The sequence below is a fragment of the Proteus vulgaris genome (assembly GCF_023100685.1).
In the GTDB taxonomy this organism is placed as follows: domain Bacteria; phylum Pseudomonadota; class Gammaproteobacteria; order Enterobacterales; family Enterobacteriaceae; genus Proteus.
In genome coordinates this window covers 4,333,530-4,387,544 of sequence record NZ_CP090064.1, presented here as the reverse complement: position 1 = coordinate 4,387,544, position 54,015 = coordinate 4,333,530, and the positions used below count along the sequence as shown (strand labels likewise).

At 37.1% G+C, this 54,015-nt stretch carries 44 protein-coding genes (1 of these 44 cut by a window edge); 21 read left to right on the top strand and 23 right to left on the bottom strand.

The window, feature by feature from the left end:
- Positions 1 to 203: 203 nt before the first annotated feature.
- Positions 204 to 371: a hypothetical protein gene (locus LW139_RS20560; protein ID WP_162557025.1), complete on the bottom strand. Its 168-nt coding sequence runs from the start codon at positions 369 to 371 to the stop codon at positions 204 to 206.
- Positions 372 to 754: 383 nt separating this feature from the next.
- Here LW139_RS20560 and rpmH point away from each other — a divergent pair, with 383 nt between their 5' ends.
- The 7 genes from rpmH to LW139_RS20525 all read left to right on the top strand — a co-directional run bounded on the left by rpmH (position 755) and on the right by LW139_RS20525 (position 6,265).
- Entirely contained in the window at positions 755 to 898 is a 144-nt protein-coding gene (rpmH, locus tag LW139_RS20555; RefSeq protein WP_036933424.1) for a 50S ribosomal protein L34, read from the top strand.
- A 17-nt stretch (positions 899 to 915) separates the two neighbouring features.
- Complete coding sequence (rnpA, locus tag LW139_RS20550) at positions 916 to 1,275, top strand: ribonuclease P protein component (protein ID WP_071788569.1); 360 nt, start codon at positions 916 to 918, stop codon at positions 1,273 to 1,275.
- Positions 1,239 to 1,499 (top strand): membrane protein insertion efficiency factor YidD, encoded by a 261-nt coding sequence (gene yidD, locus LW139_RS20545; protein ID WP_072070482.1) that lies wholly within the window; start codon positions 1,239 to 1,241, stop codon positions 1,497 to 1,499. The genes rnpA and yidD overlap by 37 nt, the downstream gene beginning before the upstream one ends.
- Before the next feature lie 2 nt (positions 1,500 to 1,501).
- Complete coding sequence (yidC, locus tag LW139_RS20540; protein WP_109409833.1) at positions 1,502 to 3,142, top strand: membrane protein insertase YidC; 1,641 nt, start codon at positions 1,502 to 1,504, stop codon at positions 3,140 to 3,142.
- Positions 3,143 to 3,272: 130 nt separating this feature from the next.
- Positions 3,273 to 4,637, top strand: coding sequence for a tRNA uridine-5-carboxymethylaminomethyl(34) synthesis GTPase MnmE (gene mnmE, locus LW139_RS20535; RefSeq protein ID WP_109409832.1), 1,365 nt, complete (start codon positions 3,273 to 3,275; stop codon positions 4,635 to 4,637).
- A 203-nt stretch (positions 4,638 to 4,840) separates the two neighbouring features.
- Entirely contained in the window at positions 4,841 to 5,020 is a 180-nt protein-coding gene (locus LW139_RS20530; RefSeq protein WP_088494147.1) for a hypothetical protein, read from the top strand.
- 783 nt (positions 5,021 to 5,803) lie between these two features.
- Positions 5,804 to 6,265 carry a DUF1097 domain-containing protein gene (locus LW139_RS20525; protein ID WP_166539278.1) on the top strand — a complete coding sequence of 154 codons (462 nt, stop codon included), beginning with the start codon at positions 5,804 to 5,806 and terminating at the stop codon, positions 6,263 to 6,265.
- 100 nt (positions 6,266 to 6,365) lie between these two features.
- Here LW139_RS20525 and LW139_RS20520 read toward each other — a convergent pair whose 3' ends face one another.
- The 11 genes from LW139_RS20520 to LW139_RS20470 form a co-directional block, all read right to left on the bottom strand.
- Entirely contained in the window at positions 6,366 to 7,145 is a 780-nt protein-coding gene (locus LW139_RS20520; protein WP_166539277.1) for an ABC transporter ATP-binding protein, read from the bottom strand.
- 80 nt (positions 7,146 to 7,225) lie between these two features.
- A complete protein-coding gene (locus tag LW139_RS20515) occupies positions 7,226 to 9,307 on the bottom strand; it encodes a TonB-dependent receptor (RefSeq protein ID WP_166539276.1) in 2,082 nt (693 codons plus the stop codon).
- 147 nt (positions 9,308 to 9,454) lie between these two features.
- Positions 9,455 to 10,495 (bottom strand): FecCD family ABC transporter permease, encoded by a 1,041-nt coding sequence (locus LW139_RS20510; RefSeq protein ID WP_247850456.1) that lies wholly within the window; start codon positions 10,493 to 10,495, stop codon positions 9,455 to 9,457.
- The gene (locus tag LW139_RS20505; RefSeq protein ID WP_247850455.1) at positions 10,492 to 11,394 is read right to left on the bottom strand and encodes a FecCD family ABC transporter permease; all 903 of its coding nucleotides are present in this window, start codon (positions 11,392 to 11,394) and stop codon (positions 10,492 to 10,494) included. The genes LW139_RS20510 and LW139_RS20505 overlap by 4 nt, the downstream gene beginning before the upstream one ends.
- A gap of 111 nt (positions 11,395 to 11,505) precedes the next feature.
- Positions 11,506 to 12,462, bottom strand: coding sequence for a Fe2+-enterobactin ABC transporter substrate-binding protein (gene fepB, locus LW139_RS20500; RefSeq protein ID WP_247850454.1), 957 nt, complete (start codon positions 12,460 to 12,462; stop codon positions 11,506 to 11,508).
- 189 nt (positions 12,463 to 12,651) lie between these two features.
- Positions 12,652 to 13,446, bottom strand: coding sequence for an energy transducer TonB (locus LW139_RS20495; RefSeq protein WP_166539272.1), 795 nt, complete (start codon positions 13,444 to 13,446; stop codon positions 12,652 to 12,654).
- A gap of 27 nt (positions 13,447 to 13,473) precedes the next feature.
- The gene (locus tag LW139_RS20490) at positions 13,474 to 16,518 is read right to left on the bottom strand and encodes a TonB-dependent receptor domain-containing protein (protein WP_247850453.1); all 3,045 of its coding nucleotides are present in this window, start codon (positions 16,516 to 16,518) and stop codon (positions 13,474 to 13,476) included.
- A 41-nt stretch (positions 16,519 to 16,559) separates the two neighbouring features.
- Complete coding sequence (locus tag LW139_RS20485) at positions 16,560 to 17,921, bottom strand: surface lipoprotein assembly modifier (protein ID WP_247850452.1); 1,362 nt, start codon at positions 17,919 to 17,921, stop codon at positions 16,560 to 16,562.
- Positions 17,922 to 18,131: 210 nt separating this feature from the next.
- Positions 18,132 to 18,893: a Slam-dependent surface lipoprotein gene (locus LW139_RS20480; protein WP_247850451.1), complete on the bottom strand. Its 762-nt coding sequence runs from the start codon at positions 18,891 to 18,893 to the stop codon at positions 18,132 to 18,134.
- 446 nt (positions 18,894 to 19,339) lie between these two features.
- Complete coding sequence (locus LW139_RS20475) at positions 19,340 to 20,209, bottom strand: LysR family transcriptional regulator (RefSeq protein WP_247850450.1); 870 nt, start codon at positions 20,207 to 20,209, stop codon at positions 19,340 to 19,342.
- Positions 20,210 to 20,384: 175 nt separating this feature from the next.
- Positions 20,385 to 21,353 (bottom strand): nitrilase family protein, encoded by a 969-nt coding sequence (locus tag LW139_RS20470; protein WP_166539267.1) that lies wholly within the window; start codon positions 21,351 to 21,353, stop codon positions 20,385 to 20,387.
- A gap of 199 nt (positions 21,354 to 21,552) precedes the next feature.
- Here LW139_RS20470 and umoA point away from each other — a divergent pair, with 199 nt between their 5' ends.
- Together umoA and LW139_RS20460 are read left to right on the top strand one after the other, a co-directional pair.
- A complete protein-coding gene (umoA, locus tag LW139_RS20465) occupies positions 21,553 to 22,089 on the top strand; it encodes a UmoA family flagellar biogenesis regulator (protein WP_166539266.1) in 537 nt (178 codons plus the stop codon).
- A 251-nt stretch (positions 22,090 to 22,340) separates the two neighbouring features.
- Complete coding sequence (locus LW139_RS20460) at positions 22,341 to 23,204, top strand: ATP-grasp fold amidoligase family protein (RefSeq protein WP_247850449.1); 864 nt, start codon at positions 22,341 to 22,343, stop codon at positions 23,202 to 23,204.
- An 81-nt stretch (positions 23,205 to 23,285) separates the two neighbouring features.
- Here the strand turns inward: LW139_RS20460 and fdhD are convergent, their stop codons facing one another.
- A complete protein-coding gene (gene fdhD / locus LW139_RS20455) occupies positions 23,286 to 24,116 on the bottom strand; it encodes a formate dehydrogenase accessory sulfurtransferase FdhD (RefSeq protein WP_166539264.1) in 831 nt (276 codons plus the stop codon).
- A gap of 178 nt (positions 24,117 to 24,294) precedes the next feature.
- Between fdhD and fdnG the strand changes: the two genes are divergently transcribed.
- From fdnG to LW139_RS20420, 7 genes are all read left to right on the top strand, one after another.
- Complete coding sequence (gene fdnG, locus LW139_RS20450) at positions 24,295 to 27,342, top strand: formate dehydrogenase-N subunit alpha (RefSeq protein WP_247850448.1); 3,048 nt, start codon at positions 24,295 to 24,297, stop codon at positions 27,340 to 27,342.
- Between the two features lie 11 nt (positions 27,343 to 27,353).
- Positions 27,354 to 28,292 (top strand): formate dehydrogenase subunit beta, encoded by a 939-nt coding sequence (fdxH, locus tag LW139_RS20445; RefSeq protein WP_036933457.1) that lies wholly within the window; start codon positions 27,354 to 27,356, stop codon positions 28,290 to 28,292.
- A complete protein-coding gene (gene fdoI / locus LW139_RS20440; RefSeq protein ID WP_227336220.1) occupies positions 28,289 to 28,945 on the top strand; it encodes a formate dehydrogenase cytochrome b556 subunit in 657 nt (218 codons plus the stop codon). Before fdxH ends, fdoI begins: the two co-directional genes overlap by 4 nt.
- A gap of 207 nt (positions 28,946 to 29,152) precedes the next feature.
- Entirely contained in the window at positions 29,153 to 30,073 is a 921-nt protein-coding gene (fdhE, locus tag LW139_RS20435; RefSeq protein ID WP_247850447.1) for a formate dehydrogenase accessory protein FdhE, read from the top strand.
- 15 nt (positions 30,074 to 30,088) lie between these two features.
- Entirely contained in the window at positions 30,089 to 31,480 is a 1,392-nt protein-coding gene (gene selA, locus LW139_RS20430) for an L-seryl-tRNA(Sec) selenium transferase (protein ID WP_166539262.1), read from the top strand.
- A complete protein-coding gene (selB, locus tag LW139_RS20425; protein ID WP_247850446.1) occupies positions 31,477 to 33,339 on the top strand; it encodes a selenocysteine-specific translation elongation factor in 1,863 nt (620 codons plus the stop codon). Before selA ends, selB begins: the two co-directional genes overlap by 4 nt.
- Positions 33,340 to 33,447: 108 nt before the next feature.
- The gene (locus tag LW139_RS20420) at positions 33,448 to 35,097 is read left to right on the top strand and encodes an LTA synthase family protein (protein WP_166539260.1); all 1,650 of its coding nucleotides are present in this window, start codon (positions 33,448 to 33,450) and stop codon (positions 35,095 to 35,097) included.
- A gap of 123 nt (positions 35,098 to 35,220) precedes the next feature.
- Here the strand turns inward: LW139_RS20420 and LW139_RS20415 are convergent, their stop codons facing one another.
- From LW139_RS20415 to LW139_RS20375, 9 genes are all read right to left on the bottom strand, one after another.
- Positions 35,221 to 35,649: a TOBE domain-containing protein gene (locus tag LW139_RS20415; protein WP_227336217.1), complete on the bottom strand. Its 429-nt coding sequence runs from the start codon at positions 35,647 to 35,649 to the stop codon at positions 35,221 to 35,223.
- Between the two features lie 314 nt (positions 35,650 to 35,963).
- The gene (locus LW139_RS20410; RefSeq protein WP_166539258.1) at positions 35,964 to 36,992 is read right to left on the bottom strand and encodes a glycosyl hydrolase family 8; all 1,029 of its coding nucleotides are present in this window, start codon (positions 36,990 to 36,992) and stop codon (positions 35,964 to 35,966) included.
- A gap of 72 nt (positions 36,993 to 37,064) precedes the next feature.
- Entirely contained in the window at positions 37,065 to 38,024 is a 960-nt protein-coding gene (gene galU / locus LW139_RS20405; RefSeq protein ID WP_227336216.1) for a UTP--glucose-1-phosphate uridylyltransferase GalU, read from the bottom strand.
- A 170-nt stretch (positions 38,025 to 38,194) separates the two neighbouring features.
- Complete coding sequence (locus LW139_RS20400; RefSeq protein ID WP_109409805.1) at positions 38,195 to 39,106, bottom strand: sensor domain-containing diguanylate cyclase; 912 nt, start codon at positions 39,104 to 39,106, stop codon at positions 38,195 to 38,197.
- 39 nt (positions 39,107 to 39,145) lie between these two features.
- Positions 39,146 to 39,616, bottom strand: coding sequence for a cellulose biosynthesis protein BcsD (bcsD, locus tag LW139_RS20395; protein WP_036933477.1), 471 nt, complete (start codon positions 39,614 to 39,616; stop codon positions 39,146 to 39,148).
- Between the two features lie 15 nt (positions 39,617 to 39,631).
- Positions 39,632 to 43,330 (bottom strand): cellulose biosynthesis protein BcsC, encoded by a 3,699-nt coding sequence (locus LW139_RS20390; RefSeq protein ID WP_247850445.1) that lies wholly within the window; start codon positions 43,328 to 43,330, stop codon positions 39,632 to 39,634.
- Positions 43,331 to 43,341: 11 nt separating this feature from the next.
- Complete coding sequence (gene bcsB / locus LW139_RS20385) at positions 43,342 to 45,693, bottom strand: cellulose biosynthesis cyclic di-GMP-binding regulatory protein BcsB (RefSeq protein ID WP_227336214.1); 2,352 nt, start codon at positions 45,691 to 45,693, stop codon at positions 43,342 to 43,344.
- A gap of 2 nt (positions 45,694 to 45,695) precedes the next feature.
- The gene (gene bcsA, locus LW139_RS20380; protein ID WP_166539255.1) at positions 45,696 to 47,816 is read right to left on the bottom strand and encodes a UDP-forming cellulose synthase catalytic subunit; all 2,121 of its coding nucleotides are present in this window, start codon (positions 47,814 to 47,816) and stop codon (positions 45,696 to 45,698) included.
- 171 nt (positions 47,817 to 47,987) lie between these two features.
- Positions 47,988 to 48,386 (bottom strand): hypothetical protein, encoded by a 399-nt coding sequence (locus tag LW139_RS20375; RefSeq protein WP_109410096.1) that lies wholly within the window; start codon positions 48,384 to 48,386, stop codon positions 47,988 to 47,990.
- A 1,363-nt stretch (positions 48,387 to 49,749) separates the two neighbouring features.
- Between LW139_RS20375 and LW139_RS20370 the strand changes: the two genes are divergently transcribed.
- The 3 genes from LW139_RS20370 to LW139_RS20360 all read left to right on the top strand — a co-directional run bounded on the left by LW139_RS20370 (position 49,750) and on the right by LW139_RS20360 (position 52,042).
- Positions 49,750 to 50,301 (top strand): NADAR family protein, encoded by a 552-nt coding sequence (locus LW139_RS20370; protein WP_227336213.1) that lies wholly within the window; start codon positions 49,750 to 49,752, stop codon positions 50,299 to 50,301.
- A 157-nt stretch (positions 50,302 to 50,458) separates the two neighbouring features.
- Complete coding sequence (gene nagK / locus LW139_RS20365; protein ID WP_166539253.1) at positions 50,459 to 51,370, top strand: N-acetylglucosamine kinase; 912 nt, start codon at positions 50,459 to 50,461, stop codon at positions 51,368 to 51,370.
- A gap of 87 nt (positions 51,371 to 51,457) precedes the next feature.
- Complete coding sequence (locus LW139_RS20360; RefSeq protein WP_109410099.1) at positions 51,458 to 52,042, top strand: rhomboid family intramembrane serine protease; 585 nt, start codon at positions 51,458 to 51,460, stop codon at positions 52,040 to 52,042.
- A 19-nt stretch (positions 52,043 to 52,061) separates the two neighbouring features.
- Here the strand turns inward: LW139_RS20360 and satP are convergent, their stop codons facing one another.
- Positions 52,062 to 52,625, bottom strand: coding sequence for an acetate uptake transporter (gene satP / locus LW139_RS20355; RefSeq protein ID WP_109410100.1), 564 nt, complete (start codon positions 52,623 to 52,625; stop codon positions 52,062 to 52,064).
- Positions 52,626 to 52,971: 346 nt separating this feature from the next.
- Here satP and LW139_RS20350 point away from each other — a divergent pair, with 346 nt between their 5' ends.
- Together LW139_RS20350 and LW139_RS20345 are read left to right on the top strand one after the other, a co-directional pair.
- Positions 52,972 to 53,379, top strand: coding sequence for a YgiW/YdeI family stress tolerance OB fold protein (locus LW139_RS20350; RefSeq protein WP_413685695.1), 408 nt, complete (start codon positions 52,972 to 52,974; stop codon positions 53,377 to 53,379).
- A gap of 473 nt (positions 53,380 to 53,852) precedes the next feature.
- Positions 53,853 to 54,015: the start of a DUF411 domain-containing protein gene (locus LW139_RS20345; RefSeq protein ID WP_166539251.1), read on the top strand. 287 nt of this gene lie beyond the right edge of the window; 163 of the gene's 450 nt are visible here — the first part of the coding sequence; it begins with the start codon at positions 53,853 to 53,855; its stop codon lies off the right edge, out of view.

Genomic DNA, 54,015 nt, shown 5'->3' with positions numbered 1-54,015 from the left:
GGCGGACTCCCCTAAAAAAACAAGACTAAAAAATAAACAGGAAAAATGCAGTTGTACAATGTAGCTAAACACAGCGTGCTTAAACACAAAGTGCACAACATCGTTCCTCTTCAATTCTTAATAAGGAACAACTCTTGGTGACAACGATTTATTTACATCGTGATTCACGATCGCAGACTGGCTATTCTGATCGTGACGGGGGATCATATCGCAAAATGAAACGAAGATCCTCTTTCTTTTGCACAGTTTTTATGGTTTTTATCCACAGGCTTGATGATTTGTGATAATTCACCAAATGAAATATGCAAAGGCGTTCTAGTGTACTTGAGTCGCCCTATAAATAGCAATTGGGGATAACTTTCTCTTTGCATAAATCTCTCCTTCTTATAGTAAGTGATCAAATATCTCTCACTTGATCCACCAAAGATCCTTGCGCTTTCACCATGAGTCCGTATAATCTTGCACCCTGCGTGCTTGTACCAACAAAGTCACTTATTAAGGCTCTCTTTTAGGTCGCTAATAAGCGTACTCGTTGCGCATAAGTCAGGATTGATTATCGGGTTTGCTAAAAAAGACGACAAAAATCGGTACTTAAAGCGTCATCTTGATTGACGCATTTGAGTGATTTTATTACAATCCCGCATCTTTCCATCATTGATGCTGCGATTGAAGTACCGGTTTGTTTATTTATTGCACGCCTGTCTGTCAACGCATTTGCTGAATCAGTAATTATATTAAGTAGGTAGAAATCGCCATGAAACGCACTTTTCAACCGTCTGTACTGAAGCGCAACCGTAACCACGGCTTCCGCGCTCGTATGGCCACTAAAAATGGTCGTCAGGTTCTGGCTCGCCGCCGTGCGAAAGGCCGCTCTCGTCTGACCGTTTCTTCGAAATAATAAAAGCTAACCATTCCGTGGTTAAGCTCGCTTTTCCAAGGGAGTTACGTTTGTTAACTCCCAAGCATTTCAATTTTGTTTTCCAGCAGCCACAACGCGCGAGTTCACCAGAAGTTACTATTTTGGGTCGCCAGAATGAGCTGGGGCATCCCCGCATCGGTCTAACAATCGCAAAGAAAAACGTTAAACGTGCTCATGAGCGCAATCGTATTAAACGATTGGCCCGTGAATACTTTCGTTTACATCAGCATGAATTACCGCCGATGGATTTTGTGTTATTAGTAAGAAAAGGGGTTGCTGAACTTGATAACCACCAATTGACGGAAGTGTTGGGTAAATTATGGCGTCGTCATTGTCGCTTGGCTCAAAAGTCCTGATCTTGCTGATTAGGGGCTATCAACTGGGGATTAGTCCTCTGTTGGGGCCTCGTTGTCGTTTTAATCCTACGTGCTCTCATTATGGAATTGAGGCATTGCGCAGGTTTGGAATGATAAAAGGTAGTTGGTTAACAGTGAAACGCATATTAAAATGCCACCCTTTACACGAAGGTGGTGATGATCCTGTCCCACCTAGAAAAAACGACGATAACAGAGAAAATTAACGATGGATTCGCAACGCAATCTTCTATTCATCGCTTTGCTGTTCGTTTCTTTCCTGATCTGGCAGCAGTGGGAGGGTGATAAAGTTTCACAAAACACCACCACTACTACTCAGATCTCGCAACAAGCGGACATGCCAAGTAGTGATAGTCTTGCTGTAACTGGTAACAGCAATGAGCAGGCAAAATTGATTACCGTAAAAACTGATGTACTTGATCTTAGTATCAATACTCAGGGCGGTACAATCGATGAGGCTGATTTGTTAGCCTATCCCGCCGAGCTTAATTCACAGACACCTTTCCGTTTACTGGAAACTACACCTCAATTCCTGTATCAGGCTCAAAGCGGCTTAATTGGCCCAGATGGTCCAGATCAGAAATCTCGCCCAGTTTATACTGCTGATAAAAACGAATTTGTACTTGGTGAAAACCAGGATGAATTACGTGTACCTATGACTTTTGTGAATGAAGAAGGCGTAAAATTCGTCAAAACCTTTATTCTGAAAAAAGGTCAGTACGATATCGGTATTGAATACAAAATTGAGAATACAACAGATAAAACACTGACAATGAACTTCTACGGTCAGTTAAAACAATCTGTTAAATTGCCAGAAAGCCGTGATACTGGTAGCAGCAACTTTGCGCTACACACTTATCGTGGTGCGGCATATTCCTCAGATGAAACCAACTATAAAAAATATAGTTTTGGTGATATCGAAGATAAAAACTTATCTCTAACCACGAATAATGGTTGGGTTGCGATGTTACAACAATACTTCGCAACAGCATGGGTTCCTTCTAAAGATAGTCAGAACAATAACTTCTACTCAATTACTTTAGAAAACAAATCCATTGCTCTGATTGGTTATAAATCAGCACCTGTCACTATTGCACCAAATAGTACAGCTGACATCACCTCTACATTATGGGTTGGCCCTGAAATTCAGTCTGAAATGTCCGCTATCGCGCCACATTTAGACCTGTCTGTAGACTACGGTTGGTTATGGTTTATCTCTCAACCACTGTTTAAACTGTTGAAATTCCTTCACAGCTTTATCGGTAACTGGGGCTTCTCCATCATCATGATCACCTTTATCGTTCGTGGTATCATGTACCCGCTGACCAAAGCGCAGTACACCTCCATGGCGAAAATGCGTTTACTGCAACCAAAACTGGCTGCTCTGCGTGAACGTATTGGTGATGACAAACAACGTATGAGCCAAGAAATGATGGCGTTATACAAACAAGAGAAAGTGAATCCTCTGGGTGGTTGTTTACCACTGATTATCCAGATGCCAATCTTCCTTGCGTTGTATTACATGCTGATGGGCTCAGTTGAATTACGTCATGCTCCATTTATGTTATGGATCCAAGACTTGTCTGCGCAAGACCCATACTACATCCTGCCATTATTAATGGGTGTAACGATGTTCGTCATTCAGAAACTGTCTCCAACAGCAGTAACTGATCCGATGCAACAAAAAATCATGACCTTTATGCCGGTTGTGTTTACCGTATTCTTCCTGTGGTTCCCATCAGGTCTGGTTCTGTACTATATCGTCAGTAACTTAGTGACCATTATCCAGCAGCAGTTAATTTACCGCGGTCTGGAAAAACGTGGCTTACACAGCAGAGACAAAAAATAAGGTCACATGAGGAAAAACCTCTTCCTTGGTTACATTCAAAGGAAAGTGACATAAAATAGCGAAGGCGGTCTACAATGACCGCCTTCTGTTTTTTATATTGATATGATTATTCTGATTAAGCGAGTACACCATGCATAGCACTGATACTATCGTCGCTCAGGCCACACCTCCGGGAAGAGGCGGTGTTGGTATCCTACGCGTTTCTGGCCCAAAAGCGGCTCTTGTGGCACAAACCGTTCTAGGTAAGTTGCCTAAACCTCGTTATGCTGATTATCTGCCATTTCGCAATGATGACAACTCAGTACTTGATCAGGGTATCGCCCTTTTCTTCCCTAATCCGAACTCATTTACAGGTGAAGATGTTCTAGAACTACAAGGCCATGGCGGCCCCGTTATTCTAGATTTATTACTAAAACGTATTTTACAAATTCCTGGTGTGCGTATTGCAAACCCTGGGGAATTTTCTGAACGTGCATTTTTAAATGACAAACTCGATTTAGCACAAGCAGAAGCGATTGCTGATTTAATTGATGCTAGCTCAGAACAAGCAGCACGTTCAGCAATTAATTCATTACAAGGTGCATTTTCCTCTCATATTAACGAGATGGTAGAGTCGTTAACTCATCTACGTATCTATGTTGAAGCGGCTATTGATTTCCCTGATGAAGAGATTGATTTTCTTTCTGACGGTATCATTGAAGGAAAACTTAATACCGTTATTGCTGAATTAGATGATGTTCGTGCTCAAGCTCGCCAAGGTAGCTTGTTACGTGAAGGGATGAAAGTGGTGATCGCAGGTCGTCCAAATGCGGGTAAATCAAGCCTATTAAATGCATTAGCAGGTCGAGAAGCGGCTATTGTCACGGATATCGCTGGTACAACTCGTGATGTATTACGTGAGCATATTCATATTGATGGTATGCCTTTGCATATTATCGACACTGCAGGCTTACGTGAGGCCAGTGATGAGGTTGAACGCATTGGTATTGAACGAGCTTGGAAAGAGATTGAACAAGCAGATAGAGTGCTATTTATGGTTGATAGCACCACAACCGATGCAACAGCGCCTGAAGATATCTGGCCTGAATTTATGGCACGTTTGCCAGACACCTTGCCTGTTACTGTTATTCGTAACAAATCAGATTTAACCGGTGAGAATGCCGAGATCACGGCACAAGGTAACTACCCGATGATCCGCTTATCTGCTCGTGATGGAATGGGTATTGAGTTACTTCGTTCCCACCTAAAAGAAGCAATGGGCTTTAATAGTAATACTGAAGGTGGTTTCTTGGCTCGTCGCCGCCACTTACAGGCATTAAATACCGCTGCAGAACATTTACAGCAAGGCCATGAACAACTGGTTTATGCAAAATCCGGTGAATTGTTGGCAGAAGAGTTAAGACTGGCTCAGCAAGCATTAAGTGAGATCACCGGTGAATTTACCTCAGATGACTTATTGGGTCGTATTTTCTCTAGTTTCTGTATCGGGAAGTAACCACTAAATCTTACCTGCTATACCGTGTAACTTTCAATTTAACGGTTATGGCAGGTAGAGTTCGATTTACACACTATAGTCGTTTTTTAATAATTAAGTGATAGTTTTACTCCTCCTTGTAGTTCATTTTTCAAACAATTAATCTTTGTTTATACTAATCAACATTGCTATATTTTCCGGAAAGAAAATCATAGGAGATATCTATGGCCACGACTTCTTTTAGCAAAAATTTTATTGTTAAGGACAAACAGTCTATTGAACTTATACAGAATGCTTTAAGTTATCCTCGACATATAAAAATAGTAAAACGGAATTACGAAACAGAAAATAGACAAGGAATTGCGTTATTAAAACAACGATTGTCCAACTTGGAAAACTACTAAAAGAGTTTGATAAAGAAACAACAATTAAACTCTTAAGTAGTTTTTCTAATAATTTAAATTGTGATGTTGAGAAATTTTTAACTTCTTCTACTAAAGCAATAAGATTTGAGCAAACTAATAATGCACGAACCTATTTAATATTAAATGATAATGGTGAAATTCTTGCTTACTTCTCTTTATCCTTTAAAGAACTTATTCTTGATAATGCAAAAATAAGTAAAACAAAAATACAACAACTCGATGGAATTTCTAAAAAAGCTGAAAGAATTAAAGCTTTTCTTATTGGTCAAATTGGGAAAAACACATCTATAATAAATAACTCTATTTCTTTAAAGTTAATCTTGAATGAGATTTATGCTGTCTTATCAGAAGCAAAAGCCCTTATTGGTGGTAGGATCATTATATTAGAATGCGAAAATAATAAAAATCTAGTTCAACTTTATGAAAGACATGGTTTTACACTAATTGAAACCGAGAACAATTGTCCTTATTCTCTCCGCACTCTTTATATTCATATTATTGAAGAATAATAATAAATTAAATATCAATAAATAATACTTAGTTAAAATATTTATTTTTACATTTAATAAATAAAACTGATTACGCAATCGTTTACTTTTTACTTTTTCTATCTTGAATAAAGATCAATATATCTAACACGTATTAATACCATTATTAATGGTGCTTTTTAATGATCTAAATATAGAAAACCAGTCAATGACAATGCTAAACTTCGTTTTTAGTTAACTGGGTAAATATCCCCCTTATATTTAAGAGTCTACCGTGAGAACGCTTTATTTTACTGCGCTGACAACAGGCATTCTTTCTGCCATTTGGGCATTTGTTGCTAATCAATTTGATTTATTAAGCTGGGCTGGCTTTTTGGGTTGTACCGCCTATTTTGCTTATCCTAAAGAAGGTATTAAAGGATTAGCTGTCACCATGGCTACCATTATGAGTGGCGTGATTTGGGCATTGGCGATTATTTATGGTAGCCAAGTCTTTAGTGATATTTCTATTTTTGGCTATGCTGTCACTGGTGTTATTGCCTTTGTGATGTGTATTCAAGCTAAAAGTGCACTACTCGCTTATATTCCCGGCACCTTTATTGGAGCATGTACTATATTTGCCGCTCAAGGGGATCTCTATCAAACCATCCCTTCATTAATCGTTGGCGTTCTATTTGGGTATTCGATGAAAATGAGTGGACTTTGGGTTGCCAACAAATGGCCAAAAACAGCGTAATTTGTTTATGCTAACTCAAATCTAAAAGCGGTATTTAGTTATGCTAAAGCCGCTTTTTTATTTCTTAGCTATATAGCCAGCAATATAGTTGGTTATATAGTTAGCAAGGCACAATCATCGGTGTCCCAACAACAGGATCAGGAATAATTTGGCATTCCAAATCAAAAACCTGTTTGATTAACGCTTGATTGATAATAGATTTTGGCTCTCCTTGCGCAATGATTTTTCCTTTCACCATCACCACTAAATTATCGGCATAACGACACGCTTGGTTTAAGTCATGTAAAACAGCAACGACAGTGCGTCCTTGCTGCTGATTAAGTTTTCGAAATATATTGAGTAACTCAATTTGATAAGCAATATCTAAATATGTTGTTGGCTCATCTAGCAGTAAAATCTCAGTTTGTTGCGCCAATATCATCGCCACCCAAACACGTTGCCGTTGACCGCCAGATAACGAATCCACTGTTTTATCTGCAAATTCCACAATTCCAGTCTCTTTCATTGCCGTTTCTACGGCTAACTTATCTTCTCGGCTCCATTGATGCATAAAACTTTGATGAGGAAATCGTCCTCTTGCGACTAAATTAGCCACAGTGATCCCAGAAGGTGCTTGCATCGTTTGTGGTAATAACGCGATTTGACGAGCGAGTTTTTTAGTCGGTAATGACGTTAAAGGCTGAGCATCTAATGAAACATGGCCTGATAATGGTTTTAATAAACAGCACAAGCTACGCAGTAGCGTTGATTTACCACAACCATTGGGACCTATAATGACAGTGACCTTTTTATCAGGAATAGAAAGCGAAATATCTTGGCAAATTGTTGTCTGCTGATATCCCAACTTTAAACTGTGTGTCTGTAATCGGCTATTATGCATAACATTATCTTTTTATTGAATGATCACATTAAGCAAAATAAGGGTGATAAATTAGCATCACCCTTTGCTGTGATTTATATTTAGAAACGAACTTCTACTGAAGCACCAACCATACGAGGACGCTGATAAATGGCAGTATCTTTATTATTATCTGGAATAAGAATTCGTTTATCAGAATCAAATAAATTCTGAGCAAATAACGTCGTTCTACCCCATTTAAAATTATAGCCAAGCTGTAAATTAGCTAACCAAAAACTATCTACTTTGCCGCTATCTGCATTATTTGCATTCGAGAAATAATCTCCCGAGAACTGAACATTACCGCTAATATCCATCGCCTGAGTTAATTGATATTTAGCACCGACATTCGCAGTATAACTTGGTGCTCGAGCTAATTCTTTCCCTTCAATACCACTGTTACCAAAATCTTTGATTTTAGTTTTTAATAAACCAACACCTGTATTTAATTCAAGCGAGTCTATTGGTTGATAAGCAATTGTTAATTCGGCACCGTAAGTTTCAACCTTTTTCGCATTACGAATAGTGGAAGAGTTTGGTCCTAAATAGAATGGCAGTTGCATATCTTTATAGTCGTTGTAGAACAAGTTTGTCATCACACTTAACTTGTTATCCAACAGGCTATTACGTGTATAAAGGCTATAGTTCCACACATATTCTGGAGAATAAACATAAGTGACAATTGGCTTACCAATCGTCACACCTGCGCCACCACCGTTATAGCCTCGACCGACAGCAAAACCGACGGTTTGATTCACACCCGGTTTCCATGCGATATCAGCTTTAGGCAAGAAGGTGTTATAGGTTTCATCAAAATCGATAGCAACAGCCGCACTTCCCCCATTACGAGTGTGGTGCTCTCGTTCAAAACGTCCTGATAACGTGACATCAATTTCAGGAAATAGTGCGTAAGTTAATGAACCATAAGCGGAAGCCGTTTCTGTTTTATCATCAAAATAGCTACCCCCAAAGATATTCACAAATTCATCTTGTTTGGCGTGGAAATAACGTAAACCAAAAATCCCGCTTAATGCTTCACTGTCCGTTTTAAAACGGAGCATAGGTTCAAATTCAAACTCTTTAGCATCAATATCTGCACGAGGGCTTTGTGCTTCCGTTAGGCGACGTGTTGAAAAATCAGTATAAATCAGTGTATTTTCAACACTTAAATTGTCATTCGCTTCCCATGTAGTATTTAAAATACCACTGGTTGTTTTACGTTTAATCACAGGACGAAAACGTGAAGGGGCATTTGGCGCTAAATTACTTGCCATATTGGCTTCATTTTGCGGTGATCGACTATCAAGATGGCTAACTGTTAGCTTGGCCTTAAAATCAGGATTATCTAAAGAGTCATAAAGTAGTTTCCCACGGAATGTATTGGAATGGATATCGCGCGGATCACCCGTTGGTGAATATTTATCCATATGCACAAAGCTTTCACGCTCTTGTCTTTCTGCGGTAAAACGAAACGCTAATTTATCTTCAATCAGTGGCCCAGAAGTCATGACTGCATATTCACGAAGATCTTGCTGACCTGCACCCAGTTTTACTGCATTTTCCCAATAGAATGTTGGGTCTTGAGTTTTAACCAAAATTGCACCAGCAATAGCATTACGGCCTTGCACATAACTTTGTGGATCACGGAAAATTTCAACCGTATTCACATCCCACAAGGATTGAGCACCATAACCAAATTCGTTATAGGTAAATGAGCGCCCATCAACAGAGAAATTAACTCTAGGTCGAGTACCACCGAGGAAAGCAATAGCACCTTGAGCTGGCCCTGAGCCATCAACACCACGAATAGCAGGTAAAGCATTGCTGTTTCCGTTATCAACAATATTCGGTGTCATTTGCAGTAAGGTGTTCACATCTGCATTCGGTGTGGCTTCTATTTTTTTCGCATCATAAACCGTGACACTCGAGCCTGTGTCATAGATAGATTTATTGAGTTTTTCACCAGTTACAATTAACACATCCACTTTTTCGTCGTGTTTTTTGTTATCTTGTGACGTTGATGTTTTTTCTATTTCTTGTGCATTTACATTAGGAACAGCAATACATAAAGTTCCTAATAAAGCCGTTTGCACTAGTGTTGTTATTGTGGCTTTTTTAGCGCGTAGTGTAAGAACAGTAGACATAAGTCTATACCTTTCATGCCATAGAGCATGCCATTAGACGATTTATAAAATACCCACATTACATCCCAAACGTTTAATTAGTCTTTCTGGCGACCATCCCATGACTTATCCTTAAGTTATTAAATATTTATTTCCTTTATTATTATTTTAAGTTCTCTGTTTTTTTGTCAGTAACCACAACAAATAAAGTCCACCAATAACACCCGTCATTAAACCTACTGGCATCGTGACATCAATAGGTAGGCGTTGTGACAATACGTCAGCAGAAAGCAAAAGAAGTGCTCCCATTAATGCAGAGCCGACGATGGGTAGCTTTCCTGAGTGGCTTAATCGGATCACTAATTGAGGTGCCGCGAGTGCAACAAAAGCAATCGGCCCTGCACTGGCAGTCGCTAATGAAGCGAGTAATACAGCACTAAAAATCATCACCCATCTTACTCGGCCAACATTGACGCCCAATTGTTGGGCCATATCATCGCCCATTTCCATTAAAGTGAGTGATTTACCATAAAAAACAATAAGGGGAACAAGCAGCAGTAAACCGATAAAAGTAGGGTAAACATGCTGCCAAGTACGAGCGTTTAGTGAACCAGCAAGCCAAAGATTAGCCATAATGGCATTATCAATATTGCCTTTTACCAACAATAAACTATTAAAGGCATGTAAAATGGCACCGACGCCAATACCGATTAAAATCATGGTGTAACCAGACATAACACCATTTTTTAATGACAGTAGATAAACAATTAGCGCCGTTGCCATTCCGCCTATTAATGTAGAAATAGCGATATCCACAACCGTGCCATTAAAAATAATGATTTGAAGTAATGCCCCTGTTGCTGCACCTGTTGTAAAACCAATAACATCCGGTGAACCTAAAACATTACGAGAGATCGACTGGAAAATAGCGCCTGAAATACCTAATGCAGCTCCAACCCCCATAGCAGTAAGTAGACGAGGCAAACGGATATCCATGACAATTTTCTCTTTGATACCACCTTCTGATTGCCCGACAACAATATCTATTAATGTAGAAAACTCGATGGGAAACTTGCCCGTTGTCAGTGCAAAGAAGGCGAGAGAAATCACCAATAAAAACAAGATAAAAGCGATGACGATATCTTTAAGAGAGAAGTGCCAAGACCATGTACCCAATTGGCAGATAATCTCATTATTTTTAGGTTTCATAATGTAATGATCCGCCAACGTTTAACCAGATAAATAAAGAAAGGCCCACCAATCAGTGAAATCATAATACCGACACTAATTTCGCCTGGTGTACCGATTAATCGCCCTAAACAATCTGCCATCAGCATGACTAACGCACCAATTAACATCGACATGGGTAAGATCCGCCGATATTCAGCACCGACTAAACGACGAGCAAAATGAGGGGCTGTTAAGCCTAAAAAGCTAATAGGGCCAACCGCTGCGGTAGCACTTCCAGCAAGAAGAACTATTGAAAATGCCGACAATAGCCAAACTCGTTTTTGGTTTGCACCTAACGCATGACTAATATCATCACCTAATGTCACGATATCTAACGAGCGTGTTAGCGAGTAAGCAATCACACTTCCAATCACAACCAACACAGTAATTGGGTACAGAACATCGAAACTACGCCCTTGCAATGAACCCACAACCCAATGACGGAATTGATCAAAAACACGTTCATCACTATTGACCGTAACAAGTTGAGTAATAGCGAGTAAAACGACAGAAAGGGCAACACCTGCAAGCACCATTCTCACAGGATTAAGTCCGTGTCTTACACCACCAAGAAGATAAACACCAACACCCGCGCAGAATGCCCCTAATAAACCAAACCACATATAAATAGTGACATCAGTGATCCCCGTTAATGCAATAACAGAGACGATCGCCACCATTGCTCCAGCATTAATGCCAAACAGCCCCGGATCGGCAAGTGGATTACGTGTTAAAGCTTGCATTAACGTTCCTGCTCCACCTAATGCAACGCCAATCACTATTGCTAATAATGTGCGAGGAAAACGTAGATAACGTACTAATAAGTGCTCACTATTTGTCGTATCAAAATTGGCAAAAGCCTGCCATGTTGTATACATAGAAACATGCCTGCTTCCAACAAATAAGCTTAATAGTGCAAAAAAGAACAATAGGAGAATAGCGCCTCTTATTCCCCACTTTATGCTGTGGTGAGAAGTAAACATACGTTATTACTTATGCTGACTAAAACGCGCGACCATATCACTGATAATTTCTTGCGCGCTGTAATAATCAATACGAAACGAGTTTGCACCTAAACCATAAACTTGCTTATTTTTAACAGAAGGCAGATTTGCAAGAATAGGATCAGCCATAAATATATCGGCTTCTTTAGCGGTTCCACTTAATAGAAACGTTGTAGGTGCAGTGAGTTGTGTTAAATGCTCATATTGAGCCCACACAAAATCTGAAACGGGTTTATCTTTCGGTTGCCAAGCAAGATCTGCACTTTCAATGGTGAAACCGAGTTGTTGTAATAGTACTGCATGAGGACTGGTAGGTAATGAAACGGGATTAACAGTACCAGCACCAAAATAAGAGATAATATTGACCTGACCTTCCGGCAGTTGTAGCGCCTCTTTCCCTTCTTTTACTAAGCTTGCAAAATGCTGCAATAGTATATCCGTCTCTTTTTCTTGGCCTGTCGCTTGTGCCAATTGTAAAGCCAAGCTTTCCCAACTCTGTTTGCCGTAATCTAAAACAATAGTCGGCGCGATTTGTTGAAATTGTTCAACTTGTGGATAAACCGTATCACCACCATTTACGGAAACAACGATTAAATCAGGTGAATAAAGATAAGCCATCTCTAATGAAACACTGCCTGCTGACCATAATTTTTCAACCGCTCTTTCTTTTGCCACTTTATCCCATTGAGCAAAATATTGCCCATTTGCTGCGGTTGAACTTGCAACGACGGGGGCTTTCATTGCGAGTAATGTCCCTGTGATAGAAACCGATGCAGATAAAATACGTTGTGGTTTTGCTTTTATTTCAACTTTAGAACCATCCACGCTAGTAAATGTACGAGGCCAAGATTCACTATCTGCACCCACATCAGAAGCGCTAGCGGTATTAACAAAGAGAGAGAAAAGGAAAAAAAAGGTAGTAGAAACAGCGGATTTAAACATAACTAATTTCCAAGTAAGCAAGCTTTACTTTAAATAATAAATATAATTATTAATGTTAATCATAATCAATATCATTAACAACAAACATTTATGTGCTTGTAATTGGAAAAATGCGAATGAGTGCACAAAAAACAACTTTATAAAAAAGCACTTAAGTCTAAATTCAACTTAAGTGCTTTCGCTAGCTCACTAATTTAATTGAAAATCTAATGAGACAATTAAAGGGTTCAATAGGTTTTCAGGTTTAGGGCCTATGGGCTTTACACGTTTAACCGCAGCAATAGCCGCATTATCAAGAGAAGAAATACCTGAGGTACTTTCTATCTCAACCCTTGAAATTGTACCTTCTGATGTTAGTGAAAAACTCACCACCACCTGACCTTCATGTTGCATGCGACGAGCTTGTGATGGGTAGCGTTTATGACGCTCTATTTCTCGGCGCAGTGAACTAATATAGTGATTGTCAGATTCACCTTGCCCTATTCCTTTCTCGCTTAACGCATGACTTCTTCCTGCTAACGAGCTTGCCGTATGTTGCGTTAAGCTTTCTGCCGAGGCTTCTGAAGCTGTTTGCGCTATTTGGCTTTCTAAATCACGCTGTTTTGTCGGCTCTATTTTTTCTTGCACCACCTGTTTTTTTACGGGTGTAATTGGTTTTAGAGGTATGGGCTTTTCTTTTATTTTTTCAGGTGTTTTTTTTGGTGCTTCAACAAACTCCCCTTTTTCTGAACTTGGTAAAACAATGGCGCTGTCTTGAGGTTCAATTTTTTCAATCGGCTCAGGCACCACTGTAGATTGTTGAGGTGATGAAAATACCACTTGGTAAACGGATAATGTATTTTCTTGTTGCTGATGAATATGGTGTGCACTTTCTGTCATAGAAAGTGAACGCAACACCCAACTTAATACGCCGATATAAACTAACGATATGCCAATCAGCCAATAATAAATATTAAACGGATGCCTGACAGAAAGTGCCAACATAAATAAAAGCTCCTTACTCTCTTTTAATTAAAATTGTGCTGTCACACCTAATCGGAATGTTCTTCCGGGTGCAGGCATACCTGATCGCGTTAAAGGATCAATGTAATATTCGTTTAATAAATTACTGCCTGTTATTTCAAAAGATAAATTAGGGCTATATTGATAGTTAATATAAGCATCAACGGTAAAGACTTTTGCCCAACGCATTGGGTTATTATTTCTGCCATACATCTGACTCGGTAATTTTTCTTTTAGCCATTTCTCATCTTTATTTTCCACTTCTGATGAATAAAGCCAACGACTACCAATTTCTAATTTATTGTCGAACCAACGAGTCCCTAAATGTAAATTAACCGAATATTTAGGTTGGATAGAAGTACGTAAAAAACCACCGGGATAACCCCCCGTCATACATTGTTTAACACCTAATAACCCTGAAGGATCGTAGTTACTAAAGGCATTTTTATCACATACTTTATTTTTATGGCTATAAACTAAAGCCGTATCCATAAAAATAAAGCCATTATCAAAGCGAGCTTGAACCTCTAACCCCTCTAATATTTGCTTTTCAAATTGCCTAATTTGCCAATTCGCATCTCTATCAAACACATTTTCAATATTGGTACGAAAATAATTTATTTTAATATCAGCATGGCGCTCAACATTTAGCCAATCTGTCAAATCGAAAACAGCCCCAAATTCTGTACTTTTCGCACGCTCGGGTTTTAATTTAAAACCGTAATAACGCGCTTTTGACCCAGAAAAACCACTGGTATCTTCAAATAAACTGGGTAACCGTAGCTGCTCAGTATAACGTCCATAAAAACGCAATATATCGTTGGCATATACCGTCGCAGACACTAAGGGTGAAAATGCGCCATGATGATAGCTGGCCTCTGGTGCAAAACTATCTTTATCATCATCAAGATAAATAGGTATTGGATTAGAAACGCCCATTTCATATTTATTAACTAATTCACCTGTAATTGGATCAGGTACTTTTTCATTAATATTAATATAACCGTTTAACAAAATATTATTGCTTTTTAATAACTCTCCATATTCATCAAAACCCCAATATAATAACTCTGTTTTCATTGGTCTCATAGTAGTAGAGTTGAAAACAACATTTCCATTCTCATCACGGAGATATGTTCTATTTTCAAAATGCATTTGTTTTGAGATTTTTATTTTACGATTAATTTCTTTTTTTATATTATCAGGTAGTTTTTCATACTCTGGATGAGTTAATTTATACGCTTGTACTATCCTTCTTTTTTCTCTAAGTTCAGGATCTCTTATTACTCTTTTATATTTTTCTGGTAACTGTTGTTCCGTAATTCCACATAGAGTGCCAACTAAATAACACTCTTCCTGTGTCAATGTTCTTTTATAACTTACTATATATCCTCTAATAGAGGGAGTTTTCTCATAACCTTTTACGTTATTCCTTCGCTTATTATTTAAAAAAGTATCTGTTAAATGATAATAATGGTATTTCCCACCCGCAGTAATGGCTAACCAAGAAAGTGGCTTCCAATCTGTGGAAAGGGCTAAATTAATTTCATGACGCTGCCCTGCTCGCCCGGCGGTAACAAAATCAAGCCCTGTAGGTACTTCCAATTCATCACTGTCTAATTTTTCAAACTGATAATTACTGGAAAATGAAATAGAAAATTGAGGTGATAATTTAAATATAGAAGATAAATCCACACCATAGCGGTTATTTTTTTGATAAAGAGAAGCTGTATCAATAAAATGGGTATCTACTTTTGCATCCCATTTAGATAAATACCTTTCGTCATAATCAATCTCCATTGAGACTCTGGGTTCACCACCACGAGTATTCGTATGCCCTGAAGTTAAATTACCCCATAAACGTAACAGAAAATCCGCTTGCTTATCTTCTGGTTTCCACTGATAAGTTAATATTCCCGCCTGTTGATTAATCGTTGCTAGTGGCCATTGAGTCACGACATTTTTTTCGTAACGAGCCCACTCTAATCTCAGAGGCATAATATCGCCAAACAGTAAGTCTGTGTATCGATAGTTAATTGAAAAACGATGTGTTGATTCAGGGAATAATGTTCCTTTTACTAAAAAGGAACGATTACGACTGGAGGTATTAGGGACTTCATTTCCAGGACGATAAATATGAGCAATAAAAGGAACATAAGGCGTTAGCCTTAATTTATAATCAATAGAATGGATTGCCTTCATATCATCCGTTTCTAGATAAGCTTTTGTATTTCTTTTTCCTGCTAAATAATTTCCTTTTTCTCGTAATGCATAAGCAAATAATAAATTAAATTTTTCTTCTTCAAAACCAACCCCAAGTCGAAATGAATGGTCATGAAAATTCCAATCTTTATTTTTTTGAGGGGTTATTTCTAAAGCAGGATCAACGACCCTTGAACCATGATGATAGAAATAAGGATAATTGCGATAATCTCCGAGCATATCTAAATAGACTTCTTTATATCGTGTGGAGTTATTACTAATATCTCCTTTAAAATTAATCCCAAAAGAATCACCTATAGGCACAATATCTCGAATATCTAAAGTTTTTACTGCAATACCCCCACCAATACCCGTTTTCATATCAGGTGTTAATGAGGGACCTTTTTCAATATAGATACTGCTAATCAGATTAGAATCAATATAATTACGATTAGATGCACCACTATAACCTCGATAAACAGTAATTGCCTGTTCAGTCCCATCTACAGTCACGGGTATTCGACCTTGCCCTTGAATACCCCGAATATTTGGGTCAAGCGCCCCACCATTACGCGCTTCACCACTATAAACGCCAATGGCACTTTTTAGTAAATCAGCAGGAGAAACGCCTTGATAACGCTCTAATAGCTCTTTTCCTAAATAAACATTAGAAACATCTTTCTCATAAACTTGTGAATAACCTTGTTTATCTTTTTCTTTATTATCAGAAATCTGAATATGACCAAGATCGGTTTTATCTTCTTTGGCTTGCAGATAAAAGCAAGGAGAAAATAGTGATAGAGAAACGAAGATTGAAACAATTTTCCGCTTTCTAAAAAGCATTACATGCATTGTTTTACCTATTCAATTAATAAAAGAAGTTATTTATTTAATTAAAATTGTTTTTCTAATTTAAATAACACTTCATGTTGCTGATATTGATATAACCAATCCACATTGCTTAATCTTCGGGTATAACGTAATTCTATTGTGGGATAAAACCCTAAAATAAAAGGTGATTTATTTTTAATATTAGCTGTAAAAATAAAACCATTATCTTTCCTTCTCTTTTTTAATAAAGGGTTATAGTTATTAAAATATTTAAATTGATACTGTAAAAAAAGAGAGATATGCCAATTCACTGACAATGGATAATAAACGCCAGTTTTTATACCATACAGCTGATAATTTAATAAAGTATTTTTTTTACGATCTAACTGATAATTTAATTGATTAACTAACTGCATTTTATTATTAAAATAATAGTTATGGTAAGTACTATAACTTACTCGCTTACTATTTAAATTATTTAACGCTTTTTGATATTTCTTTATTTTATAATCAAAACTTAAATTAATAGTTTGCTTTTTATTAATAAAATAAGAAAACTGTGTTTCATTTCCCCACGCTTGATATTCATATTGTTCCCGTGATGATTTTATTTCGTAATAAGGTGTTATTGACCACTGATATTGCGGTTTTTGATAGCGATAACCCAGTTGTGTATATAATGCAAAAAAATTGGCGTTACGGTGAGAATGATAATCTATATATCGAGCATAAGTATAAGAAGAAAAAGTATGATGAGAATAAATAATAAAAGGTTGATAAAAAGAAAAATAATGAGTAATTCCTGTAGATGCAATAGGTTTTGCACCTCTTAGCGTCGTTTTTCCTTGGGTTGATTGAGAAATAATTTTTTCAGATAAGTAAGGTGCATGGTTAATATTATCATCATAAAAAAAGCCAAGTTGATAGAAACGTTGGCCTTGAAAATAAGAGGCTAACTTAACCTTATAAAACTCAATAGACTGGATAATATTTTTAGATAAATCAACGATATTGCTCAGTTGATTAAGTTGTTGCTGTGCTTTTTTATATTCTCGTAAATGAAAATAAAGTTGAATTAATCCTGTTTGGGCTGGGATAAAATCGGATTTTTGCTTAAGTTGTTGCTGATAATAAAATTCAGCGTTTAAAAAATCACCTCTATTTTGTGCCAATAACGCCTTTGCGTAATTAACAAGTAATACTTCATGTTGGGGTTGTTGTTGATAATAAAGCAATAATCTTTCTGCTTTTTGCCACTGTTGTTGTTGCAAATAGTGATAAAGTTGCTGACCAATTTCAGCTGTATTCGTTGTTTCAAGATAATAAAATGGCTTGTCACGGCTCTCTTTTGCACTCCCATTAAATGAAAATAAAATAAGCAATAAAGCCAATAACCCTCTTATTAAAGGTCGATAATAATTCATGGTATATCCTTATAAAAACAAAAGAACAATTCCTTTAAATCGGCTTAATTTAGATAAAAAAAAACAGATAACCCTATACCAGATTATCTGTTGCTAACATTTAGCATAATGACCACTAATACCACTTTAAAAGAATTAACCGATTGTATTACCAGACAAATTTATAATATCTTTTTTGAAAAAATCAAGAAGCATCCATGCTGCTGTCATTTATTCACTGTCACTGCTATTTTTCGTACCACCAAAACTAATGTCTTTTTTATGATCTGAACTAAACACCACAATACCTGCTAACGCCTCTGCACTTTCACCAAAGAAAGCGCCTTCAACAACCCCTGATGTTGACCCTTCATTTGCATCTGCAGAAAACGTCACTTGATTATTTGCGGTATAAAGATTTCCTCCTGCTAAATCAACTGTACGTTGACTATTAGTCAGCGAACCTTCGATTTTCTTCTGTGAAAAATCAACATCAAACGTACCAGTCAGTAAGTTACTGCCGCTATATTGACTAATACCCGTTACCGTATAAGTAGCGCTATCTGTTGGTAATGTGGTTGTAACATCTTTACCGATATAATAGGTTTGGTGTGTCGCATCTGTCGTTGATGTTGTTTTTGCCCAGTCACCAAAATAGACATTAGCATCAGTAATTTTGGCAAAATGGAAAACACCCATATCACTATGTTGATGATTGGATTGGACTGTATAAATCCCATTACTATCCGCTCCACCACTCATCCTTGCTGATGTTAACGAAGCAAAACCAATTTTTTTCCCGCCTCCTACTGTGCTAATACCAACTCCCGGCTCTCCACCAGGCATTTGATGAGAGCCGTATTGAACAGCATCACTTGCTCCCACTGTCATGATGTTTAAAGGTCCGCTTTGATTAGAATGAATTTCAGCTTGCACCGCATGTGTGCCCATTAATACGAATAACGCACAAGTTATTTTATTCAGTTTTTTCATAATAATTTCCATATTATTCATTAGAGGGTGTGGCTACTTATTATAAATAAAATAATAAGTAGCCACTTACAGGGATAATTATATTTTATCTTTCCAACTTCACTGGCGAATATAAAGCTTGCTGTGTTGTCGGTGAACTATATTAAATAAATCTCTTTCATTGTAAATAACTCTTTTTAATAACAATGATTTTAATTAGCCTTATTTATGTCAGGGAGATAAATTTAATATGATGTTTTAATTTAACTTTTTATTAAAACACGTTAAAAAGTCATTATTATTTTATGTTATTTTTTGTGAGCAATCTCGCAATTAATTAAATCACTTTGTTTTAAAACTAATTAATATTTATTAGGTGTTTTATCTTTACTATAAGGTTATATATTGAAAATATAATCATCACTAAAATTAAAAATTATTTTCATTCATCAGATTTTATTTATTCCCTAAGAAATTATATTTATAAGAAGATCACGATCTTTATTTTTAATATTATTATTCCAAATAATACCTATTTCCCATTGTGTATATAAACCAGAAAGCGGTAATAGTGTTACTTTTTGTTTATCACAGATAAGTTCTGCACTTTTAGGAACAAGAGCTACCCCCAAACCTGCTGCAACTAACGCCAATTGTGTTTGAATATCTTGTGATTGTTGTAATACTCGAGGCTTTATTTGATGATATTTTAAAAAATCATGGATCTGCTGATAAAGCTTTTTTCCTTTTTCAGGCACAAGTTGAATAAGCCCAAGCGTCTCAAAATAGTGTAATGGATTATCATCCACCTCTAATACCGTAATATTTTGTATTGGAACAGCTAACATTAGTCTCTCTTGTGCTAATTGGAGACCTTTTAATGGCTCAGAAATCGGCAAACGTGAAAAAGCTAAATCCAATTCCCCTAAAAGTAATTTCTCTTCCATTATATTAGAGGGCATATCATCAATATGAACCGTAATATCTGGATAATCTTGCTTAAACTTAGCCAATAAAGGGGTAATAAAACTTAATGATGACAAACCAAACCCAGCATAAAGCTCGATCTTTTGAGGCTCAATTAATTGGCGAGCCTGTTTTTCTAAAAGATAAACTTCTCTTAATACTGATTGACATTGATTGAGTAAATATTGCCCTTCTAGGGTAAGTTTTGCACCTTGGCGCCCACGTTGAAAAAGAGTAATACCCAATTGAGATTCTAATGTTTTTATTTGTTTAGTGAGTGCAGGCTGACTAATACAAAGCCTTGCTGATGCTTCACCAAAATGTTCAGTTTCAGCCAGTACAACAAATGCGTTCAATAAACGAGTATCCATGATTAATCATTAATCCCACATAGTTTTTCCTTTTATTATTCTATCATAGAATAAATAAATAAAATTAATAACCAAGACCAACAAGCTGATAAATAAAGTGTTCTATCTTTCTTTGAGATTATTCTCTAGCCAAAACAAAAACAGCTAACAAAATGTGAGCTGTTTTTTTATTAAATTATGCTTTACCAAATCGCACCGAAATAGGATCTTGCTCGTTACCAAATGTCGTTGTCAAAATCGAATACAGTTCAGGCTTTCGCCCTGTTAGCCAGCGTCTTCCTGTAGAGTTTTCTAATAATGTAAGGTCAATATCGGCAATTACCATATCATCGTTAATGGCGCAGCTTTCTTTTACGATCCTCCCATAAGGATCAATAATCATCGCATTACCTGTGCGAATTTCTTCCTCATCTCGCCCAACTCCATTACTAAAGAGCACAAACATCCCGTTATCATGGGCTCTTGCTGGTAACCAACGCATTAACCAACCTCGTCCATGCTCTCCTTGAAAAGCATCTTGTAATGATTGTGGATCTTGATGTCTATTTTTCCAAAGAGCCATAGGAATGGGCTTCATGCTATATGGGCTACATGAATTTGTGCCTCCCGTTTGATGAGGTGCTAGCAAAATATCAGCACCTAATAATGCATTAGCTCGCGCATTTTCAACCAAATTATTATCCCAGCAAATGAGTATCCCCATTTTGATCCCCCAAGGGGTATCAAATACAGTGTATTGCTCACCACTATTGATGATCGGATGTTCGAAGGCATGTAATTTACGATGTTTATGTAATAAACCATCAGGCATACAAACAACCCATGTATTATAAAGAGAGTTATCTTCATCCCGTTCGATTAACCCAACACCGATCGCCATCTGATGCTCTATCGCTTTTTGTTTTATTAATGCTAATGATCTACTATCCGAAATTCTTTCACTTAATGCATACACTGATTGATCTGATAATTTAGGAACATGCCAATACCCCGTAATACACATTTCAGGAAAAACTAAAATATTTACCTTTTCAGTCGCCGCTTTATCAATAAACTGATGAATTTTCGCTAAATTATTAGTTTTATCGTTCGCCTTATGTTGAAACTGTACTGTCGCGACACGCAATGTTTGGAATGTATTCATACGTTTTCACCTATTAACTCTCATATTCTCTCATTATAAAAACGTATTTTTTGCTCAAAATACAATCACTTATTTTTTCTTTTAAATAACCATTTGGAATCGATAGGGGTTACAGCAAGAAATAACCGGGTTCTACATCTCTGTTTCACGGAATAGATACCTTATTTTCTGGCATCATAATGGCAATAAAGGAGTATTTATGTTTGCTAAGTTCCTATTTATAATTCTTTCATTATTAGGATCCTCTGTTTCCTGTTTTGCAGGAAATGGACTGGTGGACAGAACATGGAACGCCACAGGGCTTGATACACAAAGCTATCGACAAGCATTAAGACAACCTACGGCAAGCTCTCGGTATACTCTTTTTAATATCACCCCTGATATGCCTGTTCCTGGTGGTACAAACCACTCTGATCATCAAGGCATTCGTTATATTGCAATGAAATATGGCCCTTATGGTCAACCTGAACACTATAAAACCTACCAAATTATGTTTTCTCATTATTCAAATAGCAGTACAAAAAAAATTCGCTATTTAGGTGAGCTATATACCGTTGTCGGTGATATCTATTTAATCGATCCTTTTGCAACAACCAATGAATGGCAACGTGGTCGTAGTCAAATCGTTGAAGAATACTATGAAATATTAGATGCTCACGGAAATAGAACTGGCAAAGGATTACGCTTTAATAACTGGGATAAACCTATTCATATAACCAAGTGGTCGCCTAATTAATATATTCTTAATCAATCTTTACGTTTATTAATTATCTCTTAATGTCGCTATTTTTATATTAATTTAAAATAATTCCAGCCAATACTCTCTATGTTGACGTATTGATATCCATGTTAATAAAAATTAAAAATAGATATTGTTTTTATATTACTCATTTAAAACCTTACCACTACATTGCTAAATTAATACTCCTTTAATATAAATTTAATTATTTCTTAATATAAAAAATAAACACATATATAAATTAGCTTATGAAAATTATAGAATATTATTTCAAACAATTTCGTACTATCGCATTACCTGATCGTGTGTATTTAAAGAATAAGTTTATTCGTAATTTAGGTTATCAACCTAATTTTAAAATACCAACATCACTTAATGAAAAAATCAATGCACGTATGTTATTTGATAGAAATCCAATTTATACGCGTTTAGCAGATAAGATTAAAGTGAGAGACTATGTGATAGATAAAATAGGCCCATCTTATCTTGTTCCTATTATTAAAACTTATTCATACCCTGATGAAATAGATATCTCTCAACTCCCTCCACGCTTTGTATTAAAATGCAATCATGACAGCGGAAGTACAGTGATATGCCTTGATAAATCAACCTTTGATTTTGAAAAAGCAAAGAAAAAACTCCATTTTCATTTAAAACGTAACCTCTATCCAGTAACGCGAGAATGGCACTACAAAAATATAAAACCTCAAATTCTTTGTGAAGAATATATTGATTTATTCAATACACAAAGCCCAATGATCCCAACAACTTGTCGTATTCATTGCTTTCATGGTCAACCTCATTATGCCGAGATTGATATCTCTGACACCAAAGGAAATGAGTATATAAATGTGTATGATACAGACTGGCGGCTACAACCCTTCACATTAGAAGATCCCAACACGCCAGAACCAGTTGAAAAACCAATCCAATTTGAAAAAATGTTGCAGTTAGCCACAAAAATGGCTGATAACTTTAATTATTGCCGTGTTGATTTTTTAATGTCTGAAAATAGACTTATATTTAGCGAAATGACCTTTACTCCAAATGCAGGGCGCATTCCGATTAAGCCACAAGAATGGGATTACACACTAGGTAAACTGTGGTCATAAATATAAATAAAGTGAAAGATCAAATAGGTGTAATGCGAGAATATATAGTCATTACACCTATTTTAATGTGTTTCATGCTCATTAATCAGTCAGTCGTTGTGGATGAGTAAACACGGTTGCTCTTCCTCGACGACAAAAGCCCACCAGCGTCACATTATATTTATTAGCGACTTCGACAGCTAAAGAGGTTGCCGCAGAAACTGCAAATAATATTTCGGCACCACACATCGCCGCTTTTTGCACCATTTCATAACTGGCTCGACTAGAGACTAATACCGCACCTTCACTCCATTGCTCTTGTGCTTTCATGCCTAAAAGCTTATCAAGTGCGACGTGACGACCAACGTCTTCACAGCCACCTTGCATTTCCCCCTCTGGTGATAACCAAACAGCCGCATGAGTACAGCCGGTTAATTCACCAATTTCTTGAACGGTTGTCATCTGCTCTAATGATTTATCAAGATTTGAAAGTGAAAATGTTTGTGTAAAAGGTAATGGCGTAATAGGACGAAAAATCTCTTCAAGTTGCTCCGTTCCGCAAATCCCACAACCTGTACGCCCGGTCATATTACGGCGTCGCTCTTTTAATCCCATAAAACGTCGGCTTGATAATTCAACTTGAACTTCAATGCCCCCGTTACAATTTTCAACAATTTCAATACTGCGAATTTCATTAGAAGACTTTATAATGCCTTCGGATAAAGAAAATCCGACAGCGAACAACTCTAAATTTTTAGGGCTTGCCATCATAACAACGTGAGAAATTCCGTTGTACACTAATGCAACAGGAACTTCGAGTGCAATATAATCGTCTTCTTGTCTGTTAAGCGATCCTTTGTGTTGCACAATTGTTTGATCTACGCCAATGATTACACGTTTAGTTAACAATTTTGTCGATTTTGTTTCATCCATAAGATGAATTCCTAAATTTATTAATACATAATAACAATATGGGTAAAACGATTTTACACTACCTATCAGGCAATGAACCTGATCCTATTAAGGATAATAGGAATAAAAAAACAATCAGCTCCATTTTCGTGAAGAAAATCAGAGTCAGTAAAAGCAATGTATGATGAGGAGAGACCCCATGCAGGTCAGCAGAAGACAGTTCTTTAAGATCTGTGCTGGCGGTATGGCAGGTACTACAGCGGCGGCGCTCGGTTTTGCACCAGCAGTTGCGCTAGCAGGCTCGCGTCAGTATAAACTACTGAGAGCCCGCGAAACCCGCAATACCTGTACGTACTGTTCTGTCGGTTGTGGACTATTAATGTATAGTCTGGGCGATGGCGCGAAAAACGCAAAAGAAACAATATTCCATATTGAAGGTGACTCAGACCATCCAGTAAACCGCGGTGCATTATGCCCTAAAGGTGCTGGTCTTGTGGATTTCATCCACAGTGAAGGTCGTTTAAAACACCCAGAATACCGTGCACCCGGCTCGGATAAATGGGTAAAACTTTCATGGGAAGAAACGTTTGATCGTATTGCGCGCTTAATCAAAAAAGACCGCGATGCCAACTTCCAGAAATTCAATAAAGAAGGTGTAGAAGTCAACCGTTGGTTAACAACGGGTATGCTTTGCGCCTCTGCAGCAAGCAATGAAACTGGGTTTTTAACTCAGAAATTCTCAAGAGCTCTTGGGATGCTAGCTGTCGATAACCAAGCGCGTGTCTGACACGGACCAACGGTAGCAAGTCTTGCTCCAACATTTGGTCGCGGTGCGATGACCAACCACTGGGTTGATATGAAAAACGCCAACCTTATCGTCGTTATGGGCGGTAATGCGGCAGAAGCGCACCCTGTGGGATTCCGCTGGGCGATGGAAGCTAAAATCCATAATAACGCCAAGCTCATTGTTATTGATCCTCGCTTCACCCGTACTGCGGCTGTTGCGGATTTCTATACGCCTATTCGTTCTGGTACTGATATTACGTTCTTATCGGGCGTTATCTTATATCTGCTCGAAAATAAGAAATATCAAAAAGAATACGTTGAGGCTTATACCAATGCTAGCTTGATTGTCCGTGAAGACTATCACTTTGATGATGGTTTATTCAGCGGATATGATGCAGAAAAACGTAAATATGATAAAACCACTTGGAACTACGAGATGGATGAAAATGGTTTCGCAAAACGCGACACCACATTACAACATCCTCGTTGTGTCTGGAATCTGTTAAAACAACACGTTAGCCGTTACACGCCTGATGTGGTTACTCAGATTTGTGGTACACCAAAAGATGATTTCTTAAAAGTCTGTGAATATATTGCTGAAACAGCAGCGAAAGATAAAACAGCGTCTTTCCTGTATGCATTAGGCTGGACTCAACATACTGTTGGTGCCCAAAACATTCGTACCATGGCAATGATCCAATTACTGTTAGGTAATATGGGTATGGCTGGTGGCGGTGTTAACGCACTACGTGGTCACTCCAATATTCAAGGCTTAACTGACCTCGGTCTATTATCTCAAAGCTTGCCAGGCTATATGACTCTGCCTTCTGATAAGCAGACTTCATTAGAAACCTACTTAGCTGCGAATACGCCAAAAGCGACAGTACCGGGACAAGTTAACTACTGGGGCAATTATCCTAAATTCTTCGTCAGCATGATGAAGACATTCTATGGAGATAATGCTCAACGTGATAATGATTGGGGCTTCTCACTGTTACCTAAGTGGGACAAACCTTATGACGTTCTACAATACTTCGACATGATGGATAAAGGTGAAGTCAACGGTTACATCTGCCAAGGCTTTAACCCAGTTGCATCATTCCCGAATAAGAACAAAGTTGTTCGTTCATTATCAAAACTGAAATTCCTTATCACAATGGATCCGCTAAACACTGAAACTTCGTGTTTCTGGCAGAACCACGGTGAAGAGAACGACGTTAAAACAGCAGATATCCAGACAGAAGTCTTCCGTCTGCCAACAACCTGCTTCGCAGAAGAAGACGGCTCTATCGTTAACTCTGGTCGCTGGTTACAGTGGCACTGGAAAGGGGGAGATGCCCCAGGTGTTGCTATCCCTGATGCTGAGATTTTATCTGGTATTTTCCATCGTTTACGCCAACTCTACAAAGAAGAAGGCGGCGCGATGCCAGAGCAGGTGTTGAACATGACTTGGGATTACTTTGATCCTGATAATCCAACATCCTCAGAAGTTGCACAAGAAAGTAATGGTAGAGCATTAGTCGATTTAAAAGACGCTGATGGCAATATCATTCTGAAAAAAGGTCAACTGCTTAGCTCGTTCGCTCAGTTACGTGATGATGGTACCACAGCAAGTGGCTGCTGGATCTTCGCAGGTAGCTGGACAGAGAAAGGCAACCAAATGGCTAACCGTGATAACTCCGATCCATCAGGATTAGGTAATACATTAGGTTGGGCATGGGCATGGCCTCTTAATCGTCGCATTATTTATAACCGCGCATCGGCAGACCCACAAGGTCAACCATGGGATCCTAAACGTAAATTAATCGAATGGGATGGCAGCAAATGGACAGGTATTGATGTACCTGACTATAGCAACGCTGCACCGGGTTCTGATGTTGGTCCATTTATTATGCAGCCGGAAGGTATGGGACGTCTGTTTGCTATCGATAAGATGGCAGAAGGTCCATTCCCTGAGCACTATGAGCCAATTGAAACACCATTGGGTACTAACCCTCTGCATCCAAATGTGATTTCAAACCCAGCAGCACGTATCTTTAAAGATGACTGGAAAGATATGGGTAAAGCAGAAGATTTCCCATATGTCGGTACAACTTATCGTCTGACAGAACATTTCCACTTCTGGACTAAACACGCGCGCTTGAATGCGATTATTCAGCCACAACAATTTATTGAAATTGGTGAGCGTTTAGCCGCAGAAAAAGGCATTGTTCAAGGCGATACCGTTAAAGTCAGCTCAAAACGTGGTTATATCAAGGCCAAAGCTGTGGTGACTAAACGTATTAGAACCCTTGATGTGGATGGTCGTAAAGTAGATACCATTGGTATTCCTATCCACTGGGGCTTTGAAGGTGTTGCAGTCAAAGGCTTTATTGCTAATACGTTAACGCCATTTGTTGGTGATGCAAATACACAAACGCCTGAGTTTAAAGCGTTCCTTGTTAATGTGGAAAAGGTGTAAGGAGATAAATTATGTCACTGCAATCCCAAGACATTATTCGTCGCTCTGCCACCAATTCTCTTACTCCCGCACCTCATGTGCGGGATTACAAGGAAGAAGTGGCAAAACTTATCGACGTAACAACCTGTATCGGCTGTAAAGCCTGTCAGGTTGCTTGTTCTGAATGGAACGATATTCGCGATAAAATTGGCACTAACGTTGGTGTTTACGATAACCCAACTGACTTAACGGCAAAATCATGGACAGTAATGCGCTTCTCTGAAGTTGAAGAGAATGGCAAGCTGGAATGGTTGATCCGTAAAGACGGTTGTATGCACTGTGCTGACCCAGGCTGTTTAAAAGCTTGCCCAGCAGAAGGTGCCATCATTCAATACGCTAACGGTATTGTTGATTTCCAATCAGAACACTGTATTGGTTGTGGTTATTGTATTGCTGGTTGTCCTTTTGACGTGCCTCGCATTAACGAAGAAGATAACCGTGCTTACAAATGTACGTTATGTGTTGACCGTGTTGAAGTCGGCCAAGAGCCTGCATGTGTGAAAACGTGTCCTACAGGAGCGATTCATTTTGGTTCGAAAGAAGCGATGATCAATCTTGCAAGCGAACGTGTTTCAGAACTGCAAACTCGTGGTTATGACAACGCTGGTCTTTACGATCCACAAGGTGTGGGTGGTACACACGTGATGTATGTTCTCCATCATGCTGACAAACCAAACCTGTATCATGGTTTACCAGAAAACCCAGAAATTAGCTCAACCGTTAAATTCTGGAAAGGTATCTGGAAACCATTAGCAGCAGTTGGTTTTGCCGCAACCTTCGCGGGTGCAATTTTCCATTATTTAGGTGTCGGTCCAAACCGTACAACTGAAGAAGATGAAGAAGAAGCGCTCAAAGAGATGGAAGCATCTTCTAAAACACAGACCTCTGTGAATAAGGAGGAGCAGAAATGATGAAGAAGAAAGGCGATAAAATTCTTCGCCACACCGCTTCTGAACGTATTAACCATTGGTTAGTAGTGATTGTATTTCTGTTTACTGCTATCAGCGGATTGGGTTTCTTCTTCCCATCTCTGAACTGGTTTATGAATATTTTAGGTACACCAGAACTGTCGCGTTTATTACACCCATTCGTGGGTAGCGTGATGGCGTTTCTCTTTCTCTTTATGTTCTTCAGATATCTGAAGCACAACTTTATTGATAAAGATGACTTAGTCTGGGCTAAAAACATTCATAAAGTACTGCAAAATGAAGAAGCTGGTGATATTGGCCACTACAACTTAGGTCAGAAGGGCATTTACTGGACATTAAGTATCAGCCTGATCTTACTAACAGTCAGTGGTGTTATTATTTGGCGTCCTTATTTCGCAGATTATTTCTCGATCCCAGTGATCCGAATTGCCTTATTAGTCCACTCATTATCAGCAATCTTACTGATAATCACCGTATTTGTTCATGCTTATGCGGCGTTCTGGGTGAAAGGTTCAATTCGTAGCATGATTGAAGGCTGGGTAACTCGTGGTTGGGCTAAAAAGCATCACCCTCGTTGGTATCGTGAAATTCTCGAAGAAGAGAAAAAAGAAGCCGAAAAGCAGTCACAGAAATAATGCCCTAAAGTGTATTTCTGAACAAACGGAGGCTTGTTAGCCTCCGTTTTTTATTCAATTTACGTCTGGTTTTAAGGCGTAAAAAAACAATAAAATCACGCTATTATTACCCACTGTCATGGCTTCATGTCTGTATTTGATTTATTCTGAAGCCAAACCCTGTGGGTATTCACTATAAAATTTAAGATAATAGGAAGATAGAACGTTATGAGTATTCGCATCGTTCCTAAAGAGCAATTAGGTAAAGAGCAATCAGAAAAAGGGATTAGTTTCATTCCACCGGTATTATTCCCTAATCTAAAAAACCTTTATCAACGTCGTGCTGAACGTTTTCAAACACTTGCAAAAGATAATCCTTTTGCAGACTACCTTGAATTTGCAGCTGAAATTGCTAAGGCTCAAGAAAAAGCACTCCATGACAATCCATTAGTCATTGATCTTGCGCCACTTCTCACACAGCAAGCGGGTATTGCACCTTTAGATAAAAAAACATTCAAACGTAGTAAACATTGGCATGCTTTATTAGTCTCGATTATTGCTGAATTACGTCCAGTTGTACCAGAAAGTGTCACTATCACATTAGAAAACCTATCTAAAGCTTCTGAAACTGAATTAGAAGAGATGGCGACAGCATTACTTAATGATGAATATTCAAAAGTATCTGCGGATAAATCAGTCTTTATTTGGTCTGCATTATCCCTTTATTGGGCACAATTGGCCTCTAATATCCCAGGTAAAGCAAAAACAGAATATGGTGAAAATCGCCAATTCTGTCCTGTTTGTAACAGTATGCCAGTGACAAGCATGGTACAAATCGGAACAACACAAGGCTTACGCTATTTACATTGTAATTTATGTGAAACCGAGTGGCATGTTGTGCGTATTAAATGCACCAACTGTGAGCTAACAGGTAAATTAAATTACTGGTCATTAGACAGTGAAAATGCTCCAGTTAAAGCAGAAAGCTGTGGTGACTGTGGAAGCTATCTGAAAATTTTATATCAAGAAAAAGATGCCAATGTTGATGCTGTTGCTGATGATTTAGCGTCTATTGTTCTTGATGCAAAAATGGAAGAAGAAGGATTTGCTCGTAGTAGCATTAACCCATTCCTGTTCCCAAATGAATAATAATTAGGTACTAGTATGACAAATGATACGCGCTCACTTTACAGCCAGCTACCGTCTATTGATAAGTTGCTGCATCAAGAAGAAATTCAGGCTTTAGTTACTTTTTATGGTCAGACATTTATTACTGAGCATTTACGAAAGTTACAAGAAGAAGCGCGTATCATTATTCGCCAAGATAATAACCTACCAGCATGGCATAACCAGTGGGCGAATGAATTACAAAATCGCATTACATTACAACGAAAATCGTCAATTAAACCTGTTTTCAATTTAACAGGGACTGTTTTACACACTAATTTAGGCCGAGCATTAATGGCTGAATCTGCTATCGAAGCCGTTAGCCAAGTTATGCGCGCCCCTGCAACCTTAGAATATTCTCTCGATGGTGCCTCAAGAGGACACCGTGATCGCGCTATCGCAGATTTGTTATGTGAATTAACGGGGGCTGAAGATGCCTGTATTGTTAATAACAATGCTGCCGCCGTTTTATTGATGCTTGCAACTGTTGCACCCAATAAAGAAGTCGTGGTTTCCCGTGGTGAATTAGTGGAAATTGGTGGTGCTTTTCGTATCCCTGATGTGATGACACAAGCGGGTTGTACACTCAAAGAAGTGGGTACAACAAATCGCACTCATCTTAAAGATTATCGTAACGCCATTAATGAAAATACGGGATTGCTGATGAAAGTTCATACCAGCAATTACGCTATTCAAGGTTTTACCGCAGAAGTTCATGGTGATGAATTAGCCGCTTTAGGTAAAGAGATGAATTTACCTACCGCTATCGATTTAGGCAGTGGCTCAATGACTAACTTAGCTGCTTTAGGTTTACCTTCAGAGCCGATGCCTCAAGATTATCTACAACAAGGTATCGATCTTGTTACTTTCTCTGGTGATAAATTATTAGGTGGCCCACAAGCAGGGATAATCCTTGGTAAAAAAGTGTGGATTGAGGCTATTCAGCGCCACCCTTTAAAGCGTGCATTACGTGTTGATAAAATGACATTAGCGGCATTAGGCGCCACATTACGCCTTTATCAGCAACCAGAAAAAATGGTAGTTGAAATTCCGACATTACGTTTGTTAACTCGGACACAAACAGAAATTAATGATATGGCGCAACGGTTATTGCCTCATTTTCAGGCATATTATGGGGATAACTACCATATCACGATATCCTCATGTGCTTCTCAAATAGGCAGTGGTTCGTTACCTATTGAAAGTTTACCAAGTGCAGCACTTACCTTTGAAGCCAAAGATGGAAAAGGTAGCCAGTTAGATGCGCTAGCTGCGCATTGGCGTAATTTAGAAAAGCCGATTATTGGTCGAATTACTGATGGTCGCCTGTGGCTTGATCTGCGCTGTCTTGAGGATGAAAATGCATTAATACAGGCACTTTTACTATGATTTTTGCGACAGCAGGTCACGTAGACCACGGAAAGACCACACTTATACAGGCCATTACTGGGGTAGATACTACTCATTTACCTGAAGAGAAAAAACGAGGCATGACCATAGATTTAGGTTATGCCTATTGGCGTCAAGATGACGGAACGTCTATTGGTTTTGTCGATGTGCCCGGTCATGAAAAATTTCTTTCCAATATGCTTGCTGGCGTTGGTGGGATCTCTCATGCACTGTTAATTGTGGCTTGTGACGATGGTGTTATGGCCCAAACCATTGAACATATTTCTATTTTACGCCTTGCTGGCTGTCCTCAAGTTACCGTTATTCTCACTAAAGCAGATCGTGTTACGCCCGAACGGATTGAAGAAGTTCGTTCACAAACAACTGATGTATTAGCCAATTTAGGCTGGCAACAACCTGATATTTTTGTCACCTCAGCCCCTTCAGGTGAAGGTATTCCAGCGCTTCGTGACTATCTTGTTAACCTTCATCAACAAGAGCAACAACACCCCCAATGGCATAAACGCTTTCGCTTAGCGATAGACCGCGTTTTTAGTATTAAAGGGGCGGGATTAGTCGTTACGGGTACCGCCCTCGCTGGGCAAATAGCTATTGGTGATACTTTTTGGCTAACAGGTGCTGATAAACCGGTAAGGATCAGAGCATTACACGCACAAAATCAACCAGTAAAAAGTGCTGGAGCCGGTCATCGTATTGCCATTAATCTCACTGGAGATGTCAGTAAAGATAATGTCTCTCGTGGCGATTGGTTGCTCTCTCAAGAACCTAACTACCAAGCCCATAAAATCTTAGTCAGTTTAATCGCTGATGAACCTTTAAAGCATTGGCAGCCTGTACATATTCATCACGGTACTCGCCATATTACAGGCCGTGTTGCGCTCTTAAATGATGCTAACGAAACACCTCAATTAGCTGAGCTTATTCTTGATGAACCACTTTGGCTGGTGGATAACGACAGGCTTATTTTACGTGATATTAGTGCCCAACGTACATTAGCCGCAGCGAAAATCTTACATTTGCATTCGCCACGTAGAGGCAAACGACAAAGTGAGTTCTTAGCTTGGCTACATCAACTAGATAATGCTGATAGTGTCAGTGCCAATTTAGCGTTATGTTTACCAAAAGGTGAATTATCTCTAAATCAGTTTGCTTGGGCTCAGCAATTAACTGAAAGTGCGCTCACTCAGCTACTAGAAACATTTGATCTAATTAACGTTGCTGGCGTTATTATTTCTAAAGAAAATGCTGATAATGCAAAACAAAAATTACTCAATACACTTGAGGAATATCACCAACAACATAATGATCAAATGGGCATCGGACGTTCACGTTTAAAACGTATGGCGCTACCAACTTATCATGATGAGTTGGTTTATCACCTAATTGATCAATTACGAAAAGATGGTGCAATTAGCCAAAGTCGAGGTTGGCTTCACCTTCCCACCCATGGTCTTGCTTTTTCTCCAGAACAAGATGCGTTATGGCAACATGCTAAAGTCTATTTTGAGCAATCTGAACCTTGGTGGGTACGTGATCTTGCCAATGAAATGAAAAATGATGAAAAAGAAATTCGCTCATTATTACGCAAAGCCGCACAGTTAGGTTTAATTATCCCAATTATTGCTGATCGCTACTATACCCATACATCTATAGAAAAATTCGCCTCCATTATTGTGAAATATAATGAGAGTAATGGCAGTGTCACCGCAGCGGATTTTCGTGATGAATTATCTGTAGGGCGTAAATTAGCAGTACAAATCCTAGAATATTTTGACCGTACAGGTTTTACACGGCGCAAAAAAGATCTTCATATTTTACGAGATAAAGGGCTATTCTAAATAAAGAATATAATTAGGCTGAATAATCTATTCAGTCTAATTAAGGTTATCGCCTACAATATTTGTAAAATTTAAATCCCATTCTTTATGGCTATACTCGGAAGAGATATGAAAAAACTATTAGGAAGTGCTTACCTTGCACTTATTCTTATTGGCTCTCTGTTTATTGTTTTTGAAAAAGCGAGCCTTATTTATACAGCCCTACTCTCTGTAGGTGCTTATTTTATTCTTTTTTCTCTTTTCTTTATTTTATCAGGACGTATTTTATTTTCTGTCATTACAACAGGTACGCTTTTCCTGATCACTAAGTTTATTAACCAACTTAAAGTCCATTATTACAAAGAGACATTAATGTTCTCTGACTTTGATTTAGCTTTTGATAGCTCGAATTTAGGGACATTAGGACATTATTGGGAAGCCGGTGTGGCATTGGTTGCAATGCTAATATGGCTTCTTATTAATATGTTGATTGCTTGGCGTTTTTCCAAAAGATCACGCCCAGCTTTACGCATAAGTAGCTTACTGCTAATGGTTGTTGGCGTCATTACTATCCATTTTACTGTTGAAAAGTGGCAAGCTGAATGGGAAGGCACATTACCTGGTGGCCGCGGTACCGTCACTAATTTGATTATGTCTGGTTACCAAACGACATATCACCCTCCTTATTTTAAAGAAAGTGCTGATTACTTCCTTGAAAAAGCAAATAAAACGGCATTACCTGAGACACAAACTGACATAAAGCCCGATATCATCGTTTTATTACAAGAATCGACGGTTAATCCTTCCATTTATCAATTTGATAAAGATCTCGCATTACCTAATTTATTCATGTTCCAAAAAGATGAAGGTGTGAGTGCTCAAAGCCCTTTACGTGTACAAACCTTTGGTGGTGGTACTTGGCTTTCTGAGTTTTCCATCTTAACTGGATTAAATACTGACGATTTTGGTGCCCGTAAGAATTCGGTATTCTATTTTGTTGTCGATAATCTTAATGAAAGTTTATTCCGCCAACTCAAAGCTGAAGGCTATTACACGGTTTTACTCACCCCATTTAATCGCAGTGCTTATCATGCTGGTTATGCTTATGAGCAAATGGGTGTTGATGAAATTATCCAACCACAAGAGTTAGGTTATCCTGGGCATTTGGAAGAAAATCTTTGGAAAATATCAACACAAGATATGCTGGGTTATATCGAGGAAGTTCTTAAAAAACGAACAGATAAACCTTTATTTATATTTTCATTAACGATGTATGAGCATGGCCCTTATGATGAATCTCATACTGATGATTACCAAATTACGGGTCAAACAGAAAGCAGTAATGCACCGGGTAAATTTAGCCACTATATGGAAAAAATTATTACCAGCGATCCGGCAATTAAAGATTTCTCTAATTTTGTCGCCCAAAGAGAAAAACCGACAATGTTTCTCTATTTTGGTGATCATCAACCTAATATTGAATTAAATAATTACCAATCACCATTTACTAACCCTGCACATATCACTCAATTCACATTGAGAGACAACCTAACGCAAGGTGCGTCACTTTCAACGGGTGAGTTAACGGATATTAGCTTCTTAGGTGGCATGATACTGGAGCGCGCACGTTTACCATTATCACCTTTCTATAAAGCCAATATTCAAATGCGACACTTATGTGAAGGTAAATTAAATGACTGTGAAGACGAAAAATTAATTAACAGTTATAAAAATTATATTTACGACACTCTGAAAGTTGCAGGTGTCGCTGATGATTAATTTTTGTCACTTAAATAATGGATGATCGGGATTAAAAATCTGATTAATATCAACGAAAAAGAGGCTAGTTATTTAGCCTCTTTTTTTATCTCTAAACTTATTATCTCAAAAGATTGAATACTATTATTTACGCGTTGCAACGATCACACTAGATGCTTTCACTAATGCTAAAACATCACTGCCTTTTGCCAACTTCATCTCTTGTAAGCTTTCATTTGTAATAACAGCTGTCAGTTCTAAGCCTTTAGCTGTTTCTAAATGAACGGTCGAGTTCACTGCGCCTTGTGCGATTTGAGTTACTTTACCTGCAAATTGGTTACGCGCAGAGAAATTTAAACCGCAATCAGGTAGTGCTAAGACAACCCACGGTGCTTTAATGATGGCAATTGCTTCGCCATCTTTTTTGATCTTTAAACTGTCACAGCTCTCTTTAGTAATAATTGTGGCAAGTTTTTCACCATGCGCTAAAGATAAAATCACTTCGCTATTAACGGCACCTTCAATAATATCAATAACTTTACCAACTAACTGATTGCGTGCTGAAACTTTCATTTATCCACCTCTATTATTGATGAGAAATTATATTAATAACACTATTAAGTCACTGAGATAACTTTAGCATAAATATCATTAAATAAATTATTCTTAGATCATGGTTTAAAGTTTATTTATTATTTAAAAACATAGCGTTATAAATAAATAGAGATAGCGAAAACAAATAATAACCACGTAAACTAATAGAAATAAATTCAGGGAGTTATCTCTTTTTTTATTTTTATCATTATTGCCATAAACAAAATAGATAACTTAATTAACCTATTAATTAAAAGTAATTTAAGCTATCTATAATTTTTAATTAAAAATACTTATTGCCCGTTTTGAGCAAATGCTGCTAATAAATGTAAAGCGGAAGAGTAATAATCCGTATCTTTACTTAAATCAACATCTTCAATTGGGGTTTTCATTGTTAAATCTCTCACCGCCATCATACCTGGTGTGAGGTTATATTCCGCACGCTCTTGGCCATCAATACTGACCCAAGCTGGGGTTTTATAACGATCAAATTGTTGCCAATATTGCACAAAGGGTTGTAAAGCTAATTCATCATGTGCCCAAGCTAAATACAGCGGAATACGTATTGCATCAAAGCTAAATCGTGCTGGCCATTTCTCACTAGGCTCTATTTTTCCATCAGGATATAAACTCACCCAATCTGTTGGTAATTGATATTCACCAAAGTGCATATTTCTTAGCAAAGATTGGCTATCATTAATTAACGCTTTCCAGCGAACATCTTTGCTTGTACGGTAAAAATCTTTCCATGCCGGAAAAATAAAATAAGATGGATTAATAATAATTTCTTCCGGTGTTTTAAAACCATTAATACCCGGTAGTAAAACGGTATAGTTTTTTGTTTTAACTAAGGTGTGCTCTAAAATAGCGTGCTGAATAGAATCAGAGGCTGAAAGATAACTTTCATCATTCCATTTTTCACCAGCTTTTAATAATGCCCACGCAATTAAAATATCACCATCAGTGGCATTATTAGGATCAGGGGTATGTTCACTGTTTTCTGGCTCATAACGCCATTTAAACAGCCCTAAATCGCCTCGATAAAGAGAGGCTGCAGTCCAACGCCACAGCTTATTGAATGTCTCACGATCATCACTCATTACCGCCATCAACATCCCATAGCCTTGACCTTCAGAGTGCGAGATATTGTTATTGGCACTGTCTATAACACGCCCATCATCCTTAATATAGCGCTCTTTAAACTGCTGCCATCCGGTTTGAGTATCTGCTGCCTGTATTGAGGGAGAAACCATAAGCAACAAACCTAAAATAAAAAAGGTAAAAAATAGATAATTACAACGAGATAAGTGCCCAAAAGACATTGCCTTTCTCTCCTGCTATTGCCGACCGTTATCTTATTTCGGTCGGCACATTGCATGTTATTTCAAGGTAACTCAAAAGATAGCAACTATCTTTTGTTCTTCATTAATTTCGTCTTCTTCTATGACTTCTGTTTTGGGTAACAATGTTTTTTCACAAAAATCCTGCATCCAAGAAGCGAATTCTTCTTTTAAAACGGAATTATGTAAACCATATTCAACAAAGGCTTTCATATATCCCAGCTTATTACCACAGTCATGAGATTTACCCACTAAGGTGTAAGCTTCAGCCGTCTCTTTTTTCAATAATAAATCAATCGCATCAGTTAACTGAATTTCACCACCGACGCCTGCTGGTAAACCATCTAATAATTCCCAAATAGCAGAAGAGAAAACATAGCGACCTACTACAGAAAGATTAGAAGGTGCATCTTCTGGATTTGGTTTTTCCACGATACGACGAATAGGAGCCCAATTACCTTGAGGACAGAAAATTCCTTCGCAATCCACAACACCATATTGTTGCACTTGACTCATTGGTACTGGTTCAACCATGATTTGGCTACGTTCTGTTTTTTCAAAACGTTTGATCATTGCTGATAAATTATCATGTTTAGGATCACAATAGTGTGCATTCAATAAAACATCAGGGAGTAAAACAATAAATGGATTATCACCTATCACAGGGCGTGCACAGCAAATAGCGTGACCTAAACCTAATGCATGACCTTGACGAATTTGCACAATTTTGACATTTTCAGGGCAAATTGAACGTACTTCTTCTAATAATTTATTTTTAATACGCTGTTCAAGCATATTTTCTAATTCAAAGCTGGTATCAAAATGATCGGCAATTGAATTTTTAGAAGAATGAGTGACTAAAATAATTTCCTCAACACCCGCCTGAGCACACTCTTCAACAATATATTGAATTAAAGGGCGGTCAACGATAGGCAGCATTTCTTTAGGAATTGATTTCGTTGCAGGTAACATACGAGTACCTAATCCAGCAACAGGGATAACAGCTTTCATCATAATAAAATCCTCTAATAGATATTTATCTAAAACTAATATTTAGTATTATTTTAAATTACTTTTATATTTCATCAGAAACACGAGATATATTTTAAATATATAGTTATCTCTCTCTTCATTAAAAAGAGATAATATTATTTTATATATCTTTATTTAAAACTTTCTTCTATTTAAAACCCAGAATAAAACCCGTATTTATTACCACCCATCTCTTTTATGGAATAAAGTGTTTCATCTGCAGATTTTAATAATTCAGATAATGTCTTTCCGTCTTTAGGATATTCTGCAATACCTAAGCTAATGGAAGGCGTTAACATATAGTCTGAATTAATATTGATAGGCTTTTCCATTGATTTCCAAAGTGATTCTATGATTTCTAATAGAATCACTGAACAAGAACGTAATCCTTTAGGGAAAAGCACAGCAAACTCATCACCGCCAAGACGGCCACAATAAACTTCGCTGTTTTCTAATTGTGATAATCGCTTTGATATTTCACACAATACTTTATCACCGGCATGATGCCCAAATTGATCATTAATTGCTTTGAATTTATCACAATCAATAATACCAAGACAAAATGAAGATGGATGTGAAATATTTAATCGCTCATTTTCAATTTTTTCAACAATACTTAATCGATTTGATATTCCGGTTAATGAGTCAATATAGCTTTTACTAAATAACTCATTTCTTAACTCTACTTTATCAGTAATATCCAAGCTAATAAATACATAATGAGAAATTAAATTATCTTTATCAAATACAGGAATAATACTAATATCTTCCCATACTTCTTGTTGAGATTCATTATTTCTCTTTGCTTCTAATCGATAGACACCTTTATTATCATTATTACCGTTTACACAATAATTGATTTGATTCTTATCAATTAAATAAAACAAGTTGTATTTTTTATCTTTTATATTTTCAAAATGAACGTTATTAAATTCACAATATTTTTCATTAGCATAAACTATAGCGCCATTAATATCAGTTACTAACATCATAAAAACATTATTAGTAAACTGCTTTATTAATAAGCATTTAGAATTATCATCATTAAATATCATTTCATTCATTTTTGACCTCCGATGCTCATCAATAAAGCATATATATTATTATTCAGCTGATGAATTATGTGCATAGCGAAAAATAAAGACATCTTTAGCATCAGTAGGTTGACGATGCACTTGCATTTTTGCATTGCCACCTTGATGGGTTAACCAACCCTCATATAACCCCTCTAATACGCCAGCACTTGCAACACGCCACTGAACATCATCTTGGCTTTGCGTAAAATGAGGCCATGCACAGTGCACTAATAAAAGCTCACTCATTGCAGGAGATATGGTGACAAAACCCCATTTGAATAACGTTAATACGCGATTGATATGTGATTCAAGTAATTGAATATTTTCACTTTCTGGCAAAGGATAGCGTAAGGCAATATCTTTACCAATATTTCTTAATTTACTTTCGGCGGTAGAAATATCATTGTCATTTAATACTTGAAAAAATAATAATTGAGTTAGATCTTGCCAGCCGCTTTCAAAAGGTAATTGTAAGATATCACTGTCATGCTTATTCATTATTTGTTTCCTTAATTATTTAGACAGAAAGTCTGGAGTATATTTTAGGTGTAACCACATATTATCTTCAGCATAATCACCGGATGTATCATGCGATAAGCTGACACCTAACTCGGTTTCTTTGTTTAAATAATATTTCGCGTCTAAACCTAATCTGTAAGTAATATTTGTTTCGTCTTTTTCTTCATAACGAGATTTAATACGAGGATCGCTCGCGTTATGTTTATTTAAGGCGTCCTGCATATAACTATGTGTTGGAAAATAATCACTGCCTTTTTGTTTGTAACTTTGTATACCTATCGCACCATTTAAGGACACTTCACCTTTTTCAAAACGGCGGGTATAAGCAACAGGTAATGAAACAGAAACATAATCTTGTGGACTAAAGTAACCGCCATGCCCTAATGAGAAGTTATTTTGGTTATTTCTAAAGTTCATATAATCAACATGCACACCAGCTTTCACCTCTTGCTGGTCATCTTTATAGAACTTAGCGTAAGATCCCATCCATGCTTTCACTTCATCATTACTCGCAACACTTTTACCTTCATAGTTATAAAAACCACCCCCGACATAAGCGCCAACTTTGCCATCATCCCAAGCATATTGAGCTTTGGCACCATTACGTGTTACACGGCCCCAGCTTTCACCCGTCGTAGGATCAGTGCGTCCCATATAAGAAAGTAGACTATCTTTGATAGCTCTGCGCTCTGCAGTCAGTGTTAATTGCCCATTTTGGCCAATTTTAGGTGAATATGTGAGACCACCGACAACCGTTGCCGTATCTTTACCTAATGGTGTTGAGCCAACATCAAAGCTGACATTCTTGTCAGATAAACGTAGTCCTAATTCAACACCAGAAGCACGTTGGCTACCGGCTTCATCGGCATTAATTTTGTTTTTCTCATCATGGTTATCGCTATTTTTAGCAAAACGTTCAGCATGTTGAAGCTGACCTGTACCAAAACGATTTGCTCTCTCACCAGAAACTGAGCCACTCGTCATAGAAACTGGAGTTACATTAAATTCCCAGCGGAACTCCTCTCCAGGAACACTTGAAATACTGATTGGTGCAGAAATTTCAGTGACATTAGATAATCCTTTATCACCATTACGATGACGTACAACAACACCGCCTTGTACCCACGGTGAAACTTTTTCTTCTAACTCACGGATAGAACGTTGAACAGAAGCCATCTCTTTACGTTCATAGATAGAACCTGCTATGGCTGTATTATCGCTCTCTAATGCGCGTAATTGGCCCGCAGAGGTATTCAATGCACTATCATTGCTTTGCCATTGTGCGCTGCGTAACAAGGTTAAAGCTTTACGGTTTTCACCGTTTAATTGTGCTATTTGCGCTGCTTGTAATAAATAAGCAGGTTGTGAAGAAGATGGAATTTGTTGCAATAACTGCTGTGCTTTTCGGCCATCTTGTTGCGCTAATGCAACTTCTATTTGAGCTTGGATTAATTTAGTATCTTTTCCTTGCTCTTTTTCCAAATAAGAGAGAATTTTATTCGACTGTTCAGGCATAGATTGCGCTAAATAAACACGACTTAATGCCATTAATAAATCAGGATCGTTAGGGGATGATTTTAAAGCAACAACGAGTGTGTCATAAGCCGCTTTAATTTCACCTTTTTCTCGTAAGCTATCAGCTTGCGCAACTTTAGTGGCAACTTCTAAACGTTTTTTCTCAACAATCGGTGTTTCTTGTTGTAAAGCGGGATCATTAATCAAGCTAGATGCCTGTGTATAATGACCTAACTCATTGAGAACGTTGATGTGACCTGCGTAGTTTCCTACCGAGCCTTTAGTGCCTTTAGCAATATCATTTTCAACTAACTGCAACGCTTCATCGTTTAATCCACTGCTTACTAATCGTTCAGCTAATTCACCTACATCATTTGGATAATCAGCAACTTGATTAATTAAAGGACGCAAGGTATTACGTACAGCAACAAGATTGCCAGCTTGGCGATAATGCTCTGCTTGCGCAAGTTGACGATGAAAACGAGCGCGCTGTAATAACTCTTTTTCAGCTTCTGTCTGTTGATTATGACTACTTAACAAGTTAAAAACTTTATCCCACTCTTTTTGCTCAACATAAAATAGTGAAGCGACGTAATCTGTATCTCTTGTTTTACGATTTTGTAATTGTGAAATAATATTTTTTGCACCAACACTATCGCCATCAGCAGCCATTAAACGAGCTAAATCAAGATAAACCCAGTTATTTTGTGGATTCTTACGTTGTGCTTGTGTCAGTAATTGTCTTGCTTGAACACGATTACCATTTTCTAACGCTTTTTGTGCTTCACGACGTAATGTCTCTGAAGGATCTGTATTTGCAGTAAGTTTTTGACGTAAAGAGGCTGATTGTTGAGCCAGTAATTGCTCTGCTTTCGTATTTTGCCCTTCCTGAACCAATAAATAGTAGTAAGCTGAAATGACTTTTTCATTACGACTATTTTGTTGATAAAGACTGGCTAATAATTGGTGAGCAGCGGGTAAATTACCTTGTTTACGTAATAAATCAGCTTGTAGCAAATTAGCGGATAATCCTTTCTCACCTGAAGCGCCCGTTAAAGGTGCTAACTTATCAAGTGCCTGTTGAATATTTCCTTGTTTAGCACGTTGTTGCGCATCACGTAATTGTGCATAGAAACCAGCATCTTCAGCTTGTTGTTTCCATTTACTGCCCTGCTCGCCACCTGATTGTGCGGCTTGATTTAATAAGCGCTGACCTGTTGCTAAATCACCTGAACGTAATGCGGTATAACCTAACCCTGCTAATGCTTGTGCATCATTATTATCCGCTGCTAATGCTTGTTTAAAATAACCTTCAGCTTCTTTTAATTTGCCTTTATTTAAAGCGGTATAACCTGCTTGACGAGCATTACCTTGAATAGCGCCTTGGAAATGTTCAGCAACGGCTTTATCATTCGGATTTGCTTGTAAATAGGTTTTATATAACACCTCATCATCAGGGCGAACATTCAACCATAGTAGTGCTTGGCGAAGGCCTTTTTTTGCTGACTCATCACCTGAAATATTACCTAAAATTGTTATCCCTTCACGACGAGTTTCTTCATTATAAGTTAGCGTCAGCCCTAACGCTCTTTGTGTTTCTTTATTATCAGGCATTAATGCTGCTCGTTGTTTTAGCCCTGAAATGGCTTGTGGCAACATAGCCGGCACACCTGCCATTGTCTGATAATATTCTAATGCCAGTGTTTCTGGTGGCTCACTGCTAACAAATAAACGTTGATACGCTTTTATCGCTTCTTCATGTTGCCCTTTCTTTGCCAAGTCCCTGGCATAACCTAATTGTTGATCACTAAATTGTGATGATCGGATGTTCTTTAATCCTTCAATACGTGGATCTTGCGGTGCGACTTGTGCAAGTTTTTCGCGCCAATAGGTCGCTTGCTTTTCATTCCCTTGCTGTGCTGTAAAGAACGCCATTAAATATAAAGCGTCTTGGTTATTACTTTCCATAATCAACACTTTTTGCAGTGCTTCTACTGCACGCGCATCATGCGCTCTACCATGCCAATAATTAGCTTGTTCAATAAGAGAGCTTACAATATTTGGATCAGTAGCAGTTGTATTTACATCATTCGCCGTGGCTTGTACTTGGCTTGAAGCGCCTAAAATACAACCTGCATAAATAACTTTAACGATGATGTTAAGTGCGTGGTTTTTCATCCCATATACTCCTATTTACCTGAACGATGCTGTGATATCTGATGTAAACGACGAGTTGAACGACGTTGTAACCAGTAATAAGTCACTAAGCCCGTCAACGCACAAAAACCAACAGCTAAAAGACCAAGCAAATACACATGCCTAGAGCTATACCAAAGAAATTGTTGTAATAAAGGTAAGTCACCTTGAGAGAAGTGTTCTCCTAAATGGAAACTTCTTACCGTGTCTTTACCACTAATCAGAGTGATGTCGCCTTTTATGGCTGCATTTATTTCAGCTAAATTTAAATCGTTGATAATGGTCTTTATTGAATCATTACCTTTAGCAGTCACTAATACGACAACCCTATCGCTCGCCCAAGGTGAGATAAAACTCACCATGCCACGCCAGTTGTTTACGGAAGAGAGATAATTAGCGGCATCACCACTTTGAGATAAATAATCACCAGCAATCCAGCCTTTCGCTTTATCAAGCAACGACTGTGATTTGATCTCGATATTTTTATTTAAAAAAGAGAATGCCTGTTGTGAAAAACGTGCTGGTAAAAAATCGTCACTGTTTAATGAGCCAATGGCTAATATATCTTGTTGAGAAAGGTTATTTTTCTCTAGCGCTTTAGCCCCTAAGAAAACAGAAGCATGAGAAACTGGTGTACCCGTGGAATAGCCTGATCTCGCCATTAAATTGACTAAGGTATAAAGCTCTTCTGTTGTCGGATTTTCAGGTAATAACAGTGTGGTTTGTGAAAAATCAGCACGACGACTAAATGGGAATGAAGCCCCTGAAAAATACGCCAAGTTCGGCATTCTTGAATAGTGCCAAGTATTTTTAAATTGCAGCGTTGATTGCGGATCAATTCGGCTAATCAAGCTACTGCCATCCGTTAAAATACAAGGAGAATCATCAGGCTCACGTAAATCAAAATAAAACTGCAATTGATTTTGGCTATAAATTTGACGAGGGTTTAAATAGAGAGTGCTGTTTTGCTGTTCACTCTCCATACCTAGCCATTGTCTTAACATACCTAAAGGTTCTGAACGTGCTGGATATAACGCACCTAAGAATTGATTATTCAAAGAAGCAATCAATGAAGAACGACGGCTATTGAGTTTATCTGAATGAGGAAAAACATATTTCAATTCTAAAGGTAACGCATCACCATCCCACCAAAAAAGATCGGGTGATACACGAAATGAAAACTGATTCGGCGCATGATTAATACCTTGACGCGAGAAATCATCGCCACCATTAGCAATTTGACCCAATGTGACCGGTTTATTGGTATTTAACCAACGTGGTGCATCGTAATCTTTTCGTACAGCCAATGTTTGAGAAGGTACAACTAAGTGATCGTTTTGTGGCAGTTTACCGTTATTTAGCGCCCATACTGCTTGGCGTAATGATTTCTCATTATCACCACTGATCAGTAATAATTTGAAAACAGGATCAACGGGGTTATCAACAATAGTTAATTGCCCACTATTTCCTGAAGGTAGAGTAATACCAGCAATAGTTTGTCCGGAGTAACCAACTAAAATACCGTCACTTTCAGGTAATTGGTTCATTAGAACGGGTAAATCAACTTGCTTAATATCATGACTAAAACTACCAAACCATGATGCTGCAATCGCTGCTGTTGTTACCTCTGCATGGTCAGGTTTATCTGACAATATGATAGGTAACGAGGTCGCTGTCATTCTGTCGGGATCAAAGAACGGTAGGGGCAATCGTTCCAGACTGTACCCGCCATTAATCCAGCGACCTCGATAATCTAATGATGAATCAGGTGAAATAACGAGGCTAAGTCCTTCAGCTAATGGTGGTGTACATTGATTTTCATCTAATGCATCACGACTTGCTAAACGGAAACTCAGATTATTCACATTCGTCAACATCATTTCAGGGATTTCTAAAACATACTCATGCTCTTGCCCACCTTCTTCTAAAGGTAGAAATCCCATAGGTTGACCATTTAACATTAAATGAAGTGTTTGATCCGATTGAACTAATCCTTGAGATGCTTTCACTTTCATTGTTAGTGTGGCGTTATCGATAAATAAATCATTCGCCATATTAAAAGTCACACCAGAAAGTAATCGTCTTCCTGATAATACGATAGGCGATGGGTTTCCCATCTGTGCCAACGTTAATTGCTCTTCGATATTACGAGCTTCTGATAATGCCACATCTCCCATTCTGATAGGGTTATTGGCATTTTGTTGCACTGGTGATTGAGTATAAGAAGTCGGGTCAGGCAAAAATTCACCACCGAGTTCTAACATACCTGTCGCAGCTTGAGATAAATTAATACTCGCAATCGCTATAGCAGTCAGGCTTAGCATTAATGTCAGTTTCTTTTTCATGCTTAGTCATCCCCGTTAATAGATTGCACAGAGAGTGAAGTTTTAGCTTTGGTTCTTGTTGCTACTGGTTTTACTTTTTGACGACGACCAAAGAACAATTCAAAAATACAACGCGTAATTCCTGCCAATTCTTTAAAAGGTTTATCTTTGTAATCTGTTTGATGTATCCATGCATCTGCACGACCAAAGATAATGCGCACCAATTTACGGCGAACATTTAAACTGATAGGTAAGAATTCAAGGCGTAATTGATTGTTTTCTAAACTAACCATTTCAGCAGGAACTGAAACCTCATCACGCTGAACATTTAACGTGATTGATGTGACATTGCGTTGGCGTAATTCCGTCATTTTATTCACTGCGATACGAACACCACCCATTGAAATATCTTCAGTGGTAGTACTTAATTCCGCACCATCATCAAAATGCAATGTAATAGGAAGAGAGGCTTTAATTCGAGTATGTTTACGAATTTGGCGTGTCTCTTTACCAACAGCAATCGATGCAAGAATAATAAATAAGCTGTAAGTTGCCCAAGTCAGGTTTAAAACAATAACTAGAGGATCAATACCTTGGAAATCGTTTAATAAATAACGAATAACGACCCATGAAATACCCGTGATTAAAAGAAGAGCAGTAATAATCAAAGGGCGTACAGTGAGGTAATCCATATAGCTTTTATCTAATAAATCACCTTTATCTGTTACGTTGAATTTACCTAATTTTGGTGAAACTAAGCTGAGTAGCGTAGGTAAAACCAAGCCAAAAGCCATCACAGTTTCATAAATTTCACCCCAGAAAGAATAACGATATTTACCGATATTTTTTGAGTTTACATAAACCGACATGATTAAGTGTGGCAATGCATAGGCGAATATCATGCTGGCAGATGAAGCAATAATATTGAGGTTAAATAACATAAACAGTAACGGCGCAGTCAAAAAGATAATACGAGGCAAACCGTACTGAAAATGGAGCATGGCATTGAGATAACATAGGCGCTGAGGAAATGTTAAACCACGGCCTAACATTGGATTATCAACGCGGAATATTTGTGTCATTCCTCTCGCCCAACGAATACGTTGGTTAACATGTAATGCTAAACGTTCTGTGGCAAGGCCTGCTGCTAAAGGAATATCAATAAATGCAGAGTTCCAACCTAGACGCTGTAATTTCAGTGCTGTGTGGGCATCTTCTGTTACTGTTTCAACGGCGATACCACCGATTTCTTCAAGCGCACTACGACGCATAACCGCACATGAGCCACAGAAAAATGTCGCATTCCAGTTGTCATTACCACGCTGTACAGGGCCATAGAAAAGTGCGCCTTCATGTGGTGCATCTTTAGCGGCACTTAAATTACGTTCAAAGGGATCTGAAGAATAGAAATAGTGAGGTGTTTGAATAAGCGCTAATTTAGGATCTTCAAGGAAGCTACCGACTGTTGCTTGCAAGAAAATACGAGTTGAAATATGGTCACAATCGAAAACGCAAATTAGTTCACCATCTGTTAATCCCATCGCGTGGTTTAAGTTACCTGCTTTGGCATGATCATGAACTTCACGTTCAATATAAGTTACACCCACATCACCAGCGAATTGTTTAAACTCTTCACGACTACCATCATCAAGGATATACACTTTCATTTTATCTTGAGGGTAATCGATAGCCTGTGCGGCTAAAACTGTATCACGTACCACATCTAAACTTTCGTTATATGTTGGTATATAAATATCAACAGTTGGCCATTGAGAAACATCTTTAGGCAAAGGGGCTATTTTTCTATTTAATGGCCATGATGTTTGGAAATATCCTAAGACCAAAATAATCCAAGAATAAATCTCAGCCATAAATAAGCCACTACCTAAAACAGCTTCGATAGTTGTATTAAAATTAAGGGTATTTGTCGCACGCCAGTAAAGATAACGTGTTGACATCAACAACGATATAAAAACCATTGTTAACAATCGTTTTTTTGATTTTTTAAAGCCGATAACAAATAACAACAATATATTGATAATACCGAATATATATTGTTGCTCGGCGCTCATTGGCATAACAATGAGTGAAAACATTGTTATCAATAAGAAAGCCGTAATTAATATTTTAAATATTTTATTCATAAACCCATACCTTTGTCATCGCCATAGATCTTTTCTTAAGACAAAGGTTGCCCGTCGATATGAATAGATATCGAAAAGAAATAAACCTAGCTTAAAAAATAAAATAACAATGGCTAAAGATTGACACCAGTCAATATTATTTATTTATACAAAGAGTGTTACTTATTTGAATTAAACAGAGGCAATAAATGACAATATATCTTTTAGTGATATATTTTCATGTGCATGAACTCTATCTGTTTCATTGCTATCAAATATTTTATTATCTGCTAACAAATTTTTCTTACTCTTAATTAAATTGTCTTTCTTTGCTTTAACAACTAAAGCATCCTGGTGATAAGAAGGAGTTGGCGAAACAGTAATAGGTTGTTTTAGTTCGTTTTTCACGGTGAGTGAAGTTTCTGAAAACGTATTATTACTTAAATTACTAATTTTATTATTATCTTCACTACTTATAATTATTGGTTCTATTTTATTATCAACATCTTGCGTTACAGAAGAAGGAAACTCTTGAAAAGCAAAAGCATCCTCCTGGAACTTATCTTTTAAGTTACTTATATCATCATACATAGTGTGGCCCCTTTAATAACAGCACATTAAATCTTGTTCAATAATTTGATGCTCATACAAAATAAGAGTGTGTGATCCTTAGAGATAAATTCAAAACAAATTTAAATATATCTTTATAAATCCACATTTAAACTCTTATTAAACTATCAATTAATGAACATCAACTATGTAGGGTAAATTAATCTTATAAATACTGATTTTTTTAATTTCAAATAAACACCATCTGATTAAGAGCAATGATTATTTAAATTAAATTGTATAATTATTTTAATCAAAAAGACAACATCAAAAAAAGCGTAAAAATTTAAGCGATACTCATTTTCACTTCATAAATTTGGGTATTTTTACTTAATTTCACATTCATTGTTATCATCGAAAATAGCGTCTTTTTTACCCCAAAAAACACAATTAAAAACCGGATAATAACTACTATTAACTAATAACAATTTGTATAAATTTTATAAAAATAAAATTCTAAAATAATCATTAATTAATATTATTTCCTCTAAAAACTAAAGAACCTTTCAAGATCAAATTAAAAAAATCCTCATATTTTAATTAAATTCATTCTCTAAAAAAGAGCAGAAAAAATGTTAAATATTATTAATTCATATTGATCATCATCAAAAATGATTTATTTTTTACACTCAAAAGGTGAATTTATTGCTTTTTATCATATTAAGATGAGCAGTTTTTATTGAAAAAAAATTAAATACATCAGAGTTGATTAAGTTTTAGAAAAAACACCCTAATAAAATAGACAAAAATAGATTATCTAACTATGAGTAGTATCACTATTTGTTTATGGTAAATACCACTAAGAATAACCTGTATTTTAGGATAATTAACTTAAGTTATATTTTATACTTAAAACAGTATTGTTAATTTAGCTTAACAACCTAACAAGCGTGACCTAGTTCAAATTATAAATGTAACGATGAAAAAACACGATGCAACAAACGTAACCATTTGAATTTTATTCAAAAATAATAAAATAATAGTTATATATACCAATAATTAGTAAAAATACCCATAATTATATTTTTTTATATTAAAAATACTTAATCAACTACATCTTTATACTAATAAGATATTGTCATTTTGAGATAATCCTTTTATGTAACTATATAAAATAAAATACTTTTTAGATGGTTTTTTTAAGAACAATCCTACGGGTTTAAGTTCTATTTTTTTTATGATTTGATAGAAACTAATCAAAATAAGACGTGTAATTATATCAATATGAACAAATAGCGGAATCGCTTCACCTACTCACAGAATCACAAAAAGGCACTCTATCCTTCTTTACTTCTATGCTATCTTTATTAGATAAACAAAAAGCCTTCGTGATAATGGAAAGAAAATGGATTTAGAACAATTAAAGAAAGATTTCCGTACAGGTAAGAAAATAAAATTTGTTTACTTTTGGGGACACAAAAGTAAAACAGATGAAGTCACAAAAAGCTGCTTTAGCCAATGGTATCCAGCCCCCTTTATCTTAGATGATATTCGTTACATCAGTGCTGAACACTATATGATGGCAGAGAAAGCAAAGCTTTTTAATGATATAGAAATACGAGAGCGTATTATAGCAACATCAAATCCTGGTACAGCTAAAGCACTTGGTCGAGAAGTAAAAGGATTTAACCAAGAAATTTGGGAGCAGCAACGTATGGATATCGTTATTCGAGCCAATATCGCCAAATTTTCTCAAAATAATGCATTGGGTACTTTTTTAATTTCCACAGGCAATCGTGTGCTTGTGGAAGCAAGCCCCGTTGATAAGATATGGGGAGTAGGTTTAAGTGAACAAGACAAAGAGATCAGTAATCCCCTTTTATGGAATGGATTAAATTTATTAGGCTTTGCTCTAATGAAAGTACGTAGTGTTTTAATGGAAGGCAGTCATCAATAGGTAAAAAAAACTCAACTGTCACCAATCACTGTTCCTTTTTACCTAGTGTATATAAACAGTAGAGATAACTTAAATATTGACTGAAATAGAAATGGCACGGTATCAACAATCTTGTTGTTACTATAAATAATATTTACAGAATAATTAAGAGACTGATATGTATTATGGTTTTGATATGGGCGGCACAAAAATTGAGCTTGCCGTTTTTGATAAAGATCTGACTCAAGTGTGGCAAAAACGTGTTCCTACACCTAAAAATGACTATCAGTCATTATTGAATGTTTTTAAGGAGCTAACTTTAGAAGCTGACAACGAATTAGGATGTAAAGGAAAGATCGGCGTAGGTGTGCCAGGCATTGTAAATGCAAAAGAAGGAACCGTGTTTACCACCAATGTTCCAGCTGCCAAATACAAGCCTATGGTTCATGATCTCGCACATATACTCAACAGGCCCGTTAAAGTTGAAAATGATGCCAACTGTTTTGCCTTATCAGAAGCTTGGGATCCTGAGTTTCGCCATCATCCTTCTGTACTTGGCCTTATTTTAGGTACAGGTGTCGGTGGTGGTTTTGTTGTTGATGGCAAAGTGCTTTCTGGAAAAAATGGCATTGCTGGTGAAATTGGCCATATGAATTTAAATGTAGATGCAGATAATGTCATAGGCGATACCATGCCAAAAATTATCTGTGGTTGTGGTAAAAAAGCGTGTTTTGAAACTTATTTATCAGGCCGAGGCTTTGAACGTATGTATAAAGCTTTCAATCATACGCCACAAAGAGCTGTTGATATCGTTGAGCAATATTATGCTGGGGATAAGAAAACAGAAGAACATGTTGATCGTTATATGAAAGTACTTGCGATTTACCTTAGTAATATTCTTACTGTACTTGACCCACATTTAATTGTTATTGGTGGTGGATTATCACAATTTAATGCATTGTATGACCAATTGCCTGAATATCTCTCACACTGTGTCTATGGAAATGCGCAAATTCCAGCAATAGAAAAAGCGCGTCACGGTGATGCAGGTGGCGCCCGTGGAGCTGCTTGCCTTAATTTATTAGACTGATAAACAAAAAAGAGCCTTTCTTCTTTTATTAAAGGCTCTTCTATCAAAACGGTTTTATCTACGTCACTCTGTATTAAGGCTATCGTTATGGATAAGATTTGGTTTAAAAAAAGATTAACCTTTCTTGGTGGATTAACGATCACATTAATCCTACTTCAATTAATTGGCTCTTTATTGCCTATTTCTCTTCTTCAATGGGGAATTATTCCAAGAACAGGAGAAGGATTAATTGGCATCTTTATCGCCCCTTTTGTACATGGTTCTTGGTCTCACCTTTTTAGTAATCTACTTCCTCTTCTTATTCTTAGCTTTTTATCCATGACGCAATCTTTACGAGAATATGTTTTATCAAGCTTATTCATTATTATCGTAAGTGGTTTGTTGGTTTGGATTTTTGGACGAAGTGCTATTCATGTTGGTGCAAGTGGCTGGATCTTTGGATTATGGTCTTTATTGATTGCTCACGCTTTTACTCGACGGAAAATTATCGATATTGTCATTGCCCTTTTTGTTTTATTTTATTATGGATCAATGGCCTATGGGTTAATTCCAGGTCAATTAGGTGTATCGACTGAATCACATATTGCAGGTGTGGTTGCTGGGTTACTTTATGCATGGTGTGCAAGAAAATTAGTACGACGAAAAAGCCAAGTAGTAGAAGTGGCTAAATAGCCACTTCTCTATAAAACAGTTACTTGTGACCAATTGGCAGTATTGTTCTGCCATACATCTCATTTAATACTTCAGCCATTGCTAGATAAAAAGCACTGGCGCCACAAATAATACCTTCAAAGCCGGCAATTTTTAAAATCAGTGCATTACCAGTGATATTTCCAATCGCCAGTAGGGCAAATAAAATTGTCAGGCTTAAAAAAACAAACTGTAATGCTCTATTGGCTTTTAATGTGCCAATAAACATGAAAAAGGTAAATATTCCCCATAATGCTAAAAAGACACCTAAAAAGAGAGGGGTTGTTGGCTCACTTAAGCCCATCACGGGTAATAACCAAATTCCTACCAATGTTATCCAAAAGAAACCATAAGAGGTAAATGCGGTTGCGCCAAAAGTATTGCCTTTTTTGAACTCAAAAATACCAGCAATAACTTGTGCGATCCCACCATAAAAAATTCCCATACTCATAATGACTGAGACAACAGGGAAAAAACCGGCATTATGTATGTTCAACAAAATCGTTGTCATACCAAAACCCATTAAACCTAATGGACCCGGATTGGCAATGCGTTCGTTAGTCATAAAACCTAAAACCTCTAAAAATAATAGGGGAAAATTAAAAAAAATTTGAAGGCGCTGGATAATAAGAGGTAATAGATCTAAAAACAATGATCCCGAAGGGTATATTTTTGAATAACCGCTAGCACCGATCCCAAGGGGAAATAACCAGTGGATTTAACTTAGAGAAAAGAAGTATTTAGTGATAGATGCTTATATCAATAAAAAACACAAAGAAAAATAAAGAACTACAATTTAAGGGGTAATATCAATCAGTTGATATATTAATACTAAAATTTACCTTAACATGCGGTTTTATACATAAAAATGAAATAAAATCTAATTCATTAATTAGTTGAATTATTAACCTATAAGTGAGCTTGTTATGAAAAAAATTCTAGTATTATTAATTGGTAGTACGTTAGCGTTTGCATCTCAAGCAAATACAACACACCAAGGTGGTTTTCAAGGTTCAATTCAAGCACCAACAGAACAAGGTGGATTTAAAGGCCCTTCTATTAGTGAAACTACGGTTGCTAAAGCAAAAGATCTTTCTGATGACACATGGGTTATCTTAACGGGTAAAATTACCAAAAAAATTGGCGATGAGCTGTATGTTTTTGAAGATAGCACCGGCGGTATCAATGTAGATATTGATAATAAAAGATGGCGCGGACAAACAGTCACACCTGAGAATACAGTCAGAATTGAAGGTAAGGTTGATAAAGAGTGGACAAGTACTGAGATCGATGTAAAACAAATTACAATTATTAAATAATTAATATCAAATAATTTGCATCTAAAGCCAACCAATATACCTTACAAAAAGCCAATTAATTGAATAAGTTGGCTTTTTTTTGTTTTCATTTTTTAAATTCAATCAATAAAATTGTACACCTTATACAAATTTATCCGCTTTAACCTCAAGTTAAGCTTAGGTTTATACTCACTATCAGTTAAAGCACAATCACTCTTCGCAAGAGGTGATTTAACTAATGAGATACCCTCATAATCATTTACATCCTAACTCTATGTTTACCCTACTTTCTCCATTTTTAGCCTGCTATGCAGGCTTTTTTCTTTTTATATCAACAAATCATTAAGAAAAGAATAAACAGAGTATTATTTATATCTTTGTTTTCTATAAATATTTTTTTACAAAATTCTACGTGTTTATACCTTTATTAAATTGACCTTCCCGTAGGGGGAAAGATTATTGTCTCTCTATCAATTTAATGAAAGGAATAAACAATGAAAAATTTATTACTGACTTCTATCATTGCAATCTCAGCTTTTACAAGTACAGCTTATGCTTCTAATCATAATGTTGTTGAGGTTTATAAAACAGAGAGTTGTGGATGCTGTACTTTATGGGCTGATGGTGTAAAAGAAGCTGGCTTTAACGTTAAAGTGA

Coding starts and splice junctions, on each gene's coding strand:
- LW139_RS20560 (WP_162557025.1), bottom strand. CDS start 371: ATGCAAAGAGAAAGTTATCCCCAATTGCTATTTATAGGGCGACTCAAG.
- rpmH (WP_036933424.1), top strand. CDS start 755: ATGAAACGCACTTTTCAACCGTCTGTACTGAAGCGCAACCGTAACCAC.
- yidD (WP_072070482.1), top strand. CDS start 1,239: ATGGCGTCGTCATTGTCGCTTGGCTCAAAAGTCCTGATCTTGCTGATT.
- yidC (WP_109409833.1), top strand. CDS start 1,502: ATGGATTCGCAACGCAATCTTCTATTCATCGCTTTGCTGTTCGTTTCT.
- mnmE (WP_109409832.1), top strand. CDS start 3,273: ATGCATAGCACTGATACTATCGTCGCTCAGGCCACACCTCCGGGAAGA.
- LW139_RS20530 (WP_088494147.1), top strand. CDS start 4,841: ATGGCCACGACTTCTTTTAGCAAAAATTTTATTGTTAAGGACAAACAG.
- LW139_RS20520 (WP_166539277.1), bottom strand. CDS start 7,145: ATGCATAATAGCCGATTACAGACACACAGTTTAAAGTTGGGATATCAG.
- LW139_RS20515 (WP_166539276.1), bottom strand. CDS start 9,307: ATGTCTACTGTTCTTACACTACGCGCTAAAAAAGCCACAATAACAACA.
- LW139_RS20510 (WP_247850456.1), bottom strand. CDS start 10,495: ATGAAACCTAAAAATAATGAGATTATCTGCCAATTGGGTACATGGTCT.
- LW139_RS20505 (WP_247850455.1), bottom strand. CDS start 11,394: ATGTATACAACATGGCAGGCTTTTGCCAATTTTGATACGACAAATAGT.
- fepB (WP_247850454.1), bottom strand. CDS start 12,462: ATGTTTAAATCCGCTGTTTCTACTACCTTTTTTTTCCTTTTCTCTCTC.
- LW139_RS20495 (WP_166539272.1), bottom strand. CDS start 13,446: ATGTTGGCACTTTCTGTCAGGCATCCGTTTAATATTTATTATTGGCTG.
- LW139_RS20490 (WP_247850453.1), bottom strand. CDS start 16,518: ATGCATGTAATGCTTTTTAGAAAGCGGAAAATTGTTTCAATCTTCGTT.
- LW139_RS20485 (WP_247850452.1), bottom strand. CDS start 17,921: ATGAATTATTATCGACCTTTAATAAGAGGGTTATTGGCTTTATTGCTT.
- LW139_RS20480 (WP_247850451.1), bottom strand. CDS start 18,893: ATGAAAAAACTGAATAAAATAACTTGTGCGTTATTCGTATTAATGGGC.
- LW139_RS20475 (WP_247850450.1), bottom strand. CDS start 20,209: ATGGATACTCGTTTATTGAACGCATTTGTTGTACTGGCTGAAACTGAA.
- LW139_RS20470 (WP_166539267.1), bottom strand. CDS start 21,353: ATGAATACATTCCAAACATTGCGTGTCGCGACAGTACAGTTTCAACAT.
- umoA (WP_166539266.1), top strand. CDS start 21,553: ATGTTTGCTAAGTTCCTATTTATAATTCTTTCATTATTAGGATCCTCT.
- LW139_RS20460 (WP_247850449.1), top strand. CDS start 22,341: ATGAAAATTATAGAATATTATTTCAAACAATTTCGTACTATCGCATTA.
- fdhD (WP_166539264.1), bottom strand. CDS start 24,116: ATGGATGAAACAAAATCGACAAAATTGTTAACTAAACGTGTAATCATT.
- fdxH (WP_036933457.1), top strand. CDS start 27,354: ATGTCACTGCAATCCCAAGACATTATTCGTCGCTCTGCCACCAATTCT.
- fdoI (WP_227336220.1), top strand. CDS start 28,289: ATGATGAAGAAGAAAGGCGATAAAATTCTTCGCCACACCGCTTCTGAA.
- fdhE (WP_247850447.1), top strand. CDS start 29,153: ATGAGTATTCGCATCGTTCCTAAAGAGCAATTAGGTAAAGAGCAATCA.
- selA (WP_166539262.1), top strand. CDS start 30,089: ATGACAAATGATACGCGCTCACTTTACAGCCAGCTACCGTCTATTGAT.
- selB (WP_247850446.1), top strand. CDS start 31,477: ATGATTTTTGCGACAGCAGGTCACGTAGACCACGGAAAGACCACACTT.
- LW139_RS20420 (WP_166539260.1), top strand. CDS start 33,448: ATGAAAAAACTATTAGGAAGTGCTTACCTTGCACTTATTCTTATTGGC.
- LW139_RS20415 (WP_227336217.1), bottom strand. CDS start 35,649: ATGAAAGTTTCAGCACGCAATCAGTTAGTTGGTAAAGTTATTGATATT.
- LW139_RS20410 (WP_166539258.1), bottom strand. CDS start 36,992: ATGTCTTTTGGGCACTTATCTCGTTGTAATTATCTATTTTTTACCTTT.
- galU (WP_227336216.1), bottom strand. CDS start 38,024: ATGATGAAAGCTGTTATCCCTGTTGCTGGATTAGGTACTCGTATGTTA.
- LW139_RS20400 (WP_109409805.1), bottom strand. CDS start 39,106: ATGAATGAAATGATATTTAATGATGATAATTCTAAATGCTTATTAATA.
- bcsD (WP_036933477.1), bottom strand. CDS start 39,616: ATGAATAAGCATGACAGTGATATCTTACAATTACCTTTTGAAAGCGGC.
- LW139_RS20390 (WP_247850445.1), bottom strand. CDS start 43,330: ATGAAAAACCACGCACTTAACATCATCGTTAAAGTTATTTATGCAGGT.
- bcsB (WP_227336214.1), bottom strand. CDS start 45,693: ATGAAAAAGAAACTGACATTAATGCTAAGCCTGACTGCTATAGCGATT.
- bcsA (WP_166539255.1), bottom strand. CDS start 47,816: ATGAATAAAATATTTAAAATATTAATTACGGCTTTCTTATTGATAACA.
- LW139_RS20375 (WP_109410096.1), bottom strand. CDS start 48,386: ATGTATGATGATATAAGTAACTTAAAAGATAAGTTCCAGGAGGATGCT.
- LW139_RS20370 (WP_227336213.1), top strand. CDS start 49,750: ATGGATTTAGAACAATTAAAGAAAGATTTCCGTACAGGTAAGAAAATA.
- nagK (WP_166539253.1), top strand. CDS start 50,459: ATGTATTATGGTTTTGATATGGGCGGCACAAAAATTGAGCTTGCCGTT.
- LW139_RS20360 (WP_109410099.1), top strand. CDS start 51,458: ATGGATAAGATTTGGTTTAAAAAAAGATTAACCTTTCTTGGTGGATTA.
- satP (WP_109410100.1), bottom strand. CDS start 52,625: ATGACTAACGAACGCATTGCCAATCCGGGTCCATTAGGTTTAATGGGT.